We start from the raw sequence: 53,811 nt of genomic DNA on the forward strand, positions 1-53,811 counted from the left end.
GCCGCTCGCCGCTGTGGAAGGTCGATGCGACCAGCGGCGAGGTTACGCGCCTGACCGCCGACGACGGCGCCTACACCGAGCCGCGGGTCTCCCCGGACGGGCAGTGGGTTTACGCGCTGCGCTCGGCGGTGGACCACCCGCCCGCGCCGGTGCGGGTCGCCCTCGACGGGTCGGCCGTGCAGCCGCTGCCGGGCCCGGCCGAGGCGCTCGGCCTCGATGCCGCGGTGCCCGGCAGGCTCGACGAGGTCACCGCGACCGCGGAGGACGGCACACCGCTGCGGGCGTGGCTCGCGCTCCCGCGGGACGCGGGCCCGGACGCGCCGGCGCCGCTCCTGCTGTGGATCCACGGCGGCCCGCTGGGCTCGTGGAACGCCTGGCAGTGGCGGTGGAACCCGTGGCTGGCCGTCGCCCAGGGCTACGCGGTCCTGCTGCCGGACCCGGCGATCTCCACCGGCTACGGGTACGACTTCATCCAGCGCGGCTGGGGCGCTTGGGGTGCGGCGCCGTACACCGACCTGATGGCGATCACCGATGCGGCCGAGCAGCACCCCGCCGTCGACGAGACCCGCACGGCCGCGATGGGCGGGTCGTTCGGCGGCTACATGGCCAACTGGGTCGCCGGGCACACCGACCGGTTCCGGGCGATCGTCACGCACGCCTCGCTGTGGGCGCTGGACCAGTTCGGGCCCACCACCGACGCCACGTACTACTGGCAGCGGGAGCTGACGCCGGAGATGGCCGAAGCCAATTCGCCGCACCGCTTCGCCGACCGGATCCGCACCCCGATGCTCGTCATCCACGGCGACAAGGACTACCGCGTGCCGATCGGGGAGGGGCTGCGGCTGTGGTGGGACCTGGTGTCCCGCTCCGCCGCCGGGGACGGGTCGACCCCGCACAAGTTCCTCTACTTCCCCGACGAGAACCACTGGGTGCTGACCCCGCACCACGCCAAGATCTGGTACTCCACGGTGTTCGCGTTCCTCGCGCAGCACGTGCTGGGCAAGGACTGGCAGCGGCCCGACCTGCTCGGCTGACGGCGAGCCGGCGCGACCGGTGGTGCCGGGTGCGCGGACCGCGCCGCGATCGAGCAGTCCGCCCGGAACGCAACCCCACGGGCCACGGTCGGACGAAAATGCCGCCGGGTCCACCCGGACGGGTGGACGCCGCCCTGCGGTGCGGCGCGGAACTGGCTAGCTTTCGGCTCTCGTTCGAATGCACTTCGAGGAAAGGGAGCTCAGTGTTGCGCACACTTCGTGCTGGTGTCGTCGGTCTCGCCGCCGTCTCGGCGGTTCTGACCGGGGCGGGCGCCGCCTCCGCGGGGGTCTCCGCCCCGCAGCTCGAGGCCGTCGGGATGACCGTCAACGGTCTGATGGGCAACGCCGGGACCCCGGGCGTCCTCACCGCCGTCACGGGGGAGGACAGCGCCCTGTCCGCGATCACCGGCGGTAACCCGCTGCGCCAGGTCGCCGGCGCGCTGCCGTTCTGACCGCAGGACCTGCGACGAAGCGCGCCACGCCGGAACCCGGGTGGCGCGCTTCTGGCGTTCAGCGTCTTGTTCAGCGCCGCAGCGACTCGATGAGCGCCCGCGCGACGGCGGCGAGCTTGGTGTTCGTCCGCTGCGACTCCTCGACCAGCCGGGTGAACGCCTCTTCCGCGGTGCAGCCGTGGATCGCCATCAGCACCCCCTTGGCCTGGTCGATCTCGGCGCGCGAGGTCAGCGCGGCCTCCAGCTGGCCGATCTTGCGGTTGGTGGCCGCCCAGCGCCGCGCGTTGATGAAGGCGTCGCACGCGGCGGTGGTGAACAGGCGCATCACGTGTTCGTCGTAGTCGTCGAACGCCTGCGCGGTCAGGCTGTACATGTCCAGCCCGCCGACCACCTCGTCCTCCTCGTCGTCGCCGGGCAGCACCAGCGGCACCGACAGGTAGGTGTTGATGCCGGCCGCCTTGGCCGCCGCGGTGAACTCGGGCCACTCCTGCTCGTGCTCGCCGACCACGGCGCGCACCGGATGGCGGCGGGTCGCGGCCTCCACGCACGGACCGCGACGCGTCCGGTACTGGCACTCGTCGATGTCGACGATGCCCTCGTCGGTGGCTGCCAGCGTGTAGAGGTGACCGTCCTCGGCCACGGCGGTGATCGTCGCCGCGTCGGCCTCCGGCAGGGTGGCGACCGCGTTGTCCGCGATTCCCTTCGCGACCACTTCCAGCGGCTGCTCGGCGGCCTGGCCGCGCAGGTCGTCCAGCGCCTGAGCCACGTGATCGAGGCGGGCGAGGGGATCCGCGCGGCGCTCGGTCATGAGCGGCGGATACCCGGGGCGTGCGGACGGTAATCCCGGGTGGCGCGGCACGTGGGCACCGCGGCGGTCCGGAGAACGCGCCGCCTACCCTGGTGGGGTGTTCGTGAAGATCTGCGGCCTGCGCACCGAGGCCGATGTGGAGTGCGCGGTGGGGGCCGGCGCGGACGCGGTCGGGTTCGTGCTGACCCCGAGCCCGCGGCAGGTCACGGTGGCGGAGGCGGCGCGCCTGGTGGCCGGGGTGCCGCCGGAGGTGCTCGGCGTCGGGGTGTTCCTGGGCATGCCCGTCGCCGACGTCCGCGACATCGCCGTGCGGACCGGGCTCGGCGCGGTCCAGCTGCACGGCCGTGGCTACCGGGCGGAGGATTTCGCCGCCCTCACCGACCTGGGTCTGCGGCTGGTGCGGGCCACCTCAACCAGCGGCTCCCCGGTCGAGGTCGGCGCGTTCGGCGAGGACATGCTGATCCTGGACTCGCCGCGGGCCGGGTCGGGGGAGCAGTGGGACTGGGAGGCGCTGCGCGGGCAGACCGGGCAGTGGCTCCTGGCCGGCGGGTTGCGGCCGGGCAATGTCGCCGACGCCGTGCGGACCGTGCGGCCGTGGGGCGTGGACGTCTCCAGCGGGGTGGAGTCCGCGCGCGGTACGAAGGACCATGGACTGATCCGCGAATTTCTCGCCGCCGCGCGTCCCTGATCGCGGATCCCGTTCGTCGGGAGGGTGAGAATCACGACCGGCGAGGAGGAAACGCGATGCAGTACATGCTGTTGATCTGCGGTGGCCCGGAGGCCGCCGAGCACGCCGAGGACGGCTGCGGGGGCTGGAGCGAGGAGATGGCCGAGCGGGGCGTCCTGCGGGGCGGCGCGGGGCTGCGGCCGCCGCACGAGGCGACCACCGTCCGGGTGCGGTCGGACGAGGTGCTGCTGTCCGACGGCCCGTTCGCCGAGAGCCGGGAGCAGGTCGGCGGGTTCTGCCTGATCGAGTGCGGGGATCTGGACGAGGCCGTGGAGATCGCATCGAAGCACCCGGCGGCGACCTACGGTTCGATCGAGGTCCGGCCGATCTGGCAGCCGTGACCGACGTCCACACGGCACTCGTCCGGGCCTTCCGCGACGAGTGGGGCCAGGTGGTCGCGACCCTGATCCGGCTCACCGGCGACTGGGACCTCGCCGAGGAGTGCGCTCAGGACGCGTTCACCCAGGCCGTCGACTCGTGGGCCCGGGACGGCGTGCCGCGCCGTCCCGGGGCCTGGCTCACCACCACCGCCCGCAACCGCGCTCTCGACCGGCTGCGCCGGGACGCGGTGGGGGCGGCCAAGCTGCGGGAGGTCGCGGCGATGCCCGTTCCGGAGCCCGAACCCGACGACAGCGGCGTGCCGGACGACCGGCTGCGGCTGATGTTCACCTGCTGCCACCCCGCGCTGTCGCTGGACGCGCAGGTCGCGCTGACCCTGCGCACGCTGGCCGGCCTGACCCCGGCCGAGATCGGGCGGGCGCTGCTGGTCGCCGAACCGGCGCTGAAGAAGCGGCTGGTGCGGGCCAAGCAGAAGATCCGGCACGCGGGCATCCCGTACCGGGTGCCGCCGGCGCACCTGCTGCCCGAGCGCACCCCGGCCGTGCTCGCGGTGCTGTACCTGCTGTTCACCGAGGGGTACTCGGCGACGGCCGGCGCCGACCTGCTGCGGCGTGAGCTGTCCGCGGAAGCGATCCGGCTGGCGCGGGTGCTGCACCGGCTGATGCCGGACGAGCCGGAGGCGACCGGGCTGCTGGCGCTCCTGCTCCTGCAGGACGCCCGCCGGGACGCGCGCGTGGACGAGCACGGCGACCTGGTGCTGCTGGCCGACCAGGACCGCAGCCGGTGGGACCGGACCGAGATCGCGGAGGGTGTCGCGCTGCTGGACGGTGCGCTGCGGCGCGGGGCGCCCGGCCCGTACCAGGTGCAGGCGGCGATCGCGGCCTGCCACGGGACCGCGGCCCGCGCGGAGGACACGGACTGGCCGCAGATCGCGGCGCTCTACGGGCGGCTGGCCGAGATGACGCGGTCGCCGGTGGTGGCGGTGAACCGGGCGGTGGCGGTGGGCATGGCCGCCGGTCCGGAGGCTGGGCTGCGAATACTGTCCGATGTGGACCTGCCGGGGTACCACCTGCTGCCCGCAACCCGCGCGGATCTGTTGCGGCGGCTGGGCCGGCACGACGAGGCGGCGCGGGCCTACCGGGAGGCGCTGGAGCTGGTGACCGCCGAGGCCGAGCGCCGCTTCCTCAGCCGGCGGCTGGCGGAGGTGGAGGCGGGGCCGGGCGGTCAGCCCGCCGCGGGCCGGTCCCGGCCGACGTAGCGGATCACCTCGACCGGTTCGACGACGACCAGGCCGTCCCCGATCAGCTCGTCGAGCGTGGGCAGGAAGCCGCGGATCCGGGTTTCGTCGTCGACGACGACGATCACCACCGGCAGGTCGTCGGACAGGGACAGGATGCGGGTGGTGTGCACGTGTTGCGAGGCGCCGTAGCCCTCGATGCCGCGCAGCACGGTGGCACCGGCCAGCCCCGCCTGGTGGGCGCGGTGCACGATTTCGGTGAACAACGGTTTGTGGTGCCACCGGTCGGTCTCGCCGACGAAGATGGTCAGCCGCAGCGCCGGGCCCTGGAGTCTCATCCGTTCCACCCCGCCTTCGCCGGGCACCCCGCGGTGCCCGCGAGGTCAGTGTCTCCCCGGCGCGGGCCCGCCGTCAGGCCCTCACCGCCGGTTGAGCCGGCGGCGAGGGCCTGACGTCAGCGGAGCAGGCGTGCGACGAACCCGGTGACGACGAGCCAGAACAGCGCCGCCACCCCGTAGTTGACCAGCACGTTGAGCTGTTCGTTCGCGATGGGGAAGAGCCCGGGGAAGAACAGCGCGAGCGGCTGGGCGATCGAATCGATGAACCGGTAGAAGGCGTTCGCCGTGTTGGCGCCGGCCAGGACCAGGACGATGTAGATCGCCTCGACGAGCGCGAACAGCGCCCCGATCCCGGTCACCACTCTGACAGCGGTGCCGCGGCCACGGTAGATACCCGTTCTGGTCATACGAAGGGGTGACCGTTTTCGCCAATATCAAACCCGATCGGGGGACGGTCAGTGCCGTTCGTTGGGGATGATGATCCACAGCACCAGGTAGACCAGGAACTGCGGACCCGGCAGCAGACAGGACAGCAGGAAGAGCAGCCGCACGGTGCGGGGCTGCCACCCGAGGCGGTAGGCGAGCCCGGCGCACACTCCGGCGATCACGCGGTTGTGGCGGGACCTTGTCAGGGTCGTCGTTGTCGTCGTCATGCCTCCAGCGTGCTCGCCCCCGGCGCGGAACGCATCGGTGGAAACCCCCGATTCGACCCTGGTGCCGGCCCCACCTCCGCGGCCCCGGCCACCATCGTCCACTGGGGACCGCGAAGCCCGCGTCCCTTCGGTAGGGCGTGCGGAAGCGGATTCTGATCACCGGTGCGAGCGCCGGGCTCGGCGAGGAGATGGCACGGCAGTTCGGGGCGCTGGGGCGCGACCTGGCCCGGTGCGCCCGGCGGGCCGACCGTCTCGAGGCGCTGCGTGCGGAGCTGACCGCCGGCCGGCCCGAGGTTGCGATGGCGAGGTTGCGGTGGCGGTCCGGGGCCTGGACGTCACCGACCACGACGCGGTGTTCCGGGTGTTCCGCGAGCTGCGGGACGAGCTCGGCGGTCTGGACCGGATCGTGGTCAACGCCGGGCTCGGCAAGGGGCAGCCGCTGGGCACCGGGTACTTCGCCGCGAACCGGCAGACCGCGGAGACGAACTTCGCCGCGGCACTGGCGCAGTGCGAGGCGGCGATGGAGATCTTCCGCGAGCAGGGCGCCGGGCACCTGGTGGTGATCTCGTCGATGAGCGCGCTGCGCGGGATGCCGCGCAACCTGACCACGTACGCGGCGAGCAAGGCCGGGGTCGCCGCGCCGGCCGAGGGCATCCGGGCCGACAGGTTCGGCACGGGCATCACGGTGACCACGTTGTTCCCGGCTACATCCGGTCGGAGACGAACGCCCGGGTGGGGAAGGCACCGCTGCTGGTCGACAGCAGGCCCGGGGTGCGGGCGATGGTGCGGGCGACCGAGCGCGAGCGCACCCGCGCCTACACCCCGGCCTGGCCGTGGGCCCCGCTGAGCGTCGCGATGCGGCACCTGCCGCTCCGCTGGCTGGCGAAGATCACCTGAGGCGCTCCCGCGCGTCAGGTGTCCGCGCCGCGGCCGGTTTTTTCCTGCAGGCGGTCGATGAGCTGCGACGCCTGCGCCTTGGTGAGGTCCTCCGGCAGCTCCTCACCGGCCTCGCGGGCCAGTGTCTGCAGGTACGACAGCTGCGGGCCGGTCATCGGCTCCTCGCCGGTCGTCCACTCCTGCGGGTCCTTCTCCGGGTTCTGCGGTCCGGTCACCCCTGCCTCCGTTCGCCGATGTGTTCGAAACGGGGTTACCCCGCCGGAGTCCGGCTCATGCCACCTCAGCCCCGGATCTCGTTGAGGTAGTTGTAGATGGTGTAGCGGGTGACCTCGAGCTCGCCGGCGAGGAAGTCCACCGCGTCCTTGATCAGGAAGAACCCGGCCTCCTCCAGCTCGCGGACGACGGCCGCCTTGTGCTTCTTCTTCATCAGCTCCACCGGGATCCCGGTCTGCGCGACCGCCCGGTCCACCAGGAACCGCTGCAGGCTGTCCACATCGGGCGGGAAGCTCTCCGTCCGCACCTCCGTCGCCGGCCCCCGCGTCACCTCGCTGTTGACGCACAGGCAGCCGATCGCCACGCCGTCGGCGTCGCGCAGGAAGATCGTCGACGACCGGATCGGCCTGCCGTCCGGGCCGTGCGTCTCGTAGTTGGTCAGGTCGTGCGTGGTGCCGCGGCGCACCAGGCCGAGCAGCAGGTCGGTCATCGGGCCGCCGGGGGTGCGGCCGGTGATCTCCCCGGCGATCGCGATGATGGAATCGGGCAGCTTGGACAGGTCGTGCAGCACCACCTCGTTGCCCGGCCCGAGCATCGCGGCCAGCCCGTCGACCGCCGGGACCAGCGCGGACAGCACCGAGTCGGTGGCGTCCGCGGCGAACCGGGGGCCGGCGGGCAGCGGCCGGGACAGGTAGGTCAGCGCGGCGCGCACCGCCTCCGCCGCCGACGCCGGTGTGGAGGCGTGCGGGGACAACCGCACGTGGTCGGTGCGCACGGTCGCGGCGATGCCGTCGGCGGCCAGCACCGCCCCGACCCGCTCGGCGGAGTGCCCGGGCAGCCGGAACGCGAGGATCCCGGCGCGCCGCTGGGTCGCGGACACGATCTCGGCGCCCAGTGACCGCAGCATCTCCTCCAGCTCACCGACCCGCTCGGCGATGCGTGACTCGATGGCCGCCACCCCGGCCTCCTCGACCAGCTCCAGCGCGGCCGCGAAGGCGCCCGAGGTGACCGGGCTGAGGTTGCTGATCGACCAGGACGCCGCGAACTCCGCGGGCGGGTGGATCTCGTCGTCGAACAGGCCCGCGTCGTGCGCGCCGGTCCAGCCGGACAGCACCGGGCGCAGCCGTTCCAGCGCCCGGTCCGACAGCACGGCGAACCCGGTGCCCCAGCCCGCGCGCAGCCACTTCTGCCCGCCCACGACCAGTACGTCGGCGGCCTGCCACGGCTCGTCGGCCACGCCGAAACCCTGGATGCCGTCGACGACGAGCAGCCGGTCGCCGACGGTGTCCCGCAGCGCCGCGAGGTCGGCGCGGTAGCCGGTGCGGAAGTCCACGGCGCTGACCGACACCGTGGTGGTGTCGCCGCTGAGCTCCGCGGCGACGGCCTCCGGCGTGGCGTACCCGTGCGGCGGCCGCATGCGGCGCAGCGTGATCCGCCCGGCCTCCGCGGCGCGCGCCCACGGGTAGGTGTTGGCCGGGAATTCCGCCGCGGACACCAGGACTTCGCCGGGCGGGGCGTTGAAGGCGGCCTGGAACAGGCCCTGGCTGGTGTTGGGCAGCAGGACGACGTGATCGGTGTCGGTGCCGCACAGGCGTGCCACCGCGGCCTTCGCGCGGACCTCCTGCCGCATCAGGTCGTCCACAGTGGACGGTCCGGCCTTCGCCGAGGAGTGCAGCAGGCGCGCGGTGGTGTCCACGACGGCGTGCGAGGGCGGGCCGTACCGGGCGAAGTCCAGGTAGCCCGCGGGCTCGTCGAACTGGAGCAGGTAGCTGGGCGAGATCCTGGCCATCAGAGGATGCGCGCCAGGAACTGCCGGGTGCGCTCGTGCCGGGGCGCGCCGAGGACCTGCGCGGGCGGCCCGGTCTCCACGACCGCGCCGTCGGCCATGAAGACGACCTCGTCGGCCACCTCCCGTGCGAACCCCATCTCGTGTGTCACGACGACCATTGTCATCCCTTCGGCCGCGAGCGAGGTCATCACCTCCAGGACCTCGCCGACCAGCTCCGGGTCCAGCGCCGAGGTCGGCTCGTCGAACAACATCAGTTTCGGTTTCATCGCCAGCGCCCGCGCGATCGCGACCCGCTGCTGCTGGCCGCCGGAGAGCTGATCGGGGTAGGCGCCGGCGCGGTGCGCCAGGCCCACCCGGTCCAGCAGCTCCAGCGCGGTACGCCGGGCCTGGGCCGGATCCAGGCCGCGCACCCGCACCGGGCCCTCGGTGACGTTCTGCAGCACGGTGCGGTGGGCGAACAGGTTGAACCGCTGGAACACCATGCCGATGTCCTGCCGCTGCCGGGCGACCTCCCGCTCACGCAGCTCGTGCAGCTTTCCCTTGTGCAGGCGGAACCCGATCGGCTCGCCGTCCACCCACACCTGCCCGGCGTCGATCGTCTCCAGGTGGTTGACGCACCGCAGGAAGGTGCTCTTGCCGGCGCCGGACGGACCGAGCAGGCACACCACCTGTCCCTTGTGGACATCCAGGTCGATGCCGCGCAGCACCTCGGTGCCGGCGAAGTGCTTGCGCACGCCGACCGCGCGCAACAGGGGTTCGGTCATGTCAGGCCCTCCGCAGCGTCGTCAGGGCGCGGCCCACCCGGGACCAGGGCCGGGCCGCGACGGGCTCGGCCGCGAACGCGCGTTCCAGGTAGTGCTGGCCGATCCCGGCGACGGTGACCACGACCATGTACCAGATCGCGGCCGCCAGCAGGGTCTCCATCACCAGCAGGTTGTTCGAGGAGATGTTGTTGGCCGCGTGGATCAGCTCGGTCACCCCGATCACCGACGCCATCGAGGTGCCCTTGAGCATGTTGATGAAGTCGTTGCCGGTCGGCGGGATGATGACCCGCATCGCCTGCGGCAGCACGATCCGCCGCAGCGTGGTGGCCGGGGTCATGCCGATCGACTTCGCCGCCTCGGTCTGGCCGCGGTCGACGCTGTTCAGGCCCGCCCGCACGATCTCGGCCATGTAGGCGCTCTCGTTGAGCGCGAGCCCGAGCAGTGCCGCGACGAACGCGCTGACCACCACGTTGGTCGGCTCGTGCACCAGGTAGCCGCCGCCGAACGGCAGCGGGATCGAGACGAACTCGAACACCAGCGCCAGGTTGAACCAGATCAGGATCTGCAGCAGCACCGGCAGCCCGCGGAACAGCCAGATGTAGACCGCGGCGACCACACGGGCCACCGGGTTCGCCGAGCGCCGCATCAGGGCGATCACCACACCGATGACGACGGCGACGGCCTGCGCGATCACCGCGAGCAGGACGGTGTTGAGCAGGCCCACGGCCATCACCCGGTACCACAGGAACCCGGGGACCGTGTCGTAGGAGATCTTCGCGCCGGCCAGCACCACGCCGAGACCCGCCAGCAGCGCCAGGATGATCACCGCGGCCACCCAGCGGCCCCAGTGCCGCAGCCGGACGATGGGCAGTTCGGCCTGCGGCACCCGGGTGGTGACGTCAGCTTCCGGCATTGACGGTGACCTTCGTGATCGCGCCCTGCTGCACGCCCCACGCGCCGAGGATGCGGCCGTAGGTGCCGTCGTCGGCGAGCTCGGTCAGCGCCTTCGCCACGGCGTCGCGCAGCTGCGGGTTGGCCTTGTTGACGCCGATGCCGTAGGGGCCGCCGTTGATCGGCTCACCGGGCACGACCTCGAAGAACTCGCCGTTGCCCGCGTTCTTGCTGACGTAAGCGGCGGTCGGCAGGTCGTTGAGGATCGCGGCGACCCGCCCGGTGCGCAGCTGGTTCTGGTTCTGCGAGTCGCTGTCGGTGGCGGTCGTGGTGACCGGCGGCTTGCCGGCCTGGACGCACCTGGTGCTCTGCTCGGTGGCGAAGGTCTGGTGGCTGGTGCCCTGCACGACCGCGACGTTCTTGCCGCACAGCGAGTCCGGGCCGGTGATGCCGTCCGGGTTGCCCTTGCGGACCATGATCGTGATGCCGGAGGTGAAGTAGTCCACGAAGTCGATCTGCTGCTGGCGCGCCTTCGTGTCGTTCATCCCGGCCATCGTGAGGTCCAGCCGTCCGGATTGCAGGCTGGTGATCAGTGAGCCGAAGGCCATATCGGTGTGCTGCGCGGTGAGGCCGAGTTTCGCCGCGACGGCCTTGGCGATGTCCACTTCGAACCCGACCGGCGTCTTGCCGTCGGCGGCGTAGAAGTTGTTCGGTGCGGACTGCATGTTCGCGCCGATGGTGAGTTTGCCGGCCTGCGCGATCGGCGCCGGGAGGGACGACGCGAGCTGGGCGTCCTTCGTGACGCCCTGCAGGATGGCCGCGGTGTCCGGCACCCCCGAGCCGGTCGCGGTCCCCCCGGCGGCACCGCCGGCACCGTCGGACCCGCCGCCGCACGCGGTCGTGAGCAGCAGGCAGCCGACGACCACCGCGCCCCAGCGCGTCACCCGTGACCTCGCAGACATCGCATCTCCCTCACCCGATCGAATGATGAGCGAGACGCTACAACCCGCTGTTGAAGAGGTCAACCACGAGTTGAAATTCTGGGTTGCGCCTGGTCAGGTGGCGGGGAAGTCGAACTGGTACCCCTGCGCGGTCAGCCACGGCAGGAGTTCGGCGAGGGCGGCGACGGTCTGCGCCCGCCGGCCACCACCGTCGTGGAAGAGGATCACCGCGCCCGGCCGGACCGCCTGGCGCACGCCGGCCACGATCGCCGGGACGCCCGGCAGGGTCCAGTCGCGGGAGTCGACCGACCAGCCCAGCGGTGTCATCCCGGCGCGGACGGCGAGTGCGGTGATCGTGTCCGACCAGTTGCCACCGGGCGCGCGGAAGTAGGGAACGGGAACGTCGCTCCCGGCAGCCAGTCGCAGATCCGTGCGGGCACCGGTGATGTCCGCGGACATGCGTGCCTCGTCCCGCCGGGCGAGTTGCTCGTCGTGGTCGGCGGTGTGGTCGCACAGGCGCATCCCGTGCCCGAGCACCTGCCGGACCAGTTCCGGGTGCCGGCGGACCTGGGTGCCGACCATGCAGAACGTGGCGACCGCGCCGTGCTGCGCCAGCAGGTCGAGGATTTGGGGTGTGTAGCCGGGATCCGGGCCGTCGTCGAAGGTCAGTGCCACGAACCGGCCGGAACGGGCGGTGGTGCGCACCGGGGCGCGCGGGCCCGGCGGCGCGGCGGTGCCGGCGGGTGCGGCGGTACCCGCCGGCTGTTCCGGTGCGGGTTGCGGCGCGGGTTGCGGCGCGCCGGGCGTGCCTTCGGCGCCCGACCAGGACAGCGAAAGGATCAGGGAGACGGTCACGAGCACCACGGAGATCAGGACGGCCCACCGGTAGCAGTACGGGGGGCGGAGCACCTGATAACGCATGGGGTACCTCCCCGAATCGTGGTGTCGCCCGCGCACAATAGAGTGAAAAACGTCCCGATCGGGGGAACTTGCGGGCGTGTCAGTACGGGCGCCCGGGGTGCGCCGCGGAACCCGGCAGGGATTGCGGCCACCGCGTCGCGCGCAGCGGGGTGGTGTTTGTCGCGCCCCGGTGCGGCCTTCCGGCGAACACCTGGGACGCCGGCGGTTCACCTAGTCCGGGAGCAGTGGTACCGCCGGGCCGTCGTCGCGGCCGAGGAGCATCGCCCTGGTGATCGCGGCGGTGCCGTAGCGATCGCGCACCCGGTCGAGCGCCGCGTCGAGGGCGCCGGGCGTGTGCTGGTCGAACGGCAGCTCCAGTTGCCGCGGTGCATCGTCGTCCAGATTGGACAGTGCCACGCCGAGCAGTGTGCATCCCCGCTCGTGGATCACCGGCATCGCCGCGGTCAGCAGCGCACGCGCGGCGGCGAGGATGTCGTCGGTGTGCGCCGTCGCCCGGGAGACCGTCTGCGAGCGCGTCGCGCGGCTGAAGTCGGCGAACCGCAACCGCAGCACCACCGTGCGGCAGACCCGGTGTGCGGCGCGCAACCGATGGGCCAGCCGGTCGACCAGCGCGGCCAGGACCTCGTCCAGCTCGGCCGGCGACCGCTGCCGCCGCCCCAGCGCCCGCTGCGCCCCGATGGAGCGCCGCCGCCGCCCCACGACCACCGGGCGCGGGTCCCGGTTGTGCGCCAGCGCGAACAGGTGCCGGCCGCTCGCCCGGCCGAGCAGCTCGACCAGCTCCGCCTCGCCCCGCCCGGCCACCTGACCCACCGTGCGGATGCCCCGCGCGTGCAGCTTCCCGGCCGTCACCGCGCCCACCCCCCACAACCGCTCGACCGGCAACGGGTGCAGGAACTCCAGCTCACGGTCGTGCGGCACGACGAGGAGCCCGTCCGGTTTCGCCACCCCGCTGGCGACCTTGGCGAGGAACTTCGTGCGCGCCACCCCGACCGTGATCGGCAGCCCGACCTGCTCGGCCACCGCGCGCCGCAGGCCGGCCGCGATCGCGCGCGGCGGGCCGGCGATCCGGGCCAGCCCGCCCACGTCGAGGAACGCCTCGTCGATCGAGAGCCCCTCCACCAGCGGCGTCGTCTGCTCGAACACGGCGAACACCGCCTTGCTCGCCGCGCTGTAGGCCGCCATCCGGGGCGGCACCACCACCGCCGACGGGCACAGCCGCAGCGCCTGCGTGCAGCCCATCGCCGTGCGGACGCCGCGCGCCTTGGCCTCGTAGCTCGCCGCCAGCACCACCCCGCCGCCGACGATGACCGGCCGCCCGCGCAACGAGGGGTCGTCACGCTGCTCGACCGACGCGTAGAACGCGTCGAGGTCGGCGTGCAGGATCGGACCCTCGTTCGTCACGAACACAGGTTCGCACCCACCCCCGACAGTTTCCCGTTTCCGCAGGTGGGGGCGTTAGGCGCGCGAACGCTTGCCTTGACGTGGACGACAACCTTTACGCTCGATCCCATGCGAATCGGGGAGCTGGCGCAACGGGCGGGGACGACCACGCGGGCGCTGCGGTTCTACGAGACACAGGGCCTGCTGTCCGCGAAGCGGGCGTCCAACGGCTACCGCGAGTACGGCGAAGAGGACTTCCGCCTCGTCAAGGAGATCCAGACGCTGCAGGCAGTGGGGTTCAGCCTCGACGACACCCGGCCGTTCGTGGAGTGCCTGCGCGCCGGCCACGAGACCGGCGACTCGTGTGCCGACTCGATCGAGGTCTACGAGCGCAAGCTGGCCGAGGTCGAGGCGTTCCTGGACCGGCTGCACGCGGTGCGCGACGACCTGCGCGCCAAGCTCGCCGAGGCGCTGGACCGAGAACCCGGCCCCTGCCGGGTCACCACCACGTTCGAGGAGTCCCGATGACCTCCACCGGCCTTTCCGGCGCCGTGCGCGCTGTCACCGACGCCACCTTCGCGGCGGAGGTGCTGCGTCACGACGGTCCCGTGCTGGTCGACTTCTGGGCGCAGTGGTGCCCGCCGTGCCACATGATCGCGCCCGTGCTCGACGAGATCGCCGCCGAGCGCGCCGGCACGCTGGCCATCCGCAAGATCAACGCCGACGAGAACCCCGGCGCCGCGCGGGACCACCAGGTGATGTCGCTGCCGACGCTGATCCTCTTCCGCGACGGCGAGCCCGTGGCGCAGTGGGTGGGCGCCCGGCCGAAGTCCCGGTTGCTCGCCGAGATCGACGCCGCACTGGAGGCCTGAGCCGCCGCCGGCCCTCCGCTCCGCACCGGCGTACCGGGATCAGTCCCGCAGCCGGGCGCGGGCGAGCAGCGTGGCCACGCGGGTGACCACGGCGCGGCCCGCGCCGCGCGCGCCGGAGGCGAGCACGGTGGCCCAGTCGAAGTAGTCCCGCCACAGCACGATCCGGTCGTCCCGCACCTCGAACGTGCCGCACACCCAGAACCGCGCCTCCCACGCCCCGGCGCGCAGCACGTCCGTCCGCTCGGTCAGCACGATCGGCCCGTCGGCGGCGATGTGGTGCATCCGCACCTCGAACCCGATGCGGTACCGGCTGAGCAGGCGCAACTGCTTCTCCACCGCCGCGACGCCGCGCGCCGGGGGCAGCGGGACGTTCTGGTACACGACATCGGGTGCGGCGAAGGCCAGCGCGCCTTCGACGTCGTCCTGTTCGAGGGCGGTCAGGAACGAGGTCACCGTGCTCTTCGGGTCCGCCATGTTCCCAGGCTAGCGGCCGGCCGGGACGATCAGGTGGCGCCGGCGCGACCGGCCCACGGGGTGCGATCCGGCTCGGTGCGAGGGCCGAGCTCCACGCCGGGCACGCCGGCAACCGGCGCGAGTTGCGCACCTCACAGGCCCGCGACCGTACCTCTTCGTGCCGCGGCCACCGGTGCCGGACGCGCCGGGAACTCCTGGCCCGGCACGTCGGTGGTGGCGGAGCCCGGGCAGGTCGAAGGGCCTTTTCGGCGGACGCCGCGGCCGGTCCGGAACCGGTCCCGGTGATCGTCACGGGCGGCCGGCGGCAGCAGGGCGCGACCACGACGTGGCTGTCTCGTGGGGAAAGTCCTGACCACGGTCCCCGGCGAGGTCGTAGGGTTTGCCGCGTGAGCATGCCCATCCTCCTGACCGTCGACGACGACCCGGCCGTGTCCCGGTCCGTCGCCCGTGACCTGCGCCGCCGCTACGGCCAGGACTACCGCGTCGTGCGCGCCGCCTCGGGTGCGGACGCGCTCGAGGCGCTGCGCGAGATCAAGCTGCGCGGCGACGCCGTCGCGGCGATCCTCGCCGACTACCGCATGCCCCAGATGGACGGCATCACGTTCCTGGAGCAGGCGATGGACCTGTTCCCGTCCGCGCGGCGCGCCCTGCTCACCGCGTACGCCGACACCGACGCGGCCATCCAGGCGATCAACGTCGTCGACGTCGACCACTACCTGCTCAAGCCGTGGGATCCGCCGGAGGAGAAGCTGTACCCGGTGGTCGACGCGCTGGTGGAAGCCTGGCGCGCGGCCGGCGAACGGCCGGTGGAGGAGACGAAGGTGATCGGGCACCGGTGGTCCTCGCCGTCGTACAAGGTGCGGGACTTCCTCGCCCGCAACTCCGTGCCCTACCGGTGGTACTCGGTCGACGAGCCGGAGGCGAGCCGCCTGCTCGAGGCCGCCGACCGGGCCGCGGAGGACATCCCGGTGCTGATCACCCCGGACGGCACGGTGCTGTGCAAACCCGACGGTGAGCAGATCGCCGACGCGGTCGGGCTGTCCACCCGGCCGGCGGCGGAGTTCTACGACCTGGTCGTGATCGGTGGCGGTCCGGCCGGCCTCGGTGCGGCCGTCTACGGCGCCTCCGAGGGGCTGCGCACCGTCCTGGTCGAGCGCCGGGCCACCGGAGGGCAGGCCGGGCAGAGCTCGCGCATCGAGAACTACCTCGGCTTCCCGGACGGCGTGTCCGGAGCCCAGCTGACCGACCGCGCCCGCCGCCAGGCCCAGAAGTTCGGCGCCGAGGTGCTCACCGCACGGGACGTGACCGGGCTGGAGGCCCGCGGTTCGGCGCGGGTGGTCAGGTTCGGCGACGGCAGTGAGATCGCGGCGCACGCCGTCGTCCTCGCCACCGGGGTGTCCTACCGCGCACTGGAGGCCGAGGGGGTAGCCGACCTCACCGGCCGTGGCGTGTTCTACGGTTCCGCGTCCACCGAGGCGCCGGAGTGCGAGGGCGAGCACGTCTACATCGTCGGTGGCGCCAACTCCGCCGGGCAGGCCGCGGTGTTCTTCTCCCGCCACGCCAAGGACGTCTCGATCCTGGTCCGCGGCCCGTCGCTGCACGCGTCCATGTCGCACTACCTCATCGAACAGATCGAGGCGATCGGCAACATCCACGTCCGCCCCCGCACCACTGTGCTGCGGGCGCACGGGACCGATCACCTCGAAGCGCTGACGCTGTGCGACGAGGAGCAGGGCATCACCGAAACCGTGCCGACCGGGCACCTGTTCGTGTTCATCGGGGCGGCTCCGCGCACCGAGTGGCTCGGTGACGAGTTGCTGCGCGACGAGCACGGCTTCGTTCGCACCGGCCCCGATCTCGTCGTCGAGGGCAACCGACCGCCGGGCTGGACCCTGGACCGGGATCCGCACCACCTGGAGTCGTCCATTCCCGGGGTGTTCGTGGCCGGCGACGTCCGGTCGCAGTCGGTCAAGCGGGTGGCCTCCGCCGTCGGCGAGGGCGCGATGGCCGTTTCGCTCGTGCACCGCTACCTGGAGGCACGATGACCGAGCCGCAGCTGACCCGCGAGTTCCTGCGGGAGTTGTTCCTGTTCACGAGTCTGGCCGACGACCAGCTCGACTGGATCCTCGCCCACGTCAAGCTCGAGCACTACCCGGCCGGGACCGCCATCATCAACGAGGGCGATCCGGCGACCTGCTTCTACGTCCTGCTGTCCGGAGCGCTGCGGATGACCCGGCTGGTCGGCGGCAGCGAGGTGGAGACGATCCGCTCCGACCAGCGCGGCTCCTACTGCGGCGCGACGCAGTTCTTCTACGGGCAGCACGAGCAGCGGTACGCCACGTCGGTGTACGCGATCACCGACCTGACGTTCCTGACGCTGCCCGCCCGGGAGTTCGCCGACCAGTTCCGCAGCTGGTTCCCGATGGCCACGCACCTGCTCGAGGGGACCTACCTCGGCTGGCGCAACAGCGACGCGCTGATCGGGCAGCGGCGCCGCCTGCTCGCGCTCGGCGAGATGTCGGCCGGGCTGACCCACGAGCTGAACAACCCGGCGGCCGCCGCGGTGCGGGCGACGGCCGCACTGCGGGAACGGGTCGCCGGGATGCGTCACAAGCTCGCGATACTGGCGAAACGGGACATCGAGCCCGATCTGCTGGAACAGCTGATCGACGTGCAGGAGCGGCTGGTCAAACAGGTGGCCGACGCGCCCCCGCTGACGGCCATGCAGCAGGCCGACCGCGAGGACGAGATCGGTGACTGGCTCGCCGACCGCGACATCGAGCAGGGCTGGGACCTCGCCCCGATCTTCGTCGCGGCCGGGTTGACGGCGGAAAGCCTGGACCACGTGCTGGAGTCGGTGGGCGATGCCCTGCTGGACGGTGCCCTGCGCTGGCTGGCGTACGCGCTGGAGACCGAGATGCTGATGGGGGAGATCGAGGACTCCACCACGCGCATCTCGGCGCTGGTGGGCGCCGCCAAGCAGTATTCGCAGATGGACCGGGCGCCGCACCAGTGGATCGACGTGCACGACGGCCTGGACTCCACGCTGGTGATGCTCGCGGGCAAGATCGGCACCGGGATCGAGGTCGTGAAGGACTACGACCGGGACCTGCCGACCGTGCCGGCCTACGGGGCCGAGCTGAACCAGGTGTGGACGAACATCATCGACAACGCAGTGAGCGCGATGGAGGGCGCCGGCACCCTGACCCTGCGCACGGCCCGTGAGGGTGACCGGGTCCTGATCGAGATCGGCGACACCGGCCCGGGCATCTCCGCGGAGACCAAACAGCGGATCTTCGAACCGTTCTTCACCACCAAGCCGGTGGGGGAGGGGACGGGCCTGGGGCTGGACATCTCGTGGCGCATCGTGGTGGACCGCCACCGCGGCGATCTGCAGGTCGAGTCGGAGCCGGGCAACACCCGGTTCCAGGTGTACCTGCCGACGACGGAGCAAGCTTCGGAGTGAGGGGCCGTCGGTCCCGGCCGGTCCGGGCGCCCGCGTCGGGCTGTGCCGCGCTCGCCGGGTGGTAGTGCTTCGCCTACCGCTGCGCGTCCCGCCACGCCCTGGCGCACCCGTCGAGTCCTGGCGCTTCCGCCCCATGCCGCGTGCCTCGCACGCGGCATGACGCCCCGCCGGGTGGCGACGGTCCGGTGGACAGCGTGCGGTGGCGACGGGCTCACCGGGACACGGCGGCAGGCCCTTGTCCCTACTGGCCGGCGGCGGTGGCCAGGTCGAAGGGGGAGGTGCTCCGCTCCGGGACGGGCCAGCGCATCCGCACCGTGGTGCCGCCCGGGCCGGGGCTGATGTCCGCCCGCTCGGACAGTGCGCGGATCAGCGGGAGCCCCCGGCCGTGCAGCGGCCCCGGGTCCGGCGCGGGCGGCTCCCAGCGGCCCCGGTCGCTCACGGTCACGTCCACGGTGGCGCCGCGCAGTTCCGCCGACAGCTCCATCGGGCCGTCCGCCCCGGCGGGATAGGCGTGCGTGACGACGTTGATCATGGCTTCGTACGCCGCCAGCGCGATCGCGTCGGTGGTGTCCTCCGGCAGATCCACCGCATTCGCCCACCGGGTGAGGAGGTGTCTGAGAATCGTCGCGTTGCGCGACCGGGCCGGTACCTTCCGGTGCAGGCGTTGATCTCCGGCGTGCATCGAAATCCCCTCGGTGTGTCTCTCGTCGCCCGGGGATTACCCACCGTGCACGGACTACACACCCGGGTTCACGCCGTGGTCAGCTCCGCCCACACGACCCGGCCCTCCGGCGTCGTGCGCGTGCCCCACCGCGCCGCGGCCGAATCCACGATGCGCAGGCCGCGCTGCTCGATCCCCCCGGTCGCGAGCAGGTGCGGCAGCGTGCCGGTCCGGTCCGCGACATCCACCGTCAACCGCCGGCCGTCGTGGAACAATCGCAGCGTCAGCGGGGCCGACGCGTGCCGCACCGCGTTCGTCACCAGCTCCTCGGCCACCTTCAGCGTGGCCTCGGCGACCTCCGCCAGACCCCACTCCGCCATCCGGCCCGCGACGAACTCCCGCACCGCCCTCAGCTCGACCTCCCTGGTCAGGGCCAGGGTCGCGACCCGGCGGTGCGCGCCCCGGTGGTCCACGTACAGCAGGGCGACGTCGTCGTCGTGCCGGCCGCCGGTCAGCTGCTCGATCAAGGCGTCACACGCCGCGTCCAGGTCGTCGTCGCCGCGCGGCAGCGCGGCGAGCCCCGCCAGCAACGCGTCGATCCCCGCGCCCAGCTCGCGGGCGCGGCTTTCCACCAGCCCGTCGGTGTACAGCACGAGCTGCATCCCGGGCGGGAACGGTGCCTGCTCCTGCGGGTACTGCTCGCCGACGCCCAGCGGCATCCCCAGCGCCTCCGCGATCTGCCGCATCGTGCCGTCCGGCTCGATCAGCACCGCCGGCAGATGTCCGGCGTTGGCGTAGGTGAGGGTTTCGTCGATCGGGTCGTGCACCGCGTACAGACAGGTGATGAACTCCGCGCCGGGCGTGCACCGGGCCAGCTGGGACACGTTGTGCAGCACGTCCGACGGGGGCAGGTCCAGCAGCGCGTACGACCGGATCGCGGTGCGCATCTGTCCCATCACCGCGGCCGCCGGTACGCCGCGCCCGACCACGTCGCCGACCACGAACGCGGTCCGCCCACCGGGCAGCTGGATCACGTCGAACCAGTCGCCGCCGACCTCGGACCCCACCGCCGCCGGCAGGTACCGCGACACGATCCGCAGGCCCGGGATGTCCGGCACCGCCGGCAGCATGCTGCGCGCCAGCTCCATCGCCATCGACCGGTGCCGCGCGAACAACCGCGCGTTGTCCAGCGCGATCGCGGTGTACCCGGCGATCCCGGCGGCCAGGTGCTCGTGCCGTTCGGTGAACCGCCCCGGTTCGGGATGGCCGAAGAAGAACCCGCCGAGCACCTCCCGGGTGGTCGGCGTGATCACCGGCACGGCCAGGTAGCTGCGCACCGGCAGGTGCCCCTCCGGCATCCCGTGGTACGGCGCGTTGTGCCCGTAGCGCGGGTCCTCGGTGATGTCGTCGCTGCGCACGATCCCGGTGCCGTTGAACGTGGGCTCGAACACCTGCGTGTTGCGCGGCATCGGGAAACCGTCGAAGGTCTCCTTCGGGATCCCGGACAGGGTGTAGAGGGTGTAGGACTCGCCGATCTCGTCGATCAGGTTGTAGAAGAAGGCGCCGAACCCGGCGCCGGTGGCCCGGGTGGCCGCGTCGGTCGCGTCCTGCACGAGCGTGTCGATGTCGAGCTGCGCGGTCAGCCGCTGCCCGATGGTCTGCAGCGAGTCCACCAGTTCGGCCTCGGCGCCCACCCGGTCGACCGCGTTCTCCAGCTCCGCGCCGCGGGTGCACGAGGTTGTCTCCAGCAGCTCGACGTAGGCCCGCAGCGCGTCCTCCCGCTCCCGGGCCGGTCCGTGTGCCAGCAGGCCGGCGCGGACGCCGACCGCGATCGCGCGCGCGGACGGCGCGGGCAGCCCGGTGGCGGCCGGTACCACGATCCAGAACGTGCGGCCCGTGGTGAGCGGTCCGCCGAAGGCCAGCGCCCCGCGCAACGGCAGCACCGAGCACTCCTCGGCGGTCGGCCGGGATACGGTGCCCGCGGCCAGCACGTCCCGGAACCGTGCCTCGCCGGCCGCCGCGACCAGGTCCGGAGCCCCGTCACCGTCCACAATGAACAACTCGACCGACGTCGGACGGGCGGCCTTCGGGAACCCGTCCCGCAGCCGCTCCACGACGGCCTGCGCCGCGCTTGCCAGGTCCGGGGCGCGACCGGCTCCGGCCCGCAGCTCCGCGGCCAGCCGGACGGTGCCCGACAGGCCGAAGGGCGCGACGCCGGCCGGCCCCGCGCTCGTGTCGTCCGCCTGCCACCCGCTCATCAGTCGCGCTCCCCTTCGTCGGCGGCTGTCAGCCTAACCCCGTGCGCGCGACGGTGACACGGTTGCGACCGGATGTGGGATCGATCTGGTGGTGCGGAGCAGCCGGGAGGTCCGCGACCTGCCGGAATTGCCCGGTGTCCCGTTACGCCACAGGGATTTTCGTCCGGGTGGCGGGGACGGCCGGGCACCATCCGGAGCCGGTGGTGCTGCGGCGCCGGGCACCTGGCGGGGCGAGGTGCCCGTGCAATTGCCAGCGCTCGCCGTCGAAGGCCCAGTGCAGGTGGTCCTCCTCCCAGGGGCGGTTCAGCAGGTCGTGCCGCTGGGCGAGCTCGGCCTGTGTCGTGAGGAATTCGCGCAGTCCGGTTCGGACCCGGTTCAGCCATCGCATACCGGACAGCATGGGGTGATCGACTGGCCGCGACGAGTGGCAGAACGGGCAGTGTGCGACAAAATCCTGCCACTGGAGTCCGGAGGGTGACTTCCGCCGCCCGGCGAGGCATGATCGCGCAGTATCCGTAGTGGGAGGCCAGTTTTGAGCATCGTCGGCACCAGGGTGGTCCGCATCGAGGACCAGCAGCTGATCACGCAGGGCGGAACCTACGTCGAGGACCTCCGCGCGGAGGCGCTCACCGGGGCGGTGCACGCGATGTTCGTGCGCAGCCCGATCGCGCACGCGCGCATCGTTTCGATCGACACCTCCGCCGCGCTGGCGGCGCCCGGCGTCGTCGCGGTGTACACGGCCGCCGACCTCGACCTCGCGCCGCACCGGGCCGGACCGGTTGTCGAACCGTGGCTCGCCGGCGAAGTGGTCCGCTACGTCGGTGAGCCCGTCGCGCTCGTGCTGACCGAGGAGCGCTACCAGCTCGCCGACGCCGCCGAACTCGTCGACATCGACTACGACCCGCTCGACGTCGTGGCGAGCATCGACAGCGCGCTCGCCGGCGAGACCCTGCTGTTCCCCGATCAGGGCACGAACCTGTTGCAGACCACCGGCGGCGAGTTCGACGGCACGGCGTTCGACGACTGCGAGGTCGTCCTCACGCGCACGATCGTCAACCAGCGCGTCGCTCCGGCGCCGCTGGAGGTGCGCGGCGCGGCCTGCACGTGGGGTGCGGACGGCCGCCTGACGCTGTGGCTGTCCACCCAGAACGCGCAGATCGCCCGCTCCACCGTGGCGAAGGGGCTTGGCGTCCGGTCGGCGGACGTGCGGGTGATCACCCCGGACGTCGGGGGCGGGTTCGGCGCGAAGATCGGCGCCGACCCGGAACCGGTGGTGCTGGGCTGGGCGGCGAAACGGGCCGGGCGGCCGGTGCGGTGGACGGAGACACGGAGCGAGAACCTGGTCGCGATGACCCACGGCCGGGCGCAGCAGAACACGATCACCATCGGCGGCCGCCGCGACGGCACCGTGCTCGCCTTCCGCCTGGAGGTGGTGCAGGACGCCGGCGCCTACCCGCGCGCGCTGTTCCTGCCGACGCTGACCGAGCTGATGGCCACCGGCGTCTACCACTTCCCGAAGGTGGAGACGAGCAGCCGCGCGGTCGTCACCAACACCACGCCGATCGCGGCCTACCGGGGCGCGGGCCGTCCCGAGGCGACCGCGGCGATCGAGCGCGCGATGGACCTGTTCGCGGCCGAGATCGGCATGGACCCGGCGCAGGTTCGGCGAGTCAACTTCATCCGGCCCGAGGAGTTCCCGTACACCTCGCCGACCGGTGCCAGCTACGACACCGGCGAGTACGCCCAGGCCCTGGACCGGGTCCTGGCGGCAGGCGGATACGCCGAACTGCGTGCGGAGCAGGCCCGCCGCCGTGAAACGGGCGACCCGGTGGCGCTCGGGCTCGGGATCGCCGCCTACGTCGAGATCACCGGTGGCGACTCCGGCGGGGAGAGCGGGCGGGTGCTGATCAACGCGGACGGTTCGGTCACCGCGTGGACCGGCTCCTCACCGCACGGGCAGGGTCTGGACAGCACGCTCGCCATGCTGCTGTCCGACCAGCTCGGCGTGCCGATGGACAAGATCACCATCCGGCACGGCGACACCGACGAGGTGCCCAGGGCCGTCGGCACGTTCGGGTCGCGGTCGCTGCAGCTCGGCGGGTCCGCGCTGCGCCAGGCCGCCGACCAGGTCATCGAGCAGGCCCGCGCGCTGGCCGCGGACCGGCTGGAGGCGTCCCCGGACGACATCGAGCTGGCCGACGGTTCCTTCCGGGTGCGGGGCGCGCCGGCCAGCGGCTCGGTGACCTGGGCGCAGGTGGCCGGGCAGGCCGAGCTGACCGCGGATGTGTGGTTCGGCGAGGGCACGCCGACGTTCCCGTTCGGTGCCCACCTCGCCGTGGTCGAGGTCGACACGCTCACCGGGAAGGTCGTGCTGAAGCGGATCATCGCCTGCGACGACGCCGGCCCGGTGGTCAACCCGCTCACCTTCCAGGGGCAGCGGCACGGCGGCCTCGGCCAGGGTGTCGCGCAGGCGCTGCTGGAGGTCATGAACTACGACGCCGACGGCAACCCGACCACGGCCACGCTGGCCGACTACTCGTTCATCACCGCCCCCGAGCTGCCCGACTTCGAGCTGGTCGAATCCGAGACCCCGACGACCCGGAACCTGCTGGGGGTCAAGGGGATCGGTGAGGCCGCGACGATCGGGTCCACGCCGGCGGTGCACAACGCGGTGGTCGACGCACTGTCCCACCTGGGGGTGCGTCATCTCGACATGCCCGCCACCCCGCTGCGGGTCTGGCAGGCGATCACCGATGCGAGGAAGGCGAACTGAGGTGAAGGTCTCGATCGAGATCAACGGCAGGACGGTCACCGGGGAGGTCGAGGACCGCACGCTGCTGGTGCACTTCGTGCGGGAACGGGCCGGGTTGACCGCGACGAACGTCGGGTGCGACACCACGTCCTGCGGCGCGTGCACCGTGCTGCTCGACGGCGAGTCGGTCAAGTCGTGCACCGTGCTGGCCGCCCAGGCCGACGGGCACGCGGTCACCACGTTGGAGGGACTGCGCGGCGAGGACGGCGGGCTGCACCCGCTGCAGCGCGCCTTCCGGGAGGAACACGGCCTGCAGTGCGGGTTCTGCACCCCGGGCATGATCATGGCTGCGGTGTCGCTGCTGGAGCACAACCCGAAGCCGACGCGGCATGAGGTCCGCGACGGCCTGGAGGGGAACCTGTGCCGCTGCACGGGTTACCACAACATCGTCAACGCGGTGATGAACGCCTCCGGCCAGGAGGTGCAGCGGTGATCCCGGCCGCGTTCACCTACCGCCGGGTGTCCTCTGTGGACGAAGCGCTGGCGGCGGTCGCCGAGCACGGTGACGACGCCAAGCTGCTGGCCGGCGGGCAGTCGCTGCTGCCGCTGATGAAGCTGCGGTTCGCCGTGCCGGAGGTGGTCGTCGACATCGCCCCGCTGGACGAGCTGCGGTACGTGCGTGCCGAGGGCGGCGAGATCGTCATCGGGGCCCTGACCCGCCACCACGACCTGCACCACGACCCGGTCCTCGCCGAGCACGCGCCGGTGCTCGCCCGGGTCGCCGCGTCGGTGGGGGACCAGCAGATCCGGCACCGCGGGACGATCGGCGGGTCGCTCGTCCACGCCGACCCGGCGGCCGACCTGCCGGCCGCGATCCTCGCGCTGGACGGGGTGCTCGTGGCGCGCGGCCCGGCGGGTGAGCGCCGCATCCGGGCGGCGGAGTTCTTCCAGGGCCCGTTCGAAACCCCGCTCGCGGCCGAGGAGCTGCTGACCGAGGTGCGGGTGCCGGTGCAGGACGGCACCGGGTGGGGGTTCGAGAAGTTCACCCGGCGGGCGCTGGACTGGGCCATCGTCGGAGTGGTGGTCGCGGGCGGCGCCGTCTCGCTGATCAACATGGGCGGCACGCCGTTGCGCGCGTCGGCCACCGAGGCGGCGCTGGCCGCCGGTGCGTCGGCGGCGGAGGCGGCGGCACTGGCCGCGGAGGGCACCTCCCCGGCCGACGAGGCTCACGCGACCGCGGAGTACCGGCAGCACCTGGCCCGCGTGCTGACCGAGCGGGCGCTGGTGGCCGCCGGGCGGTGAGGGCCGGCGCGGGGCCGCGGCGGTCCCCGCGGGCCGGCTCAGCCCGCCAGCAGGACGACGCCGTCGTCGTCGGCGTAGAGCAGGTCACCGGGGTGGAAGGTGATGCCGCCGAAGCCGACCGGCACGTCCAGCTGGCCGGTGCCCGCCTTGGCGCTCTTCCGCGGGGTCGTGCCCAGCGCCTTGATGCCGATCGGCAAACCGGCGAGCACCGCGCTGTCCCGCACGGCGCCGTTGATCACCAGGCCGGCCCACCCGTGGTCGGCCGCGGACCGGGCGATGAGGTCGCCGCTCAGCGCGGTGTGCAGCGAGCCGCGCCCGTCGATCACCAGCACCGCGCCCTCGCCCGGCGTGGCGAGCACCTGCTTGGCCAGACGGTTGTCCTGGTAGCACGCCACGGTCCGGACCCGGCCGGAGAACACCCGCTCGCCGCCGAACTGGCGGAACTGCGTGTCGCACACCCACAGCTGGTCGCCGTGCTCATCGACCAGGTCGGCGGTGGAGAAGGACCTGGAGGAGAACGCCGTCACTCGTCTCGCCTTTCGTCGTGGTCGCCCGCGGTCCGGGCCGGTCTCCGCAGGGGAACGTACCCTGCCCGCGGGTGCCGGGACCGTCGCCGGTGACCAGGCCGACACGGGCCGGGTGGCAGGATCGGCGGGGTGACGATCTCTCCTCCCGTGGCGCGGGTCCTCGCCGGTGCCGGGCTCGCCGGCTGGCTGGTGTGGTCGATGGTCGTGGAGTCGGCGATGCCGTCCTGGTTCGATCCGGGCGACTCCTGCCCGGGGGCCCGGTCGGTCGAGCGGAGCTACTTCCCGCCGAGCGCGACGTGCGTCACCGCGGACGGGCCGGTCGAGTACCTGGCGGGGTCCACCACGCTGCTGCTGACCGTCGCCGCGGTGGTCCTGGCGGTGCTCACCGTGACCGGGCTGGCGGTCCTCGGGTTCGGGCTGCTGCGGCCCGCGCCGGTGTCGGCGCCCGGCGCGCGGCAGCCCGTGCGGCACGTGCTGGGCGCGGCCGCACTGGGGGCGGCCGGGTGCGCGATCGCGCGCGTCGTGCTGCTCGTCGCGGTGTTCGCCGGCGGCCCGCCCGGGGTGATCACCGCCGCGGTGGTCCTCGTCCTGACCGCGATCGGCGCCGCGGCCGCGCTGGACCGGGCGTGCGGGCCGGGTGGCGATCCGCGCCGCCGGGCGACCGTCCTCGTGCTGACCGGGACCGCCGTGGTGGCCGGCGTGGTGGTCACCGCCTGGGGGGACTACGGTGCGGACCGGACCGGTCTGGGTCCGGCTTGGACGCTCCCGCTGGGCGGGGTGGTGTTCGCGGCGGTGGCGGGCCTGCAATGGCGGCCCGCGCGCGGTTAGCCCTCCGGCAGCGGGATGCGCAGGCTGGACGTGCCGGTGAGATCCAGCCATGCCGCGTCGCGGCCGCGCACCAGCTTCAGCACCACCGCGTCGCAGCCGGGGCACCGGGCGACCAGGCCGGGCGCGTGCCGGTAGACGCGCAGGGCTGCGACCGCGTCGGCGCGGCCGCAGCTCACGCACCGGGTCGTGGCGCTGGTGATGTCCACGGCGAAGATCTCGCCGGCGGGTCCGGCGAGGGCGTTGCCGTCTTCGAAGAGCTCGCTCATGTCAGCTCCCGCTGGGCCCGAAACGTTCGGTCTTGACGCGCCGCGGATCGTGTCCCAGCGCGACGAGGACGTCCGCCATCGTCTCGACGAACCCGGTCGGTCCGCACACGAAGCACTGCGGCGCGAACTCCGCGGGCCAGCCCGCCGTGTTGACGTCGGCGATGCCGATCCGGTGCGGCTCGCCCGGCCAGTCCGCCGGGGCCTTGCGGGTGTAGACGACGGTGACGTCCAGGCCCGGCTCGGGGCGGCGCAGCTCGCCGGCGTAGTACACGTCGGCCGGGGTGCGTACCGAGTACAGCAGCTTGACGGGTGCGCGGCTGCCTGCCGCGCGGCGGGCGCGGATCATCGCCATCAGCGGCACGATGCCCGCCCCGCCCGCGACCAGCAGCACCGGATCGGGTGCGGTGGGCCGCCACACGAACCACCCGCCCACGGGGCCGCGCAGCTCGACCGGGTCGCCGACGGCGAACACCTCGGTCAGGTACGGCGACACCTCGCCGCCGGGGACGCGCTGCACGGTGATCGCGATGCGGTCGCCGTCGGCGGGCGCGGCCAGTGAGTAGGTGCGGGTGGTGCGGTAGCCGTCCTCGGCGGTGAGGCGCAGGTCGACGTGCTGCCCAGCGAGGTGACCCGGCCAGCCGGGCACGTCGAGCACGAGGGTGCGCGCGGTGGGCGTCTCGTCGCGGACCTCGGCGAGGCGCCCGACGCGCCACGCCAGCCGGCCCCGGACCACGTCAGTCCCCCTGGTAGCGCTGTTCGCGCCACGGGTCGCCGTAGGCGTGGTACCCGGCGGCCTCCCAGAAGCCGAGGTCCTCGTCGAGGGTGAGCCGCAGGCCCTCGATCCACTTCGCGGACTTCCAGAAGTACAGGTGCGGCACCAGCAGCCGCGCCGGGCCACCGTGTTCCGGGGCCAGCTCCTCGCCCTCGAACTCGTAGGCGATCCAGGCCTGGCCGTCGAGCAGGTCCTCCAGCGGCAGGTTCGTGGTGTACCCGCCGTGACACTCGGCCAGCACGTAGTCGGCGGCGGTGTCCACGTCGGCCAGCAGGGTGTCCAGCGACACGCCCCGCCAGCTGGTGCCGAGCTTCGACCACCGGGTCACGCAGTGGATGTCCACGGTCGGTGTCTCCGACGGCAGCGCGAGCAGGTCGGCCCACGACCACTCGTGCGTCCGCCCGGTTTCCGTGGTGACCGTGAAGCGCCAGTTCTCCGTCCGCACCCGCGGAGTCGGCCCGGCGGACAGCACGGGGAAGTCCTCGACCAGGTACTGCCCGGGCGGCAGCCTCTCGTCCGCGGTTCGCGCCCGGCCCCGGAATCCGGGAGTCACGATGCCCATCCACGTCCCCTTCCCGAGGTGTCGACCGCGAGTCTAGGCGGCGGTGCCCGACGCGGCGCCGGGCGAACCGGGCCGCCGGGGACGGGCGGGTCGCGGCCTCCCCGGCGTAGCTGGGGGAGCGGCTGGGCCCGGGCTGATCAGCGGCGGGCGCGGTAGGTGCGCATCTTGTGCCGGGCGCCGCAGATGTCCATGCTGCACCACACGCCGTTGCCGGCCGGGGAGCGGTCGTAGAACAGCCACCGGCACTCCGGCGCGCGGCACGGTTTGAGCCGCTGCACCCGGCCGGTCACCTCGGCCCGGAACAGGACGTCCAGCAGCCGGGCGATCAGGCCGTCCACCCCGCCGCCCGCCGGGGCCAGTGCGGGACCCGGCCAGCGCGGCCCGGTCACCGCCACCGCGGCGAATTCGTTCAGCTCGGCGGTCACGTCGGCGCCGCCCAGGTGCTCCCGCAGCGTCTCCCGGAACCGCACCAGCCGCGCCCGCCCGGGCTCGTCCAGGGTGAGGTCGGCCAGCGCGTGCCCGGCCAGCCACCGCGCGGCCGGGCCGGGCTCGCTCAGGTGGTCCTCGTCGTACAGGAACCGCGCCGAGTTGCCGAACACCTCGAGCGGACGCAGCTCGTCCGGTGCGGCGGGGCGCGCGTAGGCCATGTTCGCAGGTTACCCATGCCGCGTCCCGGCGTTACCGTGACGGGATGGTCAACGAGGACGAGGCACGGGACTGGAACGGCGAGACGGGGCGCTACTGGGCCACCCACGCCGAGCACTACGACGCGATGCTGGCCCGCCTGACGCCCCACCTGCTCGACGCCGCCGGCATCCGGCCGGGGGACCGGGTCCTCGACATCGGCTGCGGGTGCGGCACCACCGCGTTGCTGGCGGCCGGGCGGGGCGCGCGGGTGCTCGGCGCGGACCTGTCCGGCCCGATGCTCGCCGTGGCCCGCGAGCGTGCCGCGGGCCGCGACGGGATCCGGTTCGACCAGGCCGACGTGCAGGTCCACGACTTCGGCGCGGAGGTGTTCGACCTCGCCCTGAGCCGGTTCGGGGTGATGTTCTTCGACGATCCGCTCGCCGCGTTCACCAACGTCACGCGCGCACTGCGGCCGGGCGGCCGGGTGGCGTTCCTGTGCTGGCGGGAGCTGCGCGAGAACCAGCACCGTGCGCTCCCGCTGGACGTGATCGGGCGGTACGCCGACACCAGCGGCGTGACGTCGCCCGGGCCGGGGATGTTCTCCTTCGCACGGCCGGAGTACCTGCGGGAGGTGCTGACCGGGGCGGGGCTGACCGGTGCCGGGGTGGACGAGCTCCGGGAGCCGGTCCGGCTCGGCGCCGATGCCGCGTCCGCGGCGGATTTCCTGCGCCACGGCGCCATGTTCCGGGCGATCCTCGCCCGGTGCCCGGCGGACACCGTGGAGCGGGCGACCGCCGCCCTGACCGAGGCGCTGGTGCCCTACCAGACGCCCGATGGGGTCTGGCTGGAGTCGGCCGCGTGGCTCGTCACCGCCCGCAAGCCGTGATGGTGCCGACGCGCCGCTCGCTGCACGGCATCGCGGAGCTGCTGCTGGCCGGCCCCCAGTTCCGGGCCGGCCACGGCATCCGGCTGCGGATCACGCCGGGCGGGTTCGCCACCACCGGCGAGCCGGACCTGCGCCTGGACGGTGACCTGCTCGTGGCCGGTGCGCAGCGGATCCCGGTCGCCGGGCGGCGTTACGCCGATCTCGCCGCCGAGGCCGGTGTGCAGGCGGGCGCACCGGCCGGTGTGTACGCCGGTGGTTCCGGCGTGCGGCCGGACGAGGAGGTCCGCCTCGATCCGGAGCCCGCGCGGCTGATCCTGCGTGCGTTCGCCGAGGGCGAGGAGGCGCTGCGCGCGTTCGCACCCGGGGTGCCACCGGTGCTGGGGCCGGAGCACTTCGACCTGGCGGTGGTGGTGGGCGAGGCGACCTACGGGATCTGCGCGGGGGATGCCTACCTGCCGGAGCCCTACGCCTACGTCAGACCGCACCGGCCGCGGACCGGTCCGTTCTGGACCGCGCCCTTCGGGGCCGCCCGCCCCCTGCGGGAACTCGGTGGTACCGCGGAGATCCACCGCTTCTTCGCCGTCGGCCGCGCGGCGTTGTAGCTCCACAGTGGAGGGCACGTCCCGGGCGGCGGGAAACCGGGTGCCGGTGCGGTAGGTTGAGCCACCGTGCCTGCCGAACCGCTGCTCGCTCCCGGTCCGTGGCAACTGGTGTTCCTCGTGGTCGCCGGTGCCGGTGCGGGCCTGACCGGTTCGATCGCCGGGCTCGCGTCGCTGGTGTCGTACCCGGCGCTGCTCGCGATCGGGGTGCCTCCGGTGAGCGCGAACGTCACCAACACGGTGGCGCTGATGGGCGGCGCGGTCGGCGCCGCGGCGGGGTCGCGCCCGGAGCTGCGCGGCCAGCGGAAGCGCCTGCTGCGCCTGTGCGCGATCACGGCGGCCGGTGGTGCCGCGGGCAGCGCGTTGTTGCTGCTCACGCCGGAGGGCGCGTTCGCCTCCATCGTGCCGTTCCTGATCGCCGCCGCCTCGGTGCTGCTGCTGTGCTCGCCCCGGCCGGCCGCCCGCGCCGGCCGCGGTGGCGGGCTGACCGCGGGCACCGCGACCGGTGCCTTCCTGGTCGCGGTCTACGGCGGGTACTTCGGCGCCGCGGCCGGGGTCGTCATGCTGGCGTTGCTGTCGGCCGCCTGGCCCCAGCCGCTGGCCCGCACCAACGCCGCGAAGAACATCGTGACGGGCGCGGCCAATCTGGTGGCCGCCGTGGTGTTCGCCGTCACCGGCCCGGTGCTCTGGCCCGCGGCGGCGGCGCTGTGCGCCGGCCTGGTGGCGGGTTCGTTCGCGGGGCCCGCAATCGTGCGCCGCCTGCCGGCGGCCCCGCTGCGCATCGCGATCGCGCTGGCCGGGCTGGGACTGGCGGTTGCGCTGGGCTGGCAGGCCTGGGCCTAGCCCGCGGCCCGGTTCTGCCGTCTGCGGTGCGGTGGCGTTGCAGCCTTCGCCGCAACCGTCCCTTGTGGACGACGCAGACGACGCAGACGACGCGGACGATGTGGATGGGGCGGATGGGGCGGTGCGCGTCAGCGCAGGGCTTCGCGGCCGGCGTCGGTGAGTTTGGCGGGAATGCGCGCGCCCGTACCGGGCACGCGGCGGACGAGGCCGGCGTGGATCAGCATCCGGGCGCCGAACTGGTCGCAGCAGGAGAGACCGTCCACGTAGACGTGCGGCTCGCTGCTCGCGGTCAGTTCCACGCGGCCCTCGGCAACCGCTTTCAGGAACTCGGCATCACGGTGGGTCAGGGTGGACGCAGTCATCGCTGGGCACCTTTCGCAAAGAGGTGTGGTGCGCCACAGACTAGAGGATTGTTCAACAATGCGGCAACCCCGTTGACGGATCGTTCAACAATAAGTAGGGTTGTGGGGCATGCGACCCAGCTCACACGATTCCCGGCAGGACCTCGGTGGCGGCGACCCGGACGATATCTCCTGGATCCCCTGAAATGGTGAAGACCGGTCAGTAACACGCCCTGCTTTCGCCTCGATTCAAGGGTAAGGCCCGCGCGGAGGGTGGCCAGGAAACCTCCGGCACCGCCGTCTTGCCCGGCGCTCGAACTCCCCCTCGGAGCGCCGCGGCAGGCGAGTGGCCCCCGGGTGCGGACTCCCCACTGCCCCGCGCTCGGGGGCCCCTATTCGTAGACCACGTAAACCGGCTTCGGCTGCAGCGCGAGCACCTGCTCGGGTGTCATCAGCGGCTTCCCGCCCCGGGTGTCCTCCTCGTAGAAGAGCTTGAAACCCGCCTGCACGTGCTCGGGCCGGCGCTTCATCACCAGATCCCACGTCGCGATCTTCGCCTCGGCGCTGCCGATGCCGTCCACGACGTTGACCACCGCGACCCCGTTGTGCCGCGTCAGGCCGGCCGGCTCCTGCACCACCGACACCGCCACCTGGTGGTACACCATGATCTTCTCCGGCAGCCGGTGCCGCGCCACGATCGAGGCCAGGTACGCCGCCACCCCGTCCAGTTCCGCGCCCGTGGTGCGGCCGAACTTCTGGCCCGGCACGACCCCGGGTTCGACAGCCCACTCGGGGTCCAGTGCGACACCGACGTCCGGCTCGGCCAGCCAGCGCTCGTACACCTGGACCTCCGGCAGGAAGTCCGCTCGGCCCGGCTGGATGTTGAGCAACAGCTGCCCGCCGAGCGCCCGCGCCGCCTCCAGGTAACGGCCGATCGTGCCGTCGTTGGTGCGGCTGCGGTACATCCCGTCCGGCCCGGGCGTGGGGTTCACCGTGGTCGCGATGAGCTCGACCACCGGCACGATCGGCCGGTCCCGCGGATAGGTGCCGATGAGCTCGCGCAGCTGGGTGGACGCCCCGCGCAGATCGCCGGTCATGCGGCCCAGCGCGGGGCTGCCCGGCGCTCCGCAGTAGCCGATCAGCAGGTGGCCGTCGACAACGCTGTGGGCCGCGACCTGGACGTCCGGGATGCGGCGCAGCCCCGCGGCCGGGGATTCCAGGGGCGGCGGACCGCCCGGGAACAGCCGCGACAACTCCGGCATCGTCGACAAACTTGCACCGCTGCTGCAGGCCGTGGTCGCCGCGCCCGCGAGTACCGCGGTGAGGAACGCCCGCCTGCCGACCCTGCTCCCCGCCATGCCTGCGGGATGCCCTGGTCTGCACCACTTACACACCGCAGCAGGAAAATCACTCCGCGGAGACGGCCCGGGACCGTCAGCCGGGCAGCAGCTCGGTCACCAGACGGGTGAGCTGCCGCAGGTTGCGGCACTCGTGCATCGGCACCACCCGCGCGTACTCCAGCGCGGCCGAATCCCCGGTGCCCCAGGACGTTCGCGCCTCCGGGTTGAGCCAGTGCACGTGCTTGGCCCGCTCGGCGATCCGGCGCACCGCGTCCAGGTTGGGGTCGCCGCCGTTGGTCCGGCCGTCCCCGAGGATGAGCACCGACGTGCGCGGGCCGACTGCGTCCGGCCACCCGTCCGCGAAGCTCGCGAGCGAGCCGCCGTAGTCGCTGCTCATGCCCCAGCGGGTGAGCTTCGCCTGGGTCAGGATCCGCCGGGCGAGCCCCTCCGGGTCCGCCGACCCCGCTGCGATCAGCCCGGTGATCTCGTCGGTCAGCTCGACGAAGGCGAACGAGCGGATCTTGCTGAACTGGTCCGACAACGCCTGCACCAGCAGCAGCGTGAACTGCGCGAACCCGGCCACCGACCCGGACATGTCGCACAGCAGCACCAGTTCCGGCCGGCCGGGACGGCGGTCCCGCAGCGCCGGGCGCATCGGCACCCCGCCGGTCGCCAGCGACCGCCGCAAGGTGCGGCGCAGGTCGATCTGCCCGCGCCGGGCCCGCCGTCGCCGGGAAGCCAGCCGGGTGGCGAGCTTGCGCGACAGCGGCTGGATCGTGCGGCGCAGCTCGGCCAGCTGGGCGCGGGAGGCGGTGGTGAAGCCGACCAGGTCGGTCTGCGGCGGCACCGCGTACCGGGCGATCCGGTCCCGCCCGCGCAGTTCCGCGGTGCGGCGGCGGGCCTCGGCCTGCACGGCCTCCCGGTACCGGGTGATCCGGGACCGCGCCTCGGTGCGCGCGATCGCCTCGCCGAAGGCGCTTTCGTCCGTGCGGATCGCCGCGAGCACCCGGTTCAGCAGCGCCTCCGGCCGTACCCGGTCCAGCGCCTGGTAGGCCGACCAGCCGCGCATCCCGTTCGCCCCGCCGCCGCCGGACCCGCCCTCGCCGAACGAGCCGTAGCGCCCGAACTGCTCGACCGCCGCCGCGGCCAGCGCGCGCAACCGGTCCTCGTCACCGGCGGCGAGGGCGGCCACCAGGGCGTCCCGCAGCTCCGTGGCGTCCCGCGGCTGGTCGGCAGCCGCCCCGGCGGCGCCCACCGCGACCGGGAAGTACAGGTCGAACAACGCATCGAAGGTGGCCCGCTGACCGGAGCGGCGCAACACAGTCGCCGCCAGCGCGGCCCGCAGCTGCTCGCGGTCGGCCAGCCCCAGCGCCGCCACCGCTGCGGCCGCGTCCACCGTCTCACCGGGACCGACGGGGATGCCGTGGTCGCGCAACGAGCCGACGAACTCGACCAGCCGCTCCGGCAGCGCGGACCCGGTCATGACAGCAGCGTGTCCAGCCGCAGCTCGTCCGCGGCCTTGCGGTGGTCGCTCTGGTACTTCAGGATCACCCCGAGACTGGTCTCGACCACCTGCTCGTCCAGGGTGTCGGCGCCGAGCGCGAGCAGGGTGCGCGCCCAGTCCACGGTTTCCGCGATCGAGGGCGCCTTGCGCAGCTCCATCGTGCGCAGCGCACCGACCACCCGGATCACCGAGTCGGCCAGGCGCGCATCCAGCCCGGGCACTTTGAGGGTGACGATGTCGCGTTCCAGCTCCGGCGACGGGAAGTCCAGGTGCAGGAAGAGGCAGCGTCGCTTGAGCGCCTCCGACAGCTCACGCGTCGCGTTCGACGTGAGCAGCACGAACGGGCGGCGCTGCGCGGTGATCGTGCCCAGCTCGGGGACGGTCACCTGGAAGTCGCCGAGCACCTCCAGCAGCAGGCCCTCGACCTCGACGTCGGCCTTGTCGGTCTCGTCGATCAGCAGGACCGTGGGATCGGGGTTGCGGATCGCTTTCAGCAGCGGGCGGGGGAGCAGGAACTCCTCGCTGAACACCTCGTCGCGGGCCTGCTCCCAGCCCTCGTCGCGGCCGGCGGTGATGCGCAGCAGCTGCTTGGCGTGGTTCCACTCGTAGAGCGCGCGGGCCTCGTCGATGCCCTCGTAGCACTGCAGCCGCACCAGCTCGCTGCCGGTGGCTGCGGCGAGTGCCCGGGCCAGCTCCGTCTTGCCGACCCCGGCCGGACCCTCGACCAGCAGCGGCTTGCCGAGCCGGTCGGCGAGGAAGACGGTGGTGGCGACGGCGGTGGACGCCAGGTAACCCGCGCCGGCCAGGCGCTCGGCGACCTCGTCCACCGAGCCGAACAACGGCTCCTGCATCGGCCCCTCCTGCGGTTGGTGCGCAATCCCCCCATTCTGGGCCTGCGCACCGGGACGGGTGCGGGGTCGTGCGCAAACTCACGGAGCCGGACACCGGCGCCGGGTCACACCGGGTCTTCGTGCAGCCGCAGGCGGACCTGGATGGTCGTCCCGTCCGGCCCGCGGTACATCCGGACCAGGTCGGCCATGTCGTTGACGAGCAGCAGCCCGCGCCCGGACAGCTGGCCGTCCTGCGGGGGACGCCGGCCCGCCAGCGGGTCGCCGAGGTGACCGCCGTCCGCGGCCGAGCACACCAGCTCATCACCCTCGCGCCACAGGTTCAGCTCGCACGGCGTCCCGGCGTGCATCAGGCTGTTGCTGGCCAGCTCCGTGACGATCAGCTTGAGATCGTCGGCGCGGGTCTCGCTCAGCCCGTACTCCCGCGCGGACGCGGCCAGCGTGTGCCGCGCTCCGGACAGCTGACCGGGTTCGCGCACCAGGTAGCGCACCGCGCCGACGGCCGGTTCCAGCTTGTCGTTGTACCGGGTGACGAGCTCGTCCCACGCGTAGGTCTCGCTGTCGCGCAGCAGGCCGCTCTGCCGGATCAGCGGGTGGGTCACGTACGCGTCGGCGATCGCGACCGGGTCCAGCGCGCTGGTGTCGTACGGGCAGACGATCGTCACGTCGCGGCCGTCGAACGCGGGGTTGATGAGCGCTTCGTGCTGCGCGCAGGCCGGGTACTCGGCCGCGCTGCGCCCGGCCCAGATCGGTTCGCCGACGATGCGCACCCGCGCCGCGTCCGGGTGCCGGTCGGCGAACCCGCGCAGCACCTGGGGGATGATCCGGCCCGGATTGCGGCCCTCCTCGCTCATGTCGAGCAGGTGCACCCGGTCCGCGTCGTCGCCGAGCGCCTCCCGCAGCAGCGCCAGGTTCGGGCCCGGCACCGCGGCGGCCACCGGATCGCCCGCGGCCAGGCCCTCGGTCAGGAACGGGACCAGCCCGGACAGGTACTCGTGCGGCGAGGAGTAGAAGAGGGCTTCGTGCACGAAGCCCTGCTGTCTGGTCATCGTGCCGCCTCCACGCGGACGTGCCCGGGCTTGCGGACTTCCGCGACCCCCGGTCCGGGACCGCCGCCCCGGTGCAGGTGTCCGTGCGGGCGCAAGCTTCGCGCACCCACCACGACTCCGGACCGTCTCATCGTTCCGTAGGGTACCGGGCCGCGCGGGCGAGGGCAGATCTCACCGGTCCCGGCCCTGCTCTCCCCGGTCCCGGCGCCGCGGTTCAGCGGGTCAGGGCCGCCTCGATCCCGGTGAGCAGGCACTCCAGGCCGAACTCGAAGCGGGTGGCCGGATCGGGATCACCGGCTTCCAGCACGCGGCGGGCGAAGTGCGGGTACCGGCCCGACTCGACGACCTGGCGGACGTAGCCCCCGACCCAGTCCCGCCACTCGTCCTCGGTCATCCCGGTGCGGCGCTGCACCTCCAGCTCGGCGAGCTCGGCGGACACCGCGCCGAGCACATGGGTGTTGAGCGTGTTCACCACCATCGCGGCGAGGGTCGGATCGCCGGTCACGCGGGAGACGAGGCCGAGCTGGTGGTCGGCCCGCGCGATCACGTTGGGCCCGAGGGCCGGGTACCGGGTGGCCTGCTGGGCGAGCCAGGGGTGCCGCAGCAGCACGGCCCGCTGGCGGCGGGCGAGCTGGGCCAGCTCCGCGCGCCAGTCGTCCGACGGCGGGGGCAGCGGCTCCTCACCGACGATCGTGTCGACCATCAGCTCGAACAACTCGTCCTTGCTCGCGACGTGCCGGTAGAGCGAGGTGGTGCCGGAGCCCATCTCCGCCGCGAGGCGGCGCATCGACAACGCTTCCAGTCCCTCGGCGTCCGCGATCGCGATGGCCGTGCGGACGATCTTCTCCTCGGTGACCACCGGCCGGGTCCGGGTGGTCCGGTCCCGCATCCAGACCATCGTGGGCGGGTTCTTCGCGCTCGGCATGGGCACAGTGTACGGATCGGGTACAGTGTTCCCATAGGCGGGAACGGTGTTCCCGAAAATGTAGCGAGAGGGGAAATCCCATGTCGGACGTGGTGATCGCCGGCGGCGGCTCGGTCGGACTGGCCACCGCCGTGTTCCTCGCGCACCACGGGGTGCGCGCGCACGTGGTGGAGCGCCGCGCGGGTCTGTCGGAGCACCCGCGGGCGCTCGGTCTCAGCCCGCGCACCCTGGAGTTGTTCCGCGAGGCCGGGCTGTCCGCGGCGCTGGACGCCGTGGCCGTGCGGTCGACCGAGCTGTGGAAGGCGGACGCGCGCACGGTGGCGGAGATCGACCGCGAGCACGCGCCGAGCGGGCCGCCGTTCGCGCAGCCGGAACTCTCGCCGGAGACCCCCCGCGGTCACTACCCGCAGGACCGGCTGGACGCGGCCCTGCTGCCGGCCGCGCGCGAGCGGGGTGTGACGGTGGACTTCGGGGTCGCGGTGACGGCGGTGGCCCAGGACGCCGAGGGGGTGTCGGTGACCCTGTCCGACGGCCGGGTGCTGCGGACGCGTTACCTCGTCGGTGCGGACGGGGTCGGCACCGTCGTGCGGCCGGCGGCCGGGATCGGCACCACCGGGCCGGGCGAGGTGGGCGAGCCGGTGCGCAACATCCTGTTCGAGGCCGACCTCGTCGGCTTCTTCGGCGCGATGCCGGCCATGACCGAGATCCGGCACCCCGATGTACGCGGCATGCTGCTCAGCGTCGGCGAGCGGCGGTGGGTGCTGCACACCGGGGCGCCGGGGACGCCGGCGGAGCTGGTGCGCACGGCGCTGGGCGCGGACGCGCCGGCGCGGGTGATCGCGGCGAAGTGGTGGCGGCCCACGCTGCGGATGGCCCAGGAGTTCCGGGCCGGGCGGGTGTTCCTGGTCGGCGACGCGGCCAGGGCCATTCCCCCGCTGGGCGCCTTCGGTCTCAACAGCGGCCTGGCCGACGGGCACAACCTGGCGTGGAAACTGGCGATGGTGCTGGCCGGGCGGGCGGGGGAGAAGCTGCTGGACACCTACCACGACGAGCGGCACGCGGTGTCCGAGCTGGTGACGCGGCAGGCCGTGCTGCGGTGGGAGAACCCGCGCCTGCACTGGGATCCGCGCGCGGTGGCCGAGCGGGCGGCGGCCGGGGCGTGGAACGCCCCGATGGTGACGATGGGCTACCGGTACGACTCGTCGGCCGTGATCGGCGCCGTGGTCGAGCCACCGTCCACGGAGGACGTCTCGGCGAGCCGGGATGGTGCGCCGGGCTCGCTCCTGCCGCACCACTGGGCCGCGCCGGGAGTGTCCACACTGGACCTCGTGCGGTCGGGGTTCACGGTGTTCGCCGCCGGCCCGGACTGGGCGGAGGCCGCGGCCAAGGCCGGAGCGCGGCTCGGCCTGCCCGTGGGCGCGGCGACGGTGCCCAGCCCGGCGTGGCTGTCGACGGTGGGCATCGCGGGCGGCGGGGCGCTGCTGGTGCGCCCGGACGGCTTCGTCGCCTGGCGGTCACCGGTGGCGGTGCCGGAACCGGACGCGGTGCTGGAGCGGGTGCTGGCCCGGGTGACCGGCCGCTGACGACACACCCGGCGGCGGTCGCGCGTGCGAGACCGGGCGGCGACGATCGCGCGGAGATCGGGGCCGCGCTGTGGTGGATGGACCGGGGTGGCGGACGTGCGGTGGAGCGGCGGGGTGCTGCGGCTGATCGCGGACAAGGAAGCCGTGCGGCCGTCGGCCTGCGGCGGGACGGCTTCGAAAGCCGGGGCCGGCGGTTCAAGGAGCTGGGCCTGACCGGCGGCCTCGCGGTGGGTTACCGGCTCTCCCCGCGGGGCCGCGCCTTCCTCGACGGCGGGTGCGCACCGGCCGGTCCGTCCAGTTCGGTCAGCACGGCCGCGGCCAGTGCGGTCCGCTCCAGCATCCCGGCCACGCTGACGTGCTCGTGCCGCGCGTGGGCCCCGTCGCCGACGGCGCCCAGGCCGTCGAGCACCGGAACGCCCAGCGCGGCCACGAAGTTGCCGTCGCTGGCGCCGCCGACCGCGCACTCCCGCAGTGGGACCCCCAGCTGCGCCGCCAGCCCGCGCGCCAGCGTGAACAGCTCGGCGATCCCCGCGGACCGCTCCATCACCGGACGGTTCCACCCGCCCGTCACGGTCACGGTCGCGCGGGGGTCGGCGGCCGTCAGCGCGGCCAGCGCCGCCTCGATCCGCCCGGCCTCCGCTGCGGTGGACACCCGCACGTCGACCTCACCGGAGGCCGACCCGGCGATCACGTTGCCCCGGGTGCCGCCGGAGATCACGCCCACGTTCACCGTCGTCCCGGCCGCCGGATCGGTCAGGCCGTGCAGCGCGAGCACCACGCGCGCGATCTCGTCGACCGCGCTCGCGCCCTTGGCCGGGTCGAGCCCCGCGTGCGCCGCCACGCCCGTCGTGGTGACCCGGTAGATCCCGACGCCCTTGCGCGCCGTCTTCACCGCGCCGCCGGCCGCCGCCTCGAACACCAGCGCCGCCCGCACCCCGGACGCCGCCGACTCGATCACCGGCCGCGACACCGGGCTGCCGATCTCCTCGTCGCCGTTGAGCAGCAGCCGCACCGGCGGCCGCGGCAGGCCCGCCGCGTCCAGCGCCCGCAGCGCCCACACCGCCTGCACCAGCCCGGCCTTCATGTCGAACACGCCCGGCCCGGTCGCCCGGTCACCGTCCACGGTGAACGGCCAGTGCGCGAGTGTCCCCGGTGGCCACACGGTGTCGTAGTGGCACAACAACAGCACCGGTGCCGCGTCCGAACCGGCGTAGTCGTACACTCGGACGTCGCCGAACGGGCCGCCCTTGGTGACCCGCACCGCCGACGGCTCACCGAGCCGGGCGCGCAGCCAGCCGTCCAGCCAGGACAGGCCGGCCTCGAGCAGCAGCCGGTCGGTGCTCGGGGTCTCCAGGCCGGTGCAGGCGGCCAGGTCGTCGATCATCTGCGCGCGGTGTCCCCGCACCCATTCGTGCAACGCCCGCACATCGGTCACGGCAGCGGCTCCAGTTCCCTCGGGTGATCCTCCGGGCACGAGCCTGCGGCCGGCCGGGGCGTCCCGCAAGAGGCCAGGTGGCGGCGTCGCGGCAGGCCGGGACGGCGCTTTCACCGCACGGAGGCGAAGCACTACGCTATGTCGACCCGCCCGCTCGCGAGAAGGTGTACGCAATGGCTTCTTCGCCCAGCCAGGTGCCCGTCGGGGTCGACCCGACCCGCCCGAGCATTGCCCGCATCTACGACGGCTTCCTCGGTGGCAAGGACCACTACGAGGTCGACCGCACGGTCATGCGGAAGATCAACGAGGCGGTCCCGGAAGCGGTCGACATCGCCCGCGGCAACCGCGGCTTCCTCAACCGCGCCTGCCGGTTCCTGGCCAACCAGACCAGGCTGAGCCAGTACCTCGACTGCGGTTCCGGCCTGCCCACCGCGGAGAACACGCACCAGATCGTGCAGCGCGCGAACCCCGAGGCGACCGTCGTCTACGTGGACAACGACCCGGTCGTGCTCGCCCACGGCCGCGCGCTGCTCGAGGAGAACGAGTTCGTCCACATGACCGAGGCGGACATCTTCGAGCCGTCGAAGGTCCTGGACAACGCGGTCGTGCGGCGCCACATCGACTTCGCCGAGCCGCTGGTGCTGTTGCACGTCGGCACCCTGCACCACTTCGAGGGCGACGGTGCGGCCGCCGTCATGCGCCGCTACATCGACGCGCTGCCGTCGGGTTCCTACGTGGTGTTCTCGCACTTCTTCGACCCCGAGGTGCCGGAGCTGACCGAGGTGGCGAAGCGGATCGAGAACATCCTGGTCCACGGGCCGATGGGCGCCGGACGGTTCCGCACCCGCGCGGAGATCCTGGAGATGCTGTCCGGGCTCGAGCTGGTCAAGCCGAACGCGCTGGCCGAGCCGGGCCTGGCGGTGTGCGACGAGTGGTGGCCGGACGGCCCGCGCCTGGCGCCGCTCAGCCTCGCCGCGCAGTGCATCGTCGGGGCGGTCGGCCGCAAGCCGTAAGGCTTTTCCCGGCAGGCGGATCAGGAGTCCTCGCGCTCCTGGTCCGCCGTGTCCGTGCGGTGTTCGTCGTCCGCGGTGGCGCCCCGCGGGCCGAACCCCGGCGCCGGTTCCGGTGCGCCGGGGCCCGCGTCCGCGGCCGCGATGCGCTCCTCGCCCAGGTACGGGTCGGGTTCGAACGGTGAGGTGGTCATGGCCGTGGGGGTACCCGGGCGGGTCCCGGTCATGCCCGTCCCGGCCAGCCCGGCGCGCCCAGCTCACGGGAGATCGCCCTGGCCGCCTCGCGGACCGCGCCGTCGACCGCCGGCCCGGGCGGCCAGTCGGTCATCGGCACCACGACGCCGATCGCGCCGGCCACGTCCTGCCCTGCGTCGAAGATCGGCGCGGCCACGCCGCACTCGCCGATCACCGCCTCCTCCACCTCGGTCGCCAGCGCCTCGCCGCGGATCCGTTCCAGGTGCCCGGCCAGCTCGCCCGGGTCAGTGATCGTGTCCCGGGTCATGCTGCGCAGCGGCTCCGGCGCGAGTTCGGGGGACCAGGCCAGCATCGCCTTGCCCAGCGCGCTCGCGTGGGCGGGGATGACGATCCCGACCTCCGGCATCTGGCGGGAGCCGTCCGGGCGCGGTTCGTGGTGCACGATCATCACCTCGCCGGGCAGCAGGACCCCGGTCCGCACCGCGAACCCGGTGGAGCGGGCCAGCTCTCCGGCCCAGGTCAGTGCCCGGGAGCGGAGTTCGAGGGTGTCCAGGTAGACGTTGCCCAGCTTGAGCACCGCCGGGCCGAGCCGGTAGCGGGCCGAGCCGCGGTCCTGCAGCACCAGGCCGTGGGCCTGGAGCGTCTTGATGATCCCGTGCACTGTGGACGGCGCGAGCCCCAGCCGGGCCGCGATTTCGGACAGGCTCAACCGCCGTTCCGCCCGTAGCACGGCGAGCACGCGGACCGCCCGGTCGACGGACTGGATCATCGGTGCACCCTTCCTGCCCGCACGCACTTTACAACAGGGCCGCCATCGCTCTATCTTCGTACGGAATTCGACGATGTCGAATGTAAGTCGATGATGACGGAGGGGTGGCATGGCAGTACGCCAACTCGTGAACGATCCGGATGACTTCGTGCGGGAGGCGCTGGAGGGGCTCCAGCGGGTCCATCCAGACCTGATCCGGTACCACGAGCACCCGGCGTACGTGATCCGGGCGCAGCAGTCGGACAAGGTCGCGCTGGTCTCCGGCGGTGGTTCCGGGCACGAGCCGCTGCACACCGGGTTCGTCGGTACGGGCATGCTCGACGCCGCGGTCCCCGGGGCGGTCTTCGCCAGTCCGACCGCGTACCAGGTCCGGAGGGCGATAAGCGCGGCCGACCGTGGCCGCGGTGTGTTGCTGATCGTCAAGAACTACACCGGGGACGTGCTGAACTTCCGGATCGCAGCCGAACTGGCCGCCGAGGACGGCATTCAGGTGCGGACCGTCCTGGTCGACGACGATCTCGCCACCGACGGCCAGGAGGACGGCGCGCCCGGGCGGCGCGGCACGGCCGCGGTGGTCGCGGTGGAGAAGATCTGCGGTGCGGCGGCCGAGAACGGCGCCTCGCTCGACGAGGTCGCGGCGCTCGGGGAGCGGGTCGTGAGCTCGGCCCGCACGATGGCGCTGGCGCTGGCCCCGTGCACCCAGCCGGGCCACGACAAGCCCTCGTTCGACCTGCCGGACGGCGAGATCGAGTTCGGTGTCGGTATCCACGGCGAGCACGGGATCGGCCGCCGTCCCTACGCGCCGGTGCGCGAACTGGTCGCCGACCTGACGAAACCGATCGTGGCCGCGCTCGGACTGGACCGCGGCGACCAGGTGATCGCGATCGTCAACGGGCTCGGCTCCACGCACGGCCTGGAGCTGTCCGTGGTGCACCGCGAGCTGTCGGTGTTCCTGGAGGACCTCGGTGTCCGCGTCGGACGCGCGCTGGTCGGTTCCTACGTGACGGCGCTGGACATGCGGGGCTGCTCGATCACGCTGCTGCGTGCCGACGAGGAGTTGCTCGCCCTGTGGGATTCGCCGGTGGCCACCCCGGCCCTGACGTGGTGAAGGAGACGATTGTGGACACTCGGGCGTGGATCGAGCGGTTCGCCGCCGTGATTGACGAGCGCGGAGCGGAACTGACCGAACTGGACCGTCTCGCCGGCGACGGCGACTACGGCACCAACTTGCGGCTCGCCCTGGCGAAGGTGCGCGCGAACCTGGACACGGACGACCCGCGGACCCCGGGTGCGGTGTTCACCTCGGTGTCCAACGCGTTCCTGAACACCGGCGGCACCAGCGGGCCGTTGTTCGGCATGTGGTTCCGCGAGTTCGCCAAGGGCCTGGGCGACGAGGAGCTGTCGGCGCGCAGCCTGAGCGTCGCGGCCAGCGAGGCGGAGGCCACGGTGCGCCGTCTCGGCGGTGCCGAGGTCGGTCACAAGACCATGGTCGACGCGATGGTGCCGGCGGCGCAGGCGCTGACCGCCGCGGCCGAGCGGAAGGCCGACGTGGAGACCGCGCTGAAGGACGCCGCGGAAGCGGCGCAGGTTGGTGCCCTCTCCACGGAGGAGCTGCTGGCCAAGCGCGGCCGGGCCAGCTACGTGGGCGAGCACGCCCGCGGCGTCGTGGACCCCGGTGCGCTGACCGTGGCGTGGTTCTTCGAGGCCGCCACCGCCGCGTGACACCCGGGGTGGCGCGGCCCCCTGGGGGTGGGCCGCGCCGCCCCGTTCTCCCCGGGTTCGCCGGACGGCGGACCCGGGGAGAAGCCGTCAGCGGGACCGGCGGCGCAGCAGAGCCGGATCGATGTCCGCCGGTGGCCCGGCGGCGCCGAGGTCCGACGGCGAGTAGCCCGTGGGGTAGCCGGGGTAGCTGCGCACCTTCGAGTGCAGCAGCTTGGACTTGCGGCGCGGCGGAAGCGGCCGCACCAGCGCCGCCCGCGCGCGCAGCCCGGCCTGCACCGCGTGACCGGCCCAGGCCGGGGCCGGGCCGAACCCGAACGCCGCGAGCATCCGGTCGTCCAGCAGGCTGCGCACGCCCAGCGCCACGGCGGGCCGGACCGGCTTCGGGAACCAGGAGCAGAACAGGTCCACCGTGTACCGGCCGATCCGGTGGTTGTCCGGCGAGGGGACGAAGTTCGCCTCCTCGTAAGCGTCCTTGAACTCGCGGAACGCGTCGAAGTCGCCGGGGATGTCCTTGATCCCCATGCGCCGGCCGACCTCGCGGAAGTAGAAGTACGCGGCCTGCCGTTCGTTCTCGTGCAGCCGCCGCCACCCGAACTCGTCGATCCAGTCGACCGGGTCGTAGACGAACGTCGACAGCACGTACCGCATGTCGTCGTTGCTGATGCGGTACCGGCCGTGCATCCGGTTGATCGTGCTCAGCGCTTCCCGGCCCCGTGGCGAGTCGTACCCGTGCTCGGCCAGTTCCGCCATCAGCACGGCGGTGTCGTCGTAGCGCTTCTGCGGCCGCTGCTCGAACTCGCCGGTCGCGGCGAGCAGGTGCGAGATGCTCGGCACGCAGTAGGTCCGGAACAGGGCGAACTCCAGCGCCCGCTGGTAGTCCCAGGGGAACTCGAAGCCGATGGAGATCCGGTAGATCTCCTGGTGGTCCCGCTCCGGGTCGCACCGCGCGATCCGGCGCAACCAGTACCCGCTCATCCCCAGCCTCCTCGTGATCCCCGTTCGACGGTGCTTCCCCCGCACTCGCTACCCAGCCGTTCCCGCGATCCGCGACACGGCCAGGAAGACCTCGGTGCAGTGCTCCACCAGGTCCTCTTCGGACAGTGGGAGGGTGCCCTCCAGCCACGAGGTCAGCGCCTGCGACAGCCCGCCGACCAGCATCTCGGCGAACAGGTCGAGCCGCGCGGTGGAGGGCATTCCGTAGAACTCACGTGCCTGCAGGCCCAGCAGCGCGGCGAACCAGCGCGCGGCGGCGGCGCGCCGCTCGGCGAGGACGGTGTCGTGCAGCGCCGGGGAGAACAGCAGGAAGCCGGTGCGCGGGTCCTCGGCGATCGTGCGGACCAGTCGGCTCAGCCCGGCGTGGGTCTTGGCCCTGGCGTCGCCTGGTGCGTTCTGGACGGCGTCGAGGGTCGTCGCGGCGATGCCCTCGACCACCCGGTCGTGGACCGCCACGGCGAGCGCGTTCCGGTCGGCGAAGTTCTCGTAGAAGTACCGCGCGGCCAGCCCGGCCCGCCGGCACACCCCCCGCACCGTGAGGTTCCGGTCGCCCTCGCGCGCGCCGAGCAGCTCCAGGCCGGCTTCGAGGAGCTGCGCGCGGCGCTCGGCCCGCCGGTCCTCGCCGGCGACGCCGCCGTAGGTGCGCAGCGATGTCGGTTCCACGTCCTCATCTTGACAGGGCCGATCGGGGCGCGCTGCAATATCTGCGAACAGGCGTGCGCACATCGGAGGCCGACGATGCCCCGGGCCACCACCCGCCTCGGCGACGCCGTGCTCGGCGCCGGCCTCCTGGCCGGTTCCGCGAACGTGATCATGCAGCTCGCGCACCCGTCCGTCGGCCACGGCGTGGTGGAGAGCCGCGTGGCCCGCGGGAACCTGTACCGGCACCCGGTCAAGCGGAGCCGGACCACCGTGACCTACCTGGCCGTCGCCGCGCTCGGCACCGAGGAGGAGCGCCGGGCCTACCGCAGGGCGGTCAACGCCGCACACGCCGGCGTGCGCTCCACCGCGGCCAGCCCGGTGCCCTACCACGCCTGCGACCCGGAGCTCCAGTTGTGGGTCGCCGCGTGCCTCTACCGGGGCTTCGAGGACGTCCACGAGGCGTTCCTCGGCCCGCTGGCGGACCCGGACGGCGAGATCTACCGGAGTTCGGCCGTCCTGGGCACGACGTTGCAGGTCCGGCAGGACATGTGGCCGCCGGACCGGGCGGCGTTCGAGGAGTACTGGCGCACGGCGGTCGAGCAGATCTCGATCGACCCGGTGGTGCGCGAGTACCTGATGGGGATCGCGGAGCTGAAGTTCCTGCCCGAGGTCGTCAGCCGGGCGCTCGGGCCAGTCCACCGGTTCGTCACCACCGGGTTCCTGCCCGCCCGCTTCCGGGACGAGATGCAGCTCGGCTGGACGCCCCGCGACCAGCGCCGGTTCGACCGGCTGTGCCGGGTGGTCGCCCTCGCGGTGCGGCTGTCGCCCCCGCCGGTGCGGGCGTTCCCGTTCAACGTCTGCCTGTGGGACCTGCGGCGCCGTCTGCGCACCGGCCGGCCGCTCGTCTGACCGCCGCGCGGCGGGCCGCTACCGCTGACGTTGTGGCTCCTGGCGGAACGCCCGCACCAGCGGGGAGTCCCAGTGCTCGGCGAGGGTGAGGGCGAAGGCGACCTCGTCGGCCCACTCCGTGCCCGACTCGCTCGCCGGGGCCGCGGTCGCCCGGGGCGCTTCCCCGCGTGCCTTCGCCGCTTGGGCGAGTGGCAGCCAGCAGGCGGCGGCGAGGGCTTCCGCGCCGGGCCGGCCGCGCACGTGCGCCCGGGCCGCCTCGATCGTGTCCGCACCCGCGTAGCCGGCCAGGACCAGGATCGCGTCCCGGATCTCGATGATCCGCCGGTACAGCCGCAGGTCGCTCGCCCAGTGACCGCTCTCCGGCAGGTGGACGTGCGGCACCGAGGCGACCAGCTGCCGCCACACCGGTTCCAGCCGCCGCGCCGTCCGGCGGTCGCACGCGGCGCGGTGCATCCGCAGCAGCTGCGGCAACGCCACGCCGATCGCCATGATCCACGCGGTGAGGCCGGCGTTGAGGGAGAACGCCGCGCCCAGCCACGGGGACCGGGTCACCAGGTAGGCGGGCGCGACCACGCCCCAGAAGACCGTGGACGAGGCGAATCCCGCGGTGAGCATGGACAAGCCCGCGCACAGCGGCCGCGTCGTGGCGCGCTGCGCGTACCGGGCGCACAGCACGGCGGCCGGGGCGGTGCCCAGGACATGCGCCAGGCACAGCAGCCACCAGAACAGGCCGAACCAGGGCACATCGCCCGGGGTGACGCAGCCCGTGGTGGCGGCGCCGGTGGTGAGCAGCACCAGGGTGGTGCCGGCTACGGCCGCGGCGCCGTAGACGAGCAGCGGGCGGCGGCGGGAGGTGGCGGCCAGGACGAAGTCGAGGATGAGGGCGGAGCTGATGACGCCCCAGACGTTCGTCACGATCCCGCAGCTGGTGCCGAGCCGGAAGGCGCGCTCGAGCAGCCCGGCCACCGGATCGAGGGCGATGGTGATCGAGGTGGCGAGGCTCGCGAGCGCGATCAGCATGCGCCGCCGCGGCGGCGAGCGCAGGGCGGCCGGGGCGCGCACGACCAGCGCCGCCCAGAGCGCGAGGGTGCCGGGAACGAGGACGTCGGTGCCCACGGTCTCCAGGTCCGCCGGGCTCACCGCGCACCCCGGCAGCGGCCGCTCCCCGGCACCTACGTCCCCCGCAGGCCGAGCGCCGTTTCGAACTCGGCGAGCGCTCCGGTCGTCGTCCAGCTCGCGCGTGCCCGTGCCGCGGTCCGGATGAGGCTCGCCACCAGCTCGGCCTCCTGCTCGTCCTCCGTGGTGTACCCGGTGCGGGCCAGCAGCCGCTGGATCAGCTCGGGGGACAGGTCCGGCAGCACGCGGGCCAGCGGGTGGGCGCCGTCGCCGGGGTGGTCGCACAGCAGGTGCCCGATCTCGTGCAGCACGATGTGGTCCCGGTGCACCCGGCTGGTCCTGTCCTCGACGTAGATCACGTCCGCGGAGGCCAGCCGGATCCAGGCCCCGCACGCGCCGGTGCCCGGGCCCGGCGGCAGGGCGCGGACGTGGATCGGCCGCCCGCGCCGCCGGGCCAGGGCGTCCACCAGCGCCGGCACGGAGAACGGTGCGGGCAGCGGCAGCTCCGCCACCAGGGCCTGGCACCGCCGCAGCCCGCGTCGTGTCATCATGTCGCCGCCGTCACCTCCGCTCGGTCCGCGAAGGCACCTGCACGGCCTACGCGCCCGGCTCGTCGTCCGGCTGCCCGGCCGGCGGCCCGAGCCGCTCGATCTTGCGGGCCTCGGTGACCATGGCCAGCAGCGCGTCCAGCGTATCGTCGGACAGCCCCTCCGCGCGCAGCGCGATCGACCGCACCTTGTGGTTGCGCAGTGCCCGCGCCAGTTCGAGCTGGGTGTCGACGCGCGAGGCCACCGCGTCGTCCAGGAAGTACTCCGGCGGCACCCCGAAGAAGGCGGCGAGCGTGCCCAGCGTCTCCTGCGTCAGGTTGCGCTTGCGGCCGCTGGCCAGCTCCCACAGGTAGGTGCTCGACAACGTCGACCCGGTGCGTTCCCGGATCTGCGCCGCGAGCTTGGCGTACCCGGGCCTGCCCTCGGGGTAAAGGGTGCCGATCAGGTGCGTGATCTTGGCGGCGAGGGAGCCGCCCTCGTGCCCGCCGTCGTCCATGGGGTTCCTCGCGCTCGAAGGGTGCGTCCGCGTCAGCGGACACCCGGTGGTCGGCTGCCATTCTCAGTCAGCCGGAAGCCGTTGACAAACACTCCCGCCCTGCCCCTATTCTGACCGACGTCGTCCGCTTCAGCGGATGCGCGGCCGGCGGGGCCTGGGGGCTCGCCGGCTTGTTTCGTGCCCGGAGCCGTTCAGCGTGCGCGTGCGCCGGGGAAGCGGTTATGATGGTGGAGGCGTCGTTCTCCCAGTGACCCCCAGGCTGGTCGAGGACGACGCCCCTTTTTTCGCCTTGACTTTTGTTCAATTTGTGCATTAGATGAATTCAGTAGTGCAGAAGATCTGCCGACAGGGGGAGAAGTGGTGAGCGAGCCGTTGCGCGCCGGGGTCATTGGTGCGGGGTTCATCGGAGCCGTGCACGCCCGCGCCGTGCGCACCCTGGGCCAGGACCTGGTCGCGGTCGCTGCCTCCACACCCGCGCGGTCCCGGGAGGCCGCGGCGGAACTGGGCGCCCGCACCGCCGTCGACAGCGCCGAGGAGCTCGCGGCCGCGCCGGAGGTCGACGTGGTGCACATCTGCACCCCGAACGCGCTGCACGCCCCGCTCACCCGGATCGCGCTCGCCGCCGGCAAGCACGTCGTGCTGGAGAAGCCGGTGGGCATGAACACCGCCGAGGTGGCCGACCTCCGGCAGCGCTGGCGCGACACGGACCGGGTGGTGGCCGTCCCGTTCGCCTACCGCTTCTACCCGGTGGTGCGCGAGATGCGGGAGCGGCTGGGCGGCGCGCGGATCCGTCTGGTCCACGGCGTCTACCTGCAGGACTGGCTCTCCCGTGACACCGACACGAACTGGCGGGTGCGGTCCGAGCTGGGCGGCCCCTCCCGCGCCTTCGGCGACATCGGCGTGCACTGGTGCGACCTGGCGGAATTCGTCACCGGACAGCGGATCGCGCGGGTGCACGCCGTCCTGCCGCGCGCCGTGCCGGTGCGCGCCGGGTCCGAAGTGGACACCGAGGACGCGGCGCTGGTGCAGTTCGAGACCGGCCAGGGCGTGTTCGGCTCCGCCGTGATCAGCCAGATCTCCCCTGGCCGCCGCAACCAGCTCCAGCTGCGCGTCGACACCCCGGACACCGAGTACGCCTTCGACCAGCACGATCCGGAGATCCTGTGGATGGGCCGCCGGGACGGCACGCGCATCCTGCACCGCGGCGACCCCGGCCTCGGCCCGGACGCGACGTCCCGCAACCTCGTCCCCGCCGGTCACCCGCAGGGTTATCTCGACTCCTTCACCGGTTTCGTCGCCGACGCCTACGCCGCGATGCGCGGCGAGAAGCCCGACGGGCTGCCGACGCTGGCGGACGGGGCGCGCGCCGCGGCGATCACGGAGGCGGTCCTGGCGTCCGCGGCCCGCCGCGACTGGGTGGACGTCACGCCCGGCTGACCCCGGGTTTGGTACGAATTCTCCGGTAGTTGAGCGAAGGGACCGCCGTGACCGCAACCATCCCGTCCGACCAGCTCGACGATCTGGTCCAGGTGCTCGACCTGGTGCGCTCCGGCACCGCCCGGACCCGTCCCGAGCTGGGCCGCCGGTCCGGGCTGGGGCGCACGGTCATCAGCCAGCGCGTCGGCCACCTGATGCGCGCCGGGCTGCTCGAGGACGGTGAGCTCGGCCCCTCCAGCGGCGGCCGCGCGCCGCGCGAACTGCGCTTCCGGTCCGGAGCCGGGGTGATCCTCACCGCCGAACTGGGCGCGACCAGCATCAACGCCGGGCTCACCGACCTGGCCGGGAACCTGCTCGCCCAGCGCACCGAGCCCACGGATGTCGCGCGCGGTCCGGAGCCGGTGCTGGCCCAGGTCGGCGCGCTGTTCGACGAGCTGCTGGCCGCCCGGCCGGACGCGGTGGTGTGGGGCGTCGGCATCGGGCTGCCCGGACCGGTGGAGTTCGCCACCGGCCGGCCGAGCGCCCCGCCGATCATGCCGGGCTGGGACGGCTACCCGGTGCGTGACCACTTCGCACGGCGGCACCACGCGCCGGTGTGGGTGGACAACGAGGTCAACACGATGACACTGGGCGAGTTCCGGGCGGGCGTGGCGGCCGGGGCCGGCGACTACCTCTACGTGAAGATCGGCACCGGGATCGGCGCCGGGCTCATCTCCGGCGGCCGCCTGCACCGCGGCAGCCAGGGCTGCGCCGGCGACATCGGGCACACCGCGGCGCGTGCCGACACCACGGTCGTGTGCCGGTGCGGCAACATCGGCTGCCTGGAAGCACTGGCCGGTGGGGCGGCGCTGGCCCGCGACGGCGAGGCCGCGGCGAAGGAGGGCCGCAGCCCGGTCCTGGCCGAGCGGCTCGCTGCCGGTGGCGTGGTGACCGCGGAGGACGTGGCGTGGGCCGCGCAGAACGGCGACCGCGCGGCGCTGGAGCTGATCCAGCGCGCCGGGCGGCTGATCGGCGACCAGCTGGCGATGCTGGTCAGTTTCTTCAACCCGTCGCTGCTGCTGATCGGCGGCGGCGTGGCCGGCGCGGGCGACCACCTGCTCGCCACGATCCGCGAGGTGATCTACGGGCGGTCGCTGCCCCTGGCGACGCGGGACCTGCGGATCGTGCGCTCGTCGCTGGGCGAGAAGGCCGGCGTGGTGGGCGCGGCGTTCATGGTGCTGGACGAGCTGTTCACCCGTGACCGGCTGGCGCGCTGGATCGACGCGGGCAGTCCGGCGGGGCTGCCCGAGCTGGCCGAGGCCGACCGGGCCTGACCGGGCGGGAATGCCGACGGGCCGGCCCCCGTTCGGGGAACCGGCCCGTCGAAAACCGTGAGCGGGAGGTCAGACGATGCTGACCCGGCTCGCCTGGGGGCCCTTGGCGCCCTGCGTGATCTCGAAGGTCACCTGCTGGTTCTCTTCAAGGCTGCGGAAGCCGTTGCCGTCGATCTCCGAGTAGTGGACGAAGACGTCGGGGCCGCTCTCCTGCGCGATGAAGCCGAAGCCCTTTTCGGCGTTGAACCATTTGACGGTGCCCTGTGCCATGTGTTTCTCCTTGATTTTCTTTCTTCTTCCGATCAGAGCGCGGAAACCGCGCCCTTCGTGCTCAGCCCGAGCATGTCCAGCAGCTCGCGGCAGTCGTGTGCGTCCAGCGCGTGGTCGGCGACCGTGCGTGCGGCGCGGTGGTGGGCGATCGCCTCGTCCTGTGCCATCCGGGCGCGCGCCTGCGCGATCGGACCGGTCTCCGGTTGTGGCTGGGAAGCGTGGCGAGCCCAGGTCATGACGATCCCTTCGACGGTGCGGTTGACGCGGTTGACTTCACGGCCAGCCGGGCCAGCCGCTGCTCGGTGGGCCAGCGCACCTGCCAGGCCCAGCCGAGACGTTCGAACGCCCAGATCACCCGGGCGGACACGTCGATCTGCCCGCGGCGCACGCCATGCCGGGCGCAGGTCGGATCGGCGTGGTGGGAGTTGTGCCACGACTCGCCCATGGACAGGATCGCCAGCGGCCAGAAGTTGGCCGAGCGGTCCCGGCTGGCGAACGGGCGGTCGCCGATCATGTGGCAGATCGAGTTGACCGACCAGGTCACGTGGTGCTGGAAGGACACCCGCGCGAGCCCCGCCCACAGAAAGCCGGTCAGGGCGCCCCACCAGGACAGGGTGGCCAGCCCGCCGATCAGCGCCGGCAGCAGCACGGACAACGACACCCACAGCGGGAACAACCGGTCCACCGCACGGATGTCGGCGTCCGCGGCCAGGTCCGGGGCGAACCGGTCCACATTGGTCCGGTCGCGGCCGAACAGCCAGCCCATGTGCGCGTGCCAGAAACCCTTGGCCAGCGCGACCGGGGAGGTGCCGAACAGCCACGGCGAGTGCGGATCACCCGCGCGGTCGGAGAAGGCGTGGTGCCGCCGGTGGTCGGCGACCCAGCCGAGCACCGGTCCCTGCGCGGCCATGCTCCCGGCGATCGCCAGCGCGATCCGGAGTGGACGGTTGGCGCGGAACGCACCGTGGGTGAAGTACCGGTGGTAGCCGATGGTGATGCCCAAAGTGGACACGGTGTAGAAGGCGGCGGCGACCGCGAGGTCGAGCCAGCTCACCCCCCAGCCCCAGAACACGGGAACGGCCACGATCAGCGCGACGAACGGGATGATCAGGAACGCGCGGATGACCACCATCTCGGTCATCGAGGCCTGGTCCGACAGCAGCGGCTTGGGACTCTTCCGGTCCGGAACGACGGAAGTCGAAGAGGTCAAAAAGGAACTTCTCTCGTGGAGGATCAACCACGACGGGCCAACCGAAGGGAACGAAACCGGCCCGGTGCCAGCCTGCGAGAAACTCCCGACGCGACCAACAGTACCGTACGCGGCCCGGTCCGTCACGATTCCGGTCTGGCCCGGGTGGTGGCAGGCTGGCCGGGTGATCATCGTGGCGGTCGTCGCGCTGCTGGCCTGGCTGTGGCTGGCCGCGACCGGCTTCTGGCGCACCGACCAGCGTCTCCCGCCCCGTCACCGGCCCGCGAACTGGCCGTCGGTGGTGGTCGTCGTGCCCGCCCGGGACGAGGCCGCCGTCCTGCCGGAAACCCTGCCCACGCTGCTCGCCCAGCGCTACCCCGGGCCCCTGCGCGTGGTGCTGGTGGACGACGGCAGCGGCGATGACACCGCCGCCGTCGCCCGGAGGATCGGGGGCGACCGGCTCACGATCACCGCATCGGGTGATCGGCCGCCGGGGTGGGCCGGCAAGCCGTGGGCCCTGGCCCGCGGCACGGCGGAGGCGGGGGACGCCGAGTTCCTGCTGTTCACCGACGCCGACATCGCGCACGGACCGGACTCGTTGACCGCCCTGGTCGAGGCCGCCGGGGAGCGCGACCTCGTGTCGCAGATGGCCCGCCTGCGCACCCGAACCGCCTGGGAACGGCTCGTCGTTCCCGCGTTCGTGTACTTCTTCGCGATGCTCTACCCGTTCCGCCGCGTCAACGGCCCCGGCCGCACCGCCGCGGCCGCCGGCGGTTGCTGCCTGGTGCGGCGCACGGCGCTGGAGCGGGCCGGGGGAGTGGCGGCGATCCGGGACGCGGTGATCGACGACGTCGCCCTCGGCCGGGCGATCAAGCGCGCCGGTGGCCGTATCTGGCTCGGTCTTGCCGGGGACGTGCGCAGCGTCCGCCCGTACCCGACCCTGCGCTCGCTGTGGCGGATGGTCGCGCGCAGCGCCTACACCCAGCTGCGGCACTCGGTCGTGCTGCTCGCGGGAACCGTGCTCGGCCTGGCCGTGGTGTTCCTCGCCCCGCCGGTGCTGACCTTCGCGAGTACCGGCGTCCCGCGCTTCCTCGCGCT

General features: G+C 73.1%; 61 protein-coding genes and 1 pseudogene (2 of these 62 cut by a window edge). 25 read left to right on the plus strand and 37 right to left on the minus strand.

Going from position 1 to position 53,811, the window contains the following annotated elements:
- Window positions 1–1,034: the 3' portion of a S9 family peptidase gene (locus tag FHX46_RS11650; RefSeq protein WP_167113237.1), read on the plus strand. Its footprint begins 1,003 nt before the window's first position; only the last 1,034 of its 2,037 coding nucleotides appear in the window; the start codon falls outside the window, past its left edge; its stop codon occupies window positions 1,032–1,034.
- Between the two features lie 203 nt (window positions 1,035–1,237).
- On the plus strand, window positions 1,238–1,486 hold the full coding sequence (locus FHX46_RS11655) for a hypothetical protein (RefSeq protein ID WP_167113239.1): 249 nt from the start codon (window positions 1,238–1,240) through the stop codon (window positions 1,484–1,486).
- 70 nt (window positions 1,487–1,556) lie between these two features.
- On the opposite strand, the gene FHX46_RS11660 is transcribed toward FHX46_RS11655, so the two are convergent.
- A complete protein-coding gene (locus FHX46_RS11660; protein ID WP_167113241.1) occupies window positions 1,557–2,294 on the minus strand; it encodes an ANTAR domain-containing response regulator in 738 nt (245 codons plus the stop codon).
- A gap of 97 nt (window positions 2,295–2,391) precedes the next feature.
- Here FHX46_RS11660 and FHX46_RS11665 point away from each other — a divergent pair, with 97 nt between their 5' ends.
- The 3 genes from FHX46_RS11665 to FHX46_RS11675 are packed head-to-tail and all read left to right on the plus strand — an operon-like array spanning window position 2,392 to window position 4,618.
- Window positions 2,392–2,982, plus strand: a complete 591-nt coding sequence (locus FHX46_RS11665; RefSeq protein WP_167113243.1) for a phosphoribosylanthranilate isomerase — start codon at window positions 2,392–2,394, stop codon at window positions 2,980–2,982.
- A 56-nt stretch (window positions 2,983–3,038) separates the two neighbouring features.
- On the plus strand, window positions 3,039–3,362 hold the full coding sequence (locus FHX46_RS11670; RefSeq protein ID WP_167113244.1) for a YciI family protein: 324 nt from the start codon (window positions 3,039–3,041) through the stop codon (window positions 3,360–3,362).
- Window positions 3,359–4,618 (plus strand): RNA polymerase sigma factor, encoded by a 1,260-nt coding sequence (locus tag FHX46_RS11675; protein WP_167113246.1) that lies wholly within the window; start codon window positions 3,359–3,361, stop codon window positions 4,616–4,618. Before FHX46_RS11670 ends, FHX46_RS11675 begins: the two co-directional genes overlap by 4 nt.
- Here FHX46_RS11675 and FHX46_RS11680 read toward each other — a convergent pair.
- From FHX46_RS11680 to FHX46_RS11690, 3 genes are all read right to left on the minus strand, one after another.
- The gene (locus FHX46_RS11680) at window positions 4,585–4,935 is read right to left on the minus strand and encodes a DUF190 domain-containing protein (RefSeq protein WP_167113248.1); all 351 of its coding nucleotides are present in this window, start codon (window positions 4,933–4,935) and stop codon (window positions 4,585–4,587) included. The genes FHX46_RS11675 and FHX46_RS11680 overlap by 34 nt on opposite strands.
- Window positions 4,936–5,051: 116 nt before the next feature.
- Window positions 5,052–5,297: a hypothetical protein gene (locus FHX46_RS11685; protein ID WP_167113250.1), complete on the minus strand. Its 246-nt coding sequence runs from the start codon at window positions 5,295–5,297 to the stop codon at window positions 5,052–5,054.
- 93 nt (window positions 5,298–5,390) lie between these two features.
- Window positions 5,391–5,588: a PspC domain-containing protein gene (locus FHX46_RS11690; RefSeq protein ID WP_167113252.1), complete on the minus strand. Its 198-nt coding sequence runs from the start codon at window positions 5,586–5,588 to the stop codon at window positions 5,391–5,393.
- 188 nt (window positions 5,589–5,776) lie between these two features.
- Here FHX46_RS11690 and FHX46_RS11695 point away from each other — a divergent pair.
- Window positions 5,777–6,485, plus strand: a pseudogene (locus tag FHX46_RS11695) (SDR family oxidoreductase).
- A 14-nt stretch (window positions 6,486–6,499) separates the two neighbouring features.
- On the opposite strand, the gene FHX46_RS11700 reads toward FHX46_RS11695, so the two are convergent.
- From FHX46_RS11700 to dinB, 7 genes are all read right to left on the minus strand, one after another.
- Window positions 6,500–6,700 (minus strand): DUF3072 domain-containing protein, encoded by a 201-nt coding sequence (locus tag FHX46_RS11700; RefSeq protein ID WP_167113254.1) that lies wholly within the window; start codon window positions 6,698–6,700, stop codon window positions 6,500–6,502.
- Window positions 6,701–6,765: 65 nt separating this feature from the next.
- Complete coding sequence (locus tag FHX46_RS11705) at window positions 6,766–8,487, minus strand: aminotransferase class V-fold PLP-dependent enzyme (RefSeq protein ID WP_167113256.1); 1,722 nt, start codon at window positions 8,485–8,487, stop codon at window positions 6,766–6,768.
- A complete protein-coding gene (locus FHX46_RS11710) occupies window positions 8,487–9,251 on the minus strand; it encodes an amino acid ABC transporter ATP-binding protein (RefSeq protein WP_167113258.1) in 765 nt (254 codons plus the stop codon). The genes FHX46_RS11705 and FHX46_RS11710 overlap by 1 nt, the downstream gene beginning before the upstream one ends.
- A 1-nt stretch (window position 9,252) precedes the next feature.
- Window positions 9,253–10,164: an amino acid ABC transporter permease gene (locus FHX46_RS11715; protein ID WP_167113260.1), complete on the minus strand. Its 912-nt coding sequence runs from the start codon at window positions 10,162–10,164 to the stop codon at window positions 9,253–9,255.
- Entirely contained in the window at window positions 10,151–11,104 is a 954-nt protein-coding gene (locus FHX46_RS11720) for an ABC transporter substrate-binding protein (protein WP_167113262.1), read from the minus strand. Before FHX46_RS11720 ends, FHX46_RS11715 begins: the two co-directional genes overlap by 14 nt.
- Before the next feature lie 93 nt (window positions 11,105–11,197).
- Window positions 11,198–12,004 (minus strand): polysaccharide deacetylase family protein, encoded by an 807-nt coding sequence (locus tag FHX46_RS11725; RefSeq protein ID WP_167113264.1) that lies wholly within the window; start codon window positions 12,002–12,004, stop codon window positions 11,198–11,200.
- A gap of 210 nt (window positions 12,005–12,214) precedes the next feature.
- The gene (gene dinB, locus FHX46_RS11730; protein WP_167113266.1) at window positions 12,215–13,411 is read right to left on the minus strand and encodes a DNA polymerase IV; all 1,197 of its coding nucleotides are present in this window, start codon (window positions 13,409–13,411) and stop codon (window positions 12,215–12,217) included.
- A gap of 102 nt (window positions 13,412–13,513) precedes the next feature.
- Here dinB and FHX46_RS11735 point away from each other — a divergent pair, with 102 nt between their 5' ends.
- Window positions 13,514–13,912 (plus strand): MerR family transcriptional regulator, encoded by a 399-nt coding sequence (locus FHX46_RS11735; protein WP_167107542.1) that lies wholly within the window; start codon window positions 13,514–13,516, stop codon window positions 13,910–13,912.
- Window positions 13,909–14,256: a thioredoxin gene (gene trxA, locus FHX46_RS11740; RefSeq protein ID WP_167113268.1), complete on the plus strand. Its 348-nt coding sequence runs from the start codon at window positions 13,909–13,911 to the stop codon at window positions 14,254–14,256. The genes FHX46_RS11735 and trxA overlap by 4 nt, the downstream gene beginning before the upstream one ends.
- Before the next feature lie 39 nt (window positions 14,257–14,295).
- Here the strand turns inward: trxA and FHX46_RS11745 are convergent, their stop codons facing one another.
- On the minus strand, window positions 14,296–14,730 hold the full coding sequence (locus FHX46_RS11745; RefSeq protein ID WP_167113270.1) for a limonene-1,2-epoxide hydrolase family protein: 435 nt from the start codon (window positions 14,728–14,730) through the stop codon (window positions 14,296–14,298).
- A 386-nt stretch (window positions 14,731–15,116) separates the two neighbouring features.
- On the opposite strand from FHX46_RS11745, the gene FHX46_RS11750 reads away from it, so the two are divergent.
- The gene (locus FHX46_RS11750) at window positions 15,117–16,775 is read left to right on the plus strand and encodes an FAD-dependent oxidoreductase (RefSeq protein WP_313886098.1); all 1,659 of its coding nucleotides are present in this window, start codon (window positions 15,117–15,119) and stop codon (window positions 16,773–16,775) included.
- Entirely contained in the window at window positions 16,772–18,196 is a 1,425-nt protein-coding gene (locus tag FHX46_RS11755) for an ATP-binding protein (RefSeq protein WP_167113271.1), read from the plus strand. Before FHX46_RS11750 ends, FHX46_RS11755 begins: the two co-directional genes overlap by 4 nt.
- Window positions 18,197–18,437: 241 nt before the next feature.
- Here the strand turns inward: FHX46_RS11755 and FHX46_RS11760 are convergent, their stop codons facing one another.
- The 3 genes from FHX46_RS11760 to FHX46_RS11770 all read right to left on the minus strand — a co-directional run bounded on the left by FHX46_RS11760 (window position 18,438) and on the right by FHX46_RS11770 (window position 21,503).
- Entirely contained in the window at window positions 18,438–18,878 is a 441-nt protein-coding gene (locus FHX46_RS11760) for an ATP-binding protein (protein WP_167113273.1), read from the minus strand.
- A 68-nt stretch (window positions 18,879–18,946) separates the two neighbouring features.
- A complete protein-coding gene (locus tag FHX46_RS11765; protein WP_167113275.1) occupies window positions 18,947–21,115 on the minus strand; it encodes an ATP-binding SpoIIE family protein phosphatase in 2,169 nt (722 codons plus the stop codon).
- A gap of 142 nt (window positions 21,116–21,257) precedes the next feature.
- Entirely contained in the window at window positions 21,258–21,503 is a 246-nt protein-coding gene (locus FHX46_RS11770) for a hypothetical protein (protein WP_167113277.1), read from the minus strand.
- Between the two features lie 144 nt (window positions 21,504–21,647).
- On the opposite strand from FHX46_RS11770, the gene FHX46_RS11775 reads away from it, so the two are divergent.
- The 3 genes from FHX46_RS11775 to FHX46_RS11785 are packed head-to-tail and all read left to right on the plus strand — an operon-like array spanning window position 21,648 to window position 25,169.
- A complete protein-coding gene (locus tag FHX46_RS11775; RefSeq protein WP_167113279.1) occupies window positions 21,648–23,888 on the plus strand; it encodes a xanthine dehydrogenase family protein molybdopterin-binding subunit in 2,241 nt (746 codons plus the stop codon).
- 1 nt (window position 23,889) lies between these two features.
- Window positions 23,890–24,360, plus strand: coding sequence for a (2Fe-2S)-binding protein (locus tag FHX46_RS11780; protein WP_167113281.1), 471 nt, complete (start codon window positions 23,890–23,892; stop codon window positions 24,358–24,360).
- A complete protein-coding gene (locus FHX46_RS11785) occupies window positions 24,357–25,169 on the plus strand; it encodes an FAD binding domain-containing protein (RefSeq protein ID WP_167113283.1) in 813 nt (270 codons plus the stop codon). The genes FHX46_RS11780 and FHX46_RS11785 overlap by 4 nt, the downstream gene beginning before the upstream one ends.
- Before the next feature lie 38 nt (window positions 25,170–25,207).
- Here the strand turns inward: FHX46_RS11785 and rraA are convergent, their stop codons facing one another.
- Entirely contained in the window at window positions 25,208–25,696 is a 489-nt protein-coding gene (rraA, locus tag FHX46_RS11790; protein WP_167113285.1) for a ribonuclease E activity regulator RraA, read from the minus strand.
- Between the two features lie 129 nt (window positions 25,697–25,825).
- Between rraA and FHX46_RS11795 the strand changes: the two genes are divergently transcribed.
- Entirely contained in the window at window positions 25,826–26,524 is a 699-nt protein-coding gene (locus FHX46_RS11795; protein ID WP_167113287.1) for a hypothetical protein, read from the plus strand.
- Here FHX46_RS11795 and FHX46_RS11800 read toward each other — a convergent pair.
- The 4 genes from FHX46_RS11800 to FHX46_RS11815 all read right to left on the minus strand — a co-directional run bounded on the left by FHX46_RS11800 (window position 26,521) and on the right by FHX46_RS11815 (window position 28,771).
- A complete protein-coding gene (locus tag FHX46_RS11800; RefSeq protein ID WP_167113289.1) occupies window positions 26,521–26,790 on the minus strand; it encodes a DUF6510 family protein in 270 nt (89 codons plus the stop codon). The two genes, FHX46_RS11795 and FHX46_RS11800, sit on opposite strands and share 4 nt — an antisense overlap.
- Before the next feature lies 1 nt (window position 26,791).
- Window positions 26,792–27,523 carry a ferredoxin reductase gene (locus FHX46_RS11805; RefSeq protein ID WP_167113290.1) on the minus strand — a complete coding sequence of 244 codons (732 nt, stop codon included), beginning with the start codon at window positions 27,521–27,523 and terminating at the stop codon, window positions 26,792–26,794.
- Between the two features lies 1 nt (window position 27,524).
- Complete coding sequence (locus FHX46_RS11810; RefSeq protein ID WP_167113292.1) at window positions 27,525–28,124, minus strand: sulfite oxidase-like oxidoreductase; 600 nt, start codon at window positions 28,122–28,124, stop codon at window positions 27,525–27,527.
- 137 nt (window positions 28,125–28,261) lie between these two features.
- Entirely contained in the window at window positions 28,262–28,771 is a 510-nt protein-coding gene (locus FHX46_RS11815) for a CGNR zinc finger domain-containing protein (protein WP_167113294.1), read from the minus strand.
- A gap of 44 nt (window positions 28,772–28,815) precedes the next feature.
- On the opposite strand from FHX46_RS11815, the gene FHX46_RS11820 reads away from it, so the two are divergent.
- The 3 genes from FHX46_RS11820 (at window position 28,816) to FHX46_RS11830 (ending at window position 31,079) form a co-directional block, all read left to right on the plus strand.
- Window positions 28,816–29,637: a class I SAM-dependent methyltransferase gene (locus FHX46_RS11820; protein ID WP_167113296.1), complete on the plus strand. Its 822-nt coding sequence runs from the start codon at window positions 28,816–28,818 to the stop codon at window positions 29,635–29,637.
- Window positions 29,610–30,239, plus strand: a complete 630-nt coding sequence (locus tag FHX46_RS11825) for a hypothetical protein (protein WP_313886099.1) — start codon at window positions 29,610–29,612, stop codon at window positions 30,237–30,239. The genes FHX46_RS11820 and FHX46_RS11825 overlap by 28 nt, the downstream gene beginning before the upstream one ends.
- A 66-nt stretch (window positions 30,240–30,305) precedes the next feature.
- A complete protein-coding gene (locus FHX46_RS11830) occupies window positions 30,306–31,079 on the plus strand; it encodes a sulfite exporter TauE/SafE family protein (protein WP_167113298.1) in 774 nt (257 codons plus the stop codon).
- A gap of 128 nt (window positions 31,080–31,207) precedes the next feature.
- On the opposite strand, the gene FHX46_RS11835 is transcribed toward FHX46_RS11830, so the two are convergent.
- The 6 genes from FHX46_RS11835 to FHX46_RS11860 all read right to left on the minus strand — a co-directional run bounded on the left by FHX46_RS11835 (window position 31,208) and on the right by FHX46_RS11860 (window position 37,086).
- A complete protein-coding gene (locus tag FHX46_RS11835; RefSeq protein WP_167113300.1) occupies window positions 31,208–31,441 on the minus strand; it encodes a hypothetical protein in 234 nt (77 codons plus the stop codon).
- A 371-nt stretch (window positions 31,442–31,812) separates the two neighbouring features.
- Window positions 31,813–32,778: a hypothetical protein gene (locus FHX46_RS11840; RefSeq protein ID WP_167113302.1), complete on the minus strand. Its 966-nt coding sequence runs from the start codon at window positions 32,776–32,778 to the stop codon at window positions 31,813–31,815.
- Window positions 32,779–32,854: 76 nt separating this feature from the next.
- Entirely contained in the window at window positions 32,855–34,243 is a 1,389-nt protein-coding gene (locus FHX46_RS11845; protein ID WP_167113304.1) for a vWA domain-containing protein, read from the minus strand.
- Window positions 34,240–35,115: an AAA family ATPase gene (locus tag FHX46_RS11850; protein WP_167113306.1), complete on the minus strand. Its 876-nt coding sequence runs from the start codon at window positions 35,113–35,115 to the stop codon at window positions 34,240–34,242. Before FHX46_RS11850 ends, FHX46_RS11845 begins: the two co-directional genes overlap by 4 nt.
- A 104-nt stretch (window positions 35,116–35,219) precedes the next feature.
- Window positions 35,220–36,161 (minus strand): sensor histidine kinase, encoded by a 942-nt coding sequence (locus FHX46_RS11855; protein ID WP_167113307.1) that lies wholly within the window; start codon window positions 36,159–36,161, stop codon window positions 35,220–35,222.
- Window positions 36,162–36,375: 214 nt separating this feature from the next.
- Window positions 36,376–37,086: a TetR/AcrR family transcriptional regulator gene (locus FHX46_RS11860; protein ID WP_167113309.1), complete on the minus strand. Its 711-nt coding sequence runs from the start codon at window positions 37,084–37,086 to the stop codon at window positions 36,376–36,378.
- An 80-nt stretch (window positions 37,087–37,166) separates the two neighbouring features.
- On the opposite strand from FHX46_RS11860, the gene FHX46_RS11865 reads away from it, so the two are divergent.
- Complete coding sequence (locus FHX46_RS11865) at window positions 37,167–38,669, plus strand: FAD-dependent monooxygenase (RefSeq protein ID WP_167113310.1); 1,503 nt, start codon at window positions 37,167–37,169, stop codon at window positions 38,667–38,669.
- Between the two features lie 232 nt (window positions 38,670–38,901).
- On the opposite strand, the gene FHX46_RS11870 is transcribed toward FHX46_RS11865, so the two are convergent.
- Window positions 38,902–40,104 (minus strand): M20 family metallopeptidase, encoded by a 1,203-nt coding sequence (locus tag FHX46_RS11870; protein WP_313886100.1) that lies wholly within the window; start codon window positions 40,102–40,104, stop codon window positions 38,902–38,904.
- Between the two features lie 173 nt (window positions 40,105–40,277).
- Between FHX46_RS11870 and FHX46_RS11875 the strand changes: the two genes are divergently transcribed.
- Window positions 40,278–41,117 carry an SAM-dependent methyltransferase gene (locus tag FHX46_RS11875; RefSeq protein WP_167113313.1) on the plus strand — a complete coding sequence of 280 codons (840 nt, stop codon included), beginning with the start codon at window positions 40,278–40,280 and terminating at the stop codon, window positions 41,115–41,117.
- A gap of 20 nt (window positions 41,118–41,137) precedes the next feature.
- Here FHX46_RS11875 and FHX46_RS11880 read toward each other — a convergent pair whose 3' ends face one another.
- Window positions 41,138–41,308: a hypothetical protein gene (locus FHX46_RS11880; protein ID WP_167113315.1), complete on the minus strand. Its 171-nt coding sequence runs from the start codon at window positions 41,306–41,308 to the stop codon at window positions 41,138–41,140.
- Window positions 41,309–41,337: 29 nt separating this feature from the next.
- Window positions 41,338–42,078: an IclR family transcriptional regulator gene (locus FHX46_RS11885; protein ID WP_167113317.1), complete on the minus strand. Its 741-nt coding sequence runs from the start codon at window positions 42,076–42,078 to the stop codon at window positions 41,338–41,340.
- Between the two features lie 109 nt (window positions 42,079–42,187).
- Between FHX46_RS11885 and FHX46_RS11890 the strand changes: the two genes are divergently transcribed.
- Both FHX46_RS11890 and dhaL read left to right on the plus strand, forming a co-directional pair.
- The gene (locus FHX46_RS11890) at window positions 42,188–43,186 is read left to right on the plus strand and encodes a dihydroxyacetone kinase subunit DhaK (protein ID WP_167113319.1); all 999 of its coding nucleotides are present in this window, start codon (window positions 42,188–42,190) and stop codon (window positions 43,184–43,186) included.
- Between the two features lie 11 nt (window positions 43,187–43,197).
- Window positions 43,198–43,800, plus strand: coding sequence for a dihydroxyacetone kinase subunit DhaL (gene dhaL, locus FHX46_RS11895; RefSeq protein WP_167113320.1), 603 nt, complete (start codon window positions 43,198–43,200; stop codon window positions 43,798–43,800).
- 87 nt (window positions 43,801–43,887) lie between these two features.
- Here dhaL and FHX46_RS11900 read toward each other — a convergent pair whose 3' ends face one another.
- Both FHX46_RS11900 and FHX46_RS11905 read right to left on the minus strand, forming a co-directional pair.
- Window positions 43,888–44,775: an oxygenase MpaB family protein gene (locus tag FHX46_RS11900; protein WP_167113321.1), complete on the minus strand. Its 888-nt coding sequence runs from the start codon at window positions 44,773–44,775 to the stop codon at window positions 43,888–43,890.
- Between the two features lie 48 nt (window positions 44,776–44,823).
- On the minus strand, window positions 44,824–45,456 hold the full coding sequence (locus FHX46_RS11905; RefSeq protein ID WP_167113323.1) for a TetR/AcrR family transcriptional regulator: 633 nt from the start codon (window positions 45,454–45,456) through the stop codon (window positions 44,824–44,826).
- A gap of 75 nt (window positions 45,457–45,531) precedes the next feature.
- Here FHX46_RS11905 and FHX46_RS11910 point away from each other — a divergent pair, with 75 nt between their 5' ends.
- Window positions 45,532–46,344, plus strand: coding sequence for an oxygenase MpaB family protein (locus tag FHX46_RS11910; protein ID WP_167113325.1), 813 nt, complete (start codon window positions 45,532–45,534; stop codon window positions 46,342–46,344).
- Between the two features lie 18 nt (window positions 46,345–46,362).
- On the opposite strand, the gene FHX46_RS11915 is transcribed toward FHX46_RS11910, so the two are convergent.
- The 3 genes from FHX46_RS11915 to FHX46_RS11925 are packed head-to-tail and all read right to left on the minus strand — an operon-like array spanning window position 46,363 to window position 48,504.
- Window positions 46,363–47,484: an MAB_1171c family putative transporter gene (locus FHX46_RS11915; protein ID WP_167113327.1), complete on the minus strand. Its 1,122-nt coding sequence runs from the start codon at window positions 47,482–47,484 to the stop codon at window positions 46,363–46,365.
- A gap of 32 nt (window positions 47,485–47,516) precedes the next feature.
- On the minus strand, window positions 47,517–48,011 hold the full coding sequence (locus tag FHX46_RS11920; protein WP_167113328.1) for a hypothetical protein: 495 nt from the start codon (window positions 48,009–48,011) through the stop codon (window positions 47,517–47,519).
- Between the two features lie 46 nt (window positions 48,012–48,057).
- On the minus strand, window positions 48,058–48,504 hold the full coding sequence (locus FHX46_RS11925; RefSeq protein WP_167113330.1) for a hypothetical protein: 447 nt from the start codon (window positions 48,502–48,504) through the stop codon (window positions 48,058–48,060).
- A 360-nt stretch (window positions 48,505–48,864) separates the two neighbouring features.
- On the opposite strand from FHX46_RS11925, the gene FHX46_RS11930 reads away from it, so the two are divergent.
- Both FHX46_RS11930 and FHX46_RS11935 read left to right on the plus strand, forming a co-directional pair.
- Entirely contained in the window at window positions 48,865–49,941 is a 1,077-nt protein-coding gene (locus tag FHX46_RS11930) for a Gfo/Idh/MocA family protein (RefSeq protein ID WP_167113332.1), read from the plus strand.
- Between the two features lie 47 nt (window positions 49,942–49,988).
- Complete coding sequence (locus FHX46_RS11935; RefSeq protein WP_167113334.1) at window positions 49,989–51,254, plus strand: ROK family protein; 1,266 nt, start codon at window positions 49,989–49,991, stop codon at window positions 51,252–51,254.
- A 69-nt stretch (window positions 51,255–51,323) separates the two neighbouring features.
- Here FHX46_RS11935 and FHX46_RS11940 read toward each other — a convergent pair whose 3' ends face one another.
- Genes FHX46_RS11940 through FHX46_RS11950 form a run of 3 tightly spaced genes read right to left on the minus strand, consistent with a single transcriptional unit; the run spans window position 51,324 to window position 52,665 of the window.
- Complete coding sequence (locus FHX46_RS11940) at window positions 51,324–51,524, minus strand: cold-shock protein (RefSeq protein WP_020421349.1); 201 nt, start codon at window positions 51,522–51,524, stop codon at window positions 51,324–51,326.
- Between the two features lie 32 nt (window positions 51,525–51,556).
- Entirely contained in the window at window positions 51,557–51,760 is a 204-nt protein-coding gene (locus FHX46_RS11945; protein WP_167107651.1) for a hypothetical protein, read from the minus strand.
- Window positions 51,757–52,665, minus strand: a complete 909-nt coding sequence (locus tag FHX46_RS11950) for an acyl-CoA desaturase (RefSeq protein WP_243871259.1) — start codon at window positions 52,663–52,665, stop codon at window positions 51,757–51,759. The genes FHX46_RS11945 and FHX46_RS11950 overlap by 4 nt, the downstream gene beginning before the upstream one ends.
- 232 nt (window positions 52,666–52,897) lie before the next feature.
- On the opposite strand from FHX46_RS11950, the gene FHX46_RS11955 reads away from it, so the two are divergent.
- Window positions 52,898–53,811: the 5' portion of a glycosyltransferase gene (locus FHX46_RS11955; RefSeq protein ID WP_167113338.1), read on the plus strand. Its footprint extends 193 nt past the window's final position; the window shows 914 of its 1,107 coding nt (coding positions 1–914); its start codon is at window positions 52,898–52,900; its stop codon lies off the right edge, out of view.

Source organism: Amycolatopsis viridis, assembly GCF_011758765.1.
GTDB lineage: Bacteria > Actinomycetota > Actinomycetes > Mycobacteriales > Pseudonocardiaceae > Amycolatopsis_E > Amycolatopsis_E viridis.

Coding starts and splice junctions, on each gene's coding strand:
- FHX46_RS11660 (WP_167113241.1), bottom strand. CDS start 2,294: ATGACCGAGCGCCGCGCGGATCCCCTCGCCCGCCTCGATCACGTGGCT.
- FHX46_RS11670 (WP_167113244.1), top strand. CDS start 3,039: ATGCAGTACATGCTGTTGATCTGCGGTGGCCCGGAGGCCGCCGAGCAC.
- FHX46_RS11680 (WP_167113248.1), bottom strand. CDS start 4,935: ATGAGACTCCAGGGCCCGGCGCTGCGGCTGACCATCTTCGTCGGCGAG.
- FHX46_RS11690 (WP_167113252.1), bottom strand. CDS start 5,588: ATGACGACGACAACGACGACCCTGACAAGGTCCCGCCACAACCGCGTG.
- FHX46_RS11705 (WP_167113256.1), bottom strand. CDS start 8,487: ATGGCCAGGATCTCGCCCAGCTACCTGCTCCAGTTCGACGAGCCCGCG.
- FHX46_RS11710 (WP_167113258.1), bottom strand. CDS start 9,251: ATGACCGAACCCCTGTTGCGCGCGGTCGGCGTGCGCAAGCACTTCGCC.
- FHX46_RS11715 (WP_167113260.1), bottom strand. CDS start 10,164: ATGCCGGAAGCTGACGTCACCACCCGGGTGCCGCAGGCCGAACTGCCC.
- FHX46_RS11720 (WP_167113262.1), bottom strand. CDS start 11,104: ATGTCTGCGAGGTCACGGGTGACGCGCTGGGGCGCGGTGGTCGTCGGC.
- FHX46_RS11725 (WP_167113264.1), bottom strand. CDS start 12,004: ATGCGTTATCAGGTGCTCCGCCCCCCGTACTGCTACCGGTGGGCCGTC.
- FHX46_RS11735 (WP_167107542.1), top strand. CDS start 13,514: ATGCGAATCGGGGAGCTGGCGCAACGGGCGGGGACGACCACGCGGGCG.
- trxA (WP_167113268.1), top strand. CDS start 13,909: ATGACCTCCACCGGCCTTTCCGGCGCCGTGCGCGCTGTCACCGACGCC.
- FHX46_RS11745 (WP_167113270.1), bottom strand. CDS start 14,730: ATGGCGGACCCGAAGAGCACGGTGACCTCGTTCCTGACCGCCCTCGAA.
- FHX46_RS11755 (WP_167113271.1), top strand. CDS start 16,772: ATGACCGAGCCGCAGCTGACCCGCGAGTTCCTGCGGGAGTTGTTCCTG.
- FHX46_RS11760 (WP_167113273.1), bottom strand. CDS start 18,878: ATGCACGCCGGAGATCAACGCCTGCACCGGAAGGTACCGGCCCGGTCG.
- FHX46_RS11765 (WP_167113275.1), bottom strand. CDS start 21,115: ATGAGCGGGTGGCAGGCGGACGACACGAGCGCGGGGCCGGCCGGCGTC.
- FHX46_RS11770 (WP_167113277.1), bottom strand. CDS start 21,503: ATGCGATGGCTGAACCGGGTCCGAACCGGACTGCGCGAATTCCTCACG.
- FHX46_RS11800 (WP_167113289.1), bottom strand. CDS start 26,790: ATGAGCGAGCTCTTCGAAGACGGCAACGCCCTCGCCGGACCCGCCGGC.
- FHX46_RS11810 (WP_167113292.1), bottom strand. CDS start 28,124: ATGGGCATCGTGACTCCCGGATTCCGGGGCCGGGCGCGAACCGCGGAC.
- FHX46_RS11815 (WP_167113294.1), bottom strand. CDS start 28,771: ATGGCCTACGCGCGCCCCGCCGCACCGGACGAGCTGCGTCCGCTCGAG.
- FHX46_RS11820 (WP_167113296.1), top strand. CDS start 28,816: ATGGTCAACGAGGACGAGGCACGGGACTGGAACGGCGAGACGGGGCGC.
- FHX46_RS11835 (WP_167113300.1), bottom strand. CDS start 31,441: ATGACTGCGTCCACCCTGACCCACCGTGATGCCGAGTTCCTGAAAGCG.
- FHX46_RS11840 (WP_167113302.1), bottom strand. CDS start 32,778: ATGGCGGGGAGCAGGGTCGGCAGGCGGGCGTTCCTCACCGCGGTACTC.
- FHX46_RS11845 (WP_167113304.1), bottom strand. CDS start 34,243: ATGACCGGGTCCGCGCTGCCGGAGCGGCTGGTCGAGTTCGTCGGCTCG.
- FHX46_RS11850 (WP_167113306.1), bottom strand. CDS start 35,115: ATGCAGGAGCCGTTGTTCGGCTCGGTGGACGAGGTCGCCGAGCGCCTG.
- FHX46_RS11855 (WP_167113307.1), bottom strand. CDS start 36,161: ATGACCAGACAGCAGGGCTTCGTGCACGAAGCCCTCTTCTACTCCTCG.
- FHX46_RS11860 (WP_167113309.1), bottom strand. CDS start 37,086: ATGCCGAGCGCGAAGAACCCGCCCACGATGGTCTGGATGCGGGACCGG.
- FHX46_RS11865 (WP_167113310.1), top strand. CDS start 37,167: ATGTCGGACGTGGTGATCGCCGGCGGCGGCTCGGTCGGACTGGCCACC.
- FHX46_RS11875 (WP_167113313.1), top strand. CDS start 40,278: ATGGCTTCTTCGCCCAGCCAGGTGCCCGTCGGGGTCGACCCGACCCGC.
- FHX46_RS11880 (WP_167113315.1), bottom strand. CDS start 41,308: ATGACCACCTCACCGTTCGAACCCGACCCGTACCTGGGCGAGGAGCGC.
- FHX46_RS11885 (WP_167113317.1), bottom strand. CDS start 42,078: ATGATCCAGTCCGTCGACCGGGCGGTCCGCGTGCTCGCCGTGCTACGG.
- FHX46_RS11890 (WP_167113319.1), top strand. CDS start 42,188: ATGGCAGTACGCCAACTCGTGAACGATCCGGATGACTTCGTGCGGGAG.
- FHX46_RS11900 (WP_167113321.1), bottom strand. CDS start 44,775: ATGAGCGGGTACTGGTTGCGCCGGATCGCGCGGTGCGACCCGGAGCGG.
- FHX46_RS11910 (WP_167113325.1), top strand. CDS start 45,532: ATGCCCCGGGCCACCACCCGCCTCGGCGACGCCGTGCTCGGCGCCGGC.
- FHX46_RS11920 (WP_167113328.1), bottom strand. CDS start 48,011: ATGATGACACGACGCGGGCTGCGGCGGTGCCAGGCCCTGGTGGCGGAG.
- FHX46_RS11925 (WP_167113330.1), bottom strand. CDS start 48,504: ATGGACGACGGCGGGCACGAGGGCGGCTCCCTCGCCGCCAAGATCACG.
- FHX46_RS11940 (WP_020421349.1), bottom strand. CDS start 51,524: ATGGCACAGGGCACCGTCAAATGGTTCAACGCCGAAAAGGGCTTCGGC.
- FHX46_RS11945 (WP_167107651.1), bottom strand. CDS start 51,760: ATGACCTGGGCTCGCCACGCTTCCCAGCCACAACCGGAGACCGGTCCG.
- FHX46_RS11950 (WP_243871259.1), bottom strand. CDS start 52,665: ATGACCGAGATGGTGGTCATCCGCGCGTTCCTGATCATCCCGTTCGTC.